The sequence below is a fragment of the uncultured Microscilla sp. genome (assembly GCF_947493425.1).
In the GTDB taxonomy this organism is placed as follows: domain Bacteria; phylum Bacteroidota; class Bacteroidia; order Cytophagales; family Microscillaceae; genus Microscilla.
Genome location: NZ_CANLRP010000010.1, coordinates 1 through 57,671 on the forward strand (window position 1 = coordinate 1; position 57,671 = coordinate 57,671).

Annotated in this window: 44 protein-coding genes and 1 pseudogene (1 of these 45 running past the window's edge); 24 read left to right on the forward strand and 21 right to left on the reverse strand. The window is 39.8% G+C overall.

Annotated elements, in window-relative coordinates; translation table 11 throughout:
• From Q0954_RS04770 to Q0954_RS04780, 3 genes and pseudogenes are all read left to right on the forward strand, one after another.
• Positions 1–450, forward strand: a pseudogene (locus Q0954_RS04770) (hypothetical protein); the annotation flags it as partial.
• A 238-nt stretch (positions 451–688) separates the two neighbouring features.
• Positions 689–1,876 carry a WG repeat-containing protein gene (locus Q0954_RS04775; RefSeq protein WP_299454350.1) on the forward strand — a complete coding sequence of 396 codons (1,188 nt, stop codon included), beginning with the start codon at positions 689–691 and terminating at the stop codon, positions 1,874–1,876.
• A 141-nt stretch (positions 1,877–2,017) separates the two neighbouring features.
• The gene (locus tag Q0954_RS04780; RefSeq protein ID WP_299454353.1) at positions 2,018–3,289 is read left to right on the forward strand and encodes a WG repeat-containing protein; all 1,272 of its coding nucleotides are present in this window, start codon (positions 2,018–2,020) and stop codon (positions 3,287–3,289) included.
• 107 nt (positions 3,290–3,396) lie between these two features.
• Here Q0954_RS04780 and Q0954_RS04785 read toward each other — a convergent pair whose 3' ends face one another.
• The 4 genes from Q0954_RS04785 to Q0954_RS04800 form a co-directional block, all read right to left on the reverse strand.
• Positions 3,397–5,037, reverse strand: coding sequence for a DUF1501 domain-containing protein (locus Q0954_RS04785; RefSeq protein ID WP_299454356.1), 1,641 nt, complete (start codon positions 5,035–5,037; stop codon positions 3,397–3,399).
• A gap of 44 nt (positions 5,038–5,081) precedes the next feature.
• Positions 5,082–6,713, reverse strand: a complete 1,632-nt coding sequence (locus tag Q0954_RS04790) for a DUF1800 family protein (protein WP_299454359.1) — start codon at positions 6,711–6,713, stop codon at positions 5,082–5,084.
• Positions 6,714–7,080: 367 nt separating this feature from the next.
• Entirely contained in the window at positions 7,081–7,893 is an 813-nt protein-coding gene (locus tag Q0954_RS04795; RefSeq protein ID WP_299454362.1) for an SDR family oxidoreductase, read from the reverse strand.
• 207 nt (positions 7,894–8,100) lie between these two features.
• The gene (locus Q0954_RS04800; RefSeq protein WP_299454365.1) at positions 8,101–8,694 is read right to left on the reverse strand and encodes a DinB family protein; all 594 of its coding nucleotides are present in this window, start codon (positions 8,692–8,694) and stop codon (positions 8,101–8,103) included.
• 66 nt (positions 8,695–8,760) lie between these two features.
• On the opposite strand from Q0954_RS04800, the gene Q0954_RS04805 reads away from it, so the two are divergent.
• Together Q0954_RS04805 and Q0954_RS04810 are read left to right on the forward strand one after the other, a co-directional pair.
• The gene (locus tag Q0954_RS04805; RefSeq protein ID WP_299454368.1) at positions 8,761–9,828 is read left to right on the forward strand and encodes an AraC family transcriptional regulator; all 1,068 of its coding nucleotides are present in this window, start codon (positions 8,761–8,763) and stop codon (positions 9,826–9,828) included.
• Between the two features lie 273 nt (positions 9,829–10,101).
• The gene (locus Q0954_RS04810; RefSeq protein ID WP_299454372.1) at positions 10,102–10,551 is read left to right on the forward strand and encodes a hypothetical protein; all 450 of its coding nucleotides are present in this window, start codon (positions 10,102–10,104) and stop codon (positions 10,549–10,551) included.
• A gap of 112 nt (positions 10,552–10,663) precedes the next feature.
• Here Q0954_RS04810 and Q0954_RS04815 read toward each other — a convergent pair whose 3' ends face one another.
• Complete coding sequence (locus Q0954_RS04815) at positions 10,664–12,799, reverse strand: adenylate/guanylate cyclase domain-containing protein (protein WP_299454374.1); 2,136 nt, start codon at positions 12,797–12,799, stop codon at positions 10,664–10,666.
• Between the two features lie 401 nt (positions 12,800–13,200).
• Here Q0954_RS04815 and Q0954_RS04820 point away from each other — a divergent pair, with 401 nt between their 5' ends.
• The gene (locus tag Q0954_RS04820; RefSeq protein WP_299454376.1) at positions 13,201–13,587 is read left to right on the forward strand and encodes a hypothetical protein; all 387 of its coding nucleotides are present in this window, start codon (positions 13,201–13,203) and stop codon (positions 13,585–13,587) included.
• Positions 13,588–13,615: 28 nt separating this feature from the next.
• The gene (locus tag Q0954_RS04825) at positions 13,616–14,512 is read left to right on the forward strand and encodes an alpha/beta hydrolase (protein ID WP_299454379.1); all 897 of its coding nucleotides are present in this window, start codon (positions 13,616–13,618) and stop codon (positions 14,510–14,512) included.
• Positions 14,513–14,596: 84 nt separating this feature from the next.
• Here Q0954_RS04825 and Q0954_RS04830 read toward each other — a convergent pair whose 3' ends face one another.
• Together Q0954_RS04830 and Q0954_RS04835 are read right to left on the reverse strand one after the other, a co-directional pair.
• A complete protein-coding gene (locus Q0954_RS04830) occupies positions 14,597–14,944 on the reverse strand; it encodes a GNAT family N-acetyltransferase (protein ID WP_299454382.1) in 348 nt (115 codons plus the stop codon).
• A 4-nt stretch (positions 14,945–14,948) separates the two neighbouring features.
• Positions 14,949–15,902: a CorA family divalent cation transporter gene (locus tag Q0954_RS04835; RefSeq protein WP_299454385.1), complete on the reverse strand. Its 954-nt coding sequence runs from the start codon at positions 15,900–15,902 to the stop codon at positions 14,949–14,951.
• Between the two features lie 660 nt (positions 15,903–16,562).
• Between Q0954_RS04835 and Q0954_RS04840 the strand changes: the two genes are divergently transcribed.
• The 3 genes from Q0954_RS04840 to Q0954_RS04850 all read left to right on the forward strand — a co-directional run bounded on the left by Q0954_RS04840 (position 16,563) and on the right by Q0954_RS04850 (position 22,153).
• Complete coding sequence (locus Q0954_RS04840) at positions 16,563–17,774, forward strand: RtcB family protein (protein WP_299454388.1); 1,212 nt, start codon at positions 16,563–16,565, stop codon at positions 17,772–17,774.
• Between the two features lie 310 nt (positions 17,775–18,084).
• Complete coding sequence (locus tag Q0954_RS04845; RefSeq protein ID WP_299454391.1) at positions 18,085–21,066, forward strand: CHAT domain-containing protein; 2,982 nt, start codon at positions 18,085–18,087, stop codon at positions 21,064–21,066.
• A gap of 607 nt (positions 21,067–21,673) precedes the next feature.
• Positions 21,674–22,153, forward strand: a complete 480-nt coding sequence (locus Q0954_RS04850) for a hypothetical protein (RefSeq protein ID WP_299454394.1) — start codon at positions 21,674–21,676, stop codon at positions 22,151–22,153.
• Between the two features lie 64 nt (positions 22,154–22,217).
• Here the strand turns inward: Q0954_RS04850 and Q0954_RS04855 are convergent, their stop codons facing one another.
• Both Q0954_RS04855 and Q0954_RS04860 read right to left on the reverse strand, forming a co-directional pair.
• Positions 22,218–29,120, reverse strand: coding sequence for a T9SS type A sorting domain-containing protein (locus Q0954_RS04855; RefSeq protein WP_299454396.1), 6,903 nt, complete (start codon positions 29,118–29,120; stop codon positions 22,218–22,220).
• A 210-nt stretch (positions 29,121–29,330) separates the two neighbouring features.
• The gene (locus Q0954_RS04860; protein ID WP_299454398.1) at positions 29,331–30,575 is read right to left on the reverse strand and encodes a DUF1501 domain-containing protein; all 1,245 of its coding nucleotides are present in this window, start codon (positions 30,573–30,575) and stop codon (positions 29,331–29,333) included.
• A 280-nt stretch (positions 30,576–30,855) separates the two neighbouring features.
• Here Q0954_RS04860 and Q0954_RS04865 point away from each other — a divergent pair, with 280 nt between their 5' ends.
• From Q0954_RS04865 to Q0954_RS04875, 3 genes are all read left to right on the forward strand, one after another.
• Positions 30,856–32,544: a DUF4157 domain-containing protein gene (locus tag Q0954_RS04865; RefSeq protein ID WP_299454401.1), complete on the forward strand. Its 1,689-nt coding sequence runs from the start codon at positions 30,856–30,858 to the stop codon at positions 32,542–32,544.
• 9 nt (positions 32,545–32,553) lie between these two features.
• The gene (locus tag Q0954_RS04870; RefSeq protein WP_299454403.1) at positions 32,554–33,552 is read left to right on the forward strand and encodes a hypothetical protein; all 999 of its coding nucleotides are present in this window, start codon (positions 32,554–32,556) and stop codon (positions 33,550–33,552) included.
• A gap of 146 nt (positions 33,553–33,698) precedes the next feature.
• Positions 33,699–35,006, forward strand: coding sequence for a cobyrinate a,c-diamide synthase (locus Q0954_RS04875; RefSeq protein WP_299454406.1), 1,308 nt, complete (start codon positions 33,699–33,701; stop codon positions 35,004–35,006).
• 85 nt (positions 35,007–35,091) lie between these two features.
• Here the strand turns inward: Q0954_RS04875 and Q0954_RS04880 are convergent, their stop codons facing one another.
• Positions 35,092–35,511, reverse strand: coding sequence for a nucleoside-diphosphate kinase (locus Q0954_RS04880; RefSeq protein WP_002699139.1), 420 nt, complete (start codon positions 35,509–35,511; stop codon positions 35,092–35,094).
• A gap of 178 nt (positions 35,512–35,689) precedes the next feature.
• On the opposite strand from Q0954_RS04880, the gene Q0954_RS04885 reads away from it, so the two are divergent.
• The 6 genes from Q0954_RS04885 to Q0954_RS04910 all read left to right on the forward strand — a co-directional run bounded on the left by Q0954_RS04885 (position 35,690) and on the right by Q0954_RS04910 (position 40,821).
• A complete protein-coding gene (locus Q0954_RS04885) occupies positions 35,690–36,712 on the forward strand; it encodes a bifunctional oligoribonuclease/PAP phosphatase NrnA (RefSeq protein WP_299454414.1) in 1,023 nt (340 codons plus the stop codon).
• Positions 36,706–37,620 carry an FKBP-type peptidyl-prolyl cis-trans isomerase gene (locus tag Q0954_RS04890; RefSeq protein WP_299454416.1) on the forward strand — a complete coding sequence of 305 codons (915 nt, stop codon included), beginning with the start codon at positions 36,706–36,708 and terminating at the stop codon, positions 37,618–37,620. Before Q0954_RS04885 ends, Q0954_RS04890 begins: the two co-directional genes overlap by 7 nt.
• 294 nt (positions 37,621–37,914) lie before the next feature.
• Positions 37,915–38,832: an FKBP-type peptidyl-prolyl cis-trans isomerase gene (locus Q0954_RS04895; RefSeq protein ID WP_299454419.1), complete on the forward strand. Its 918-nt coding sequence runs from the start codon at positions 37,915–37,917 to the stop codon at positions 38,830–38,832.
• Positions 38,833–38,837: 5 nt separating this feature from the next.
• Positions 38,838–39,416 carry an RdgB/HAM1 family non-canonical purine NTP pyrophosphatase gene (gene rdgB, locus Q0954_RS04900; RefSeq protein WP_299454421.1) on the forward strand — a complete coding sequence of 193 codons (579 nt, stop codon included), beginning with the start codon at positions 38,838–38,840 and terminating at the stop codon, positions 39,414–39,416.
• Positions 39,417–39,509: 93 nt separating this feature from the next.
• Positions 39,510–40,139: a uridine kinase gene (locus Q0954_RS04905; RefSeq protein WP_299454517.1), complete on the forward strand. Its 630-nt coding sequence runs from the start codon at positions 39,510–39,512 to the stop codon at positions 40,137–40,139.
• Positions 40,132–40,821 (forward strand): TrkA family potassium uptake protein, encoded by a 690-nt coding sequence (locus tag Q0954_RS04910; protein WP_002699133.1) that lies wholly within the window; start codon positions 40,132–40,134, stop codon positions 40,819–40,821. Before Q0954_RS04905 ends, Q0954_RS04910 begins: the two co-directional genes overlap by 8 nt.
• An 82-nt stretch (positions 40,822–40,903) precedes the next feature.
• Here the strand turns inward: Q0954_RS04910 and Q0954_RS04915 are convergent, their stop codons facing one another.
• From Q0954_RS04915 to Q0954_RS04930, 4 genes are all read right to left on the reverse strand, one after another.
• Positions 40,904–41,227 (reverse strand): DNA-directed RNA polymerase subunit omega, encoded by a 324-nt coding sequence (locus Q0954_RS04915; protein ID WP_299454424.1) that lies wholly within the window; start codon positions 41,225–41,227, stop codon positions 40,904–40,906.
• Positions 41,228–41,246: 19 nt separating this feature from the next.
• Entirely contained in the window at positions 41,247–42,062 is an 816-nt protein-coding gene (gene bamD / locus Q0954_RS04920) for an outer membrane protein assembly factor BamD (RefSeq protein WP_299454427.1), read from the reverse strand.
• Positions 42,063–42,099: 37 nt separating this feature from the next.
• Entirely contained in the window at positions 42,100–42,609 is a 510-nt protein-coding gene (locus Q0954_RS04925) for a hypothetical protein (protein WP_299454428.1), read from the reverse strand.
• A 115-nt stretch (positions 42,610–42,724) separates the two neighbouring features.
• Positions 42,725–44,329, reverse strand: a complete 1,605-nt coding sequence (locus Q0954_RS04930) for an OstA-like protein (RefSeq protein WP_299454429.1) — start codon at positions 44,327–44,329, stop codon at positions 42,725–42,727.
• A gap of 195 nt (positions 44,330–44,524) precedes the next feature.
• Here Q0954_RS04930 and tilS point away from each other — a divergent pair, with 195 nt between their 5' ends.
• The 4 genes from tilS to Q0954_RS04950 all read left to right on the forward strand — a co-directional run bounded on the left by tilS (position 44,525) and on the right by Q0954_RS04950 (position 47,645).
• Positions 44,525–45,880, forward strand: coding sequence for a tRNA lysidine(34) synthetase TilS (tilS, locus tag Q0954_RS04935; RefSeq protein WP_299454431.1), 1,356 nt, complete (start codon positions 44,525–44,527; stop codon positions 45,878–45,880).
• Positions 45,881–45,993: 113 nt separating this feature from the next.
• A complete protein-coding gene (locus Q0954_RS04940; protein WP_299454433.1) occupies positions 45,994–46,527 on the forward strand; it encodes a cyclic nucleotide-binding domain-containing protein in 534 nt (177 codons plus the stop codon).
• A 129-nt stretch (positions 46,528–46,656) separates the two neighbouring features.
• Complete coding sequence (locus tag Q0954_RS04945) at positions 46,657–47,148, forward strand: hypothetical protein (protein ID WP_299454435.1); 492 nt, start codon at positions 46,657–46,659, stop codon at positions 47,146–47,148.
• A gap of 11 nt (positions 47,149–47,159) precedes the next feature.
• Positions 47,160–47,645 (forward strand): hypothetical protein, encoded by a 486-nt coding sequence (locus Q0954_RS04950; RefSeq protein ID WP_299454437.1) that lies wholly within the window; start codon positions 47,160–47,162, stop codon positions 47,643–47,645.
• 5 nt (positions 47,646–47,650) lie between these two features.
• On the opposite strand, the gene Q0954_RS04955 is transcribed toward Q0954_RS04950, so the two are convergent.
• From Q0954_RS04955 to Q0954_RS04980, 6 genes are all read right to left on the reverse strand, one after another.
• Positions 47,651–48,292 carry an ATP-binding cassette domain-containing protein gene (locus Q0954_RS04955; protein WP_299454438.1) on the reverse strand — a complete coding sequence of 214 codons (642 nt, stop codon included), beginning with the start codon at positions 48,290–48,292 and terminating at the stop codon, positions 47,651–47,653.
• An 82-nt stretch (positions 48,293–48,374) separates the two neighbouring features.
• Positions 48,375–50,036 carry a DUF4836 family protein gene (locus tag Q0954_RS04960; RefSeq protein ID WP_299454440.1) on the reverse strand — a complete coding sequence of 554 codons (1,662 nt, stop codon included), beginning with the start codon at positions 50,034–50,036 and terminating at the stop codon, positions 48,375–48,377.
• Positions 50,037–50,137: 101 nt separating this feature from the next.
• A complete protein-coding gene (locus Q0954_RS04965) occupies positions 50,138–51,691 on the reverse strand; it encodes a hypothetical protein (protein WP_299454442.1) in 1,554 nt (517 codons plus the stop codon).
• A gap of 402 nt (positions 51,692–52,093) precedes the next feature.
• Entirely contained in the window at positions 52,094–53,299 is a 1,206-nt protein-coding gene (locus tag Q0954_RS04970; protein WP_299454444.1) for a proline dehydrogenase family protein, read from the reverse strand.
• Between the two features lie 232 nt (positions 53,300–53,531).
• Positions 53,532–54,029: a GNAT family N-acetyltransferase gene (locus Q0954_RS04975; protein WP_299454447.1), complete on the reverse strand. Its 498-nt coding sequence runs from the start codon at positions 54,027–54,029 to the stop codon at positions 53,532–53,534.
• A gap of 172 nt (positions 54,030–54,201) precedes the next feature.
• Positions 54,202–54,699: a GNAT family N-acetyltransferase gene (locus Q0954_RS04980; RefSeq protein ID WP_299454449.1), complete on the reverse strand. Its 498-nt coding sequence runs from the start codon at positions 54,697–54,699 to the stop codon at positions 54,202–54,204.
• Between the two features lie 320 nt (positions 54,700–55,019).
• On the opposite strand from Q0954_RS04980, the gene Q0954_RS04985 reads away from it, so the two are divergent.
• Entirely contained in the window at positions 55,020–55,814 is a 795-nt protein-coding gene (locus Q0954_RS04985; RefSeq protein WP_299454452.1) for a formate/nitrite transporter family protein, read from the forward strand.
• Between the two features lie 70 nt (positions 55,815–55,884).
• Here Q0954_RS04985 and Q0954_RS04990 read toward each other — a convergent pair whose 3' ends face one another.
• On the reverse strand, positions 55,885–57,671 hold the 3' portion of the coding sequence (locus Q0954_RS04990; protein ID WP_299454454.1) for a hypothetical protein. 3,181 nt of this gene lie beyond the right edge of the window; only the last 1,787 of its 4,968 coding nucleotides appear in the window; the start codon falls outside the window, past its right edge; its stop codon occupies positions 55,885–55,887.

Genomic DNA, 57,671 nt, shown 5'->3' on the forward strand with positions numbered 1-57,671 from the left:
AAAAGGTTATTTGGTAAAAATGTCCCCATTTTGCTGGATTGGTATCATCTCGAACATAAGGTTAGGCAATATAGCAGCAGGTTGGGTTTGACTAAAGATGTCAAAGAAGCTCATATTGACGAAATGCTTGCCTATTTGTGGAATGGGCAAGCTAAGGAAGCGCTTATTTATAGTGATGTAATGATAAACACCAAGAGATCCAATATTTTAGAAGAACTTCAAAATTACCTGTATAAACACAAAGGTGAAATATGTGATTATGGAAAAAGACAGGCGTTGGGTAAAACCATTGGCTCGGGAAGAGGAGAAAAAGCCAATGATATTTTAGTCGCACACCGACAAAAAAAGAAAGGCATGAGCTGGAGCCAAAAAGGAAGTCAAGCATTGGCTATCCTTAAATCACTTGAGATAAACCAGAAATGGGAGATATACTGGAGTACCATCACTTAATATTGTACAGAAGGATCTTTTATATTGAATACACACCAGATATTTACCCACCAGGTACTCCTCTGCTAAAATACTTACTTACAAACCATTACCTCTTGTAATAATTGCAACTAACTAGGTCGAATATGTGTCTTAAAGACAAAACATGTTGTATATTTTGCAAACAATATTTCAGCACAACAAAAACGGGCGATGTAACTCCGTATGATCGTAAAAAATTTATTAAACATTCAAATTAATGCAGTACAAAAAATACAGTGGCAGGCTTTTATACATGTTACTTTTTCAAGCAGCAATCATTTGTCAAGGCTTTAGCCAAACTTATTACCCTTACCGAAAACACGAATACAGACACACCAAAAAGTGGGGGTTTGCCGATAGTTTAAAAAGAATGGTGATTTCGCTTCAATACGATCAAGTAGACCCATTTAATGACGGAGTAGCCAGGGTAAAAGTTGATGGTAAATACCGGTTCATTGATAAGAGGCAACGATTTATCAATGACATAAAATATGATTACGCCACAAACTTTGACAATAAACGGGCTATAGTGAGGCGTGGTAATGGATGGGGGGTAATAGACAATACAGGTAAGCCCGTAACAGCATTGATGTATGACTATGTCGCAGGCTTTAGAAATGGCTTGGCAATTGTAAAGTACAATAGCAAATACGGGTTTATTAACTATGAAGGCAAACTTGTTATCAAACCTGAGTATGACTATGTACACCCTTTTGGCAAAAAGTATACAGGCGTACAAATCAGAGGTTTTTGGGGGTTTATCAATAGGCAAGGTAATATCGTGATTCCGACAAAGTACAAAGATGTAAGCAATTTTAGTGAAGGGTTGGCGTTGGTAAAATATGAAAATCTCTACGGGTTTATCAATACCGAGGGAGAGCTTGTAATTAACTACCAATTCGATGCTGCAGTAAGTTTTCGTGAAGGTCTGGCAAGAATAGAAAAACGAGGATATTCAGGCTTTGTAGATAAACAAGGTTGGCTAATCAAGCCTAAGTATATGGGAGTAGTCAGCTTTCGTGAAGGTCTGGCAAGAGTAAAAAATGCGGCATTTTGGGGTTTTATAGATAAACGTGGCGACACAATCATACCCTTTAAGTATGAAAAAGCCTCTAGCTTTTATGAAGGGTTGGCAGGTGTTAAAAACGGAGGAAAGTGGGGGTTTATCAACAAAAAAGGAAATATGGTGATTCCTCAAAAGTACGACAAAGCAGATGTACCCCGCAATGGTTTGATTAGGGTGAAGATGCAGGGAAAGTGGGGGTTTATCAACAAAAAAGGAGAAGAAGTAATTCCTATTAAATACGAGTTTGTCAATGGTTTTAAATATGGACTTGCCAAAGTAAAATATAAAAACGAATGGATTTATATAGATAAAAATGGTACGGAGTATGTAGATTATTGAAAAGCTCAATTTGTATTTGTATTATTGTATTTTTAATACACAGGTGTGTCAAAAAATAAAGCAATGGCACGATTTTTTACTACTGGAAATACATTAATTGTATTTTTCTAAGAGTAGGCATTTCGCAAGACTTAAGATGTCATGATGAGTAAAATTAGAAAAGCGTTCATTTGTATACTAGTAGCATCATTTGCATGCACACTAACCGCAGAAAATGGGTTTGCGCAAAAAAACACGAAAAACCCGGCTAAAAAAGATACCACCAAAAAGAAAAAACCTCTTTTTGTGGTTATCAAACCCTCATTAATTCCTTTCCGAAAAGACTCCTTATGGGGGTATGCTGATACCAATAAAAGACTAAGAGTAAAGCCTCAATATTCAGAGGCACTTCCTTTAGTAGGTGGAATGGGCAGAATCAGAAAAGGTAAAAAATGGGGTTTTGTCAATAAACAAGGCAGGGTCACTATTCCTCCAAGATACGACCGGGTCAATGATTTTAAAGGCAATGTGGCGATGGTAGAGTCTAACCTTAAATGGGGCTTTATTGATAAACGAGGTAAAGTAGTAGTGCCTATCAAGTATGATTTTGTCTATGACTTTAGCGAAGGGCTCGCTGCCATTGGGCTTAACGGAAAACTGGGTTTTGTAAACAAAAGAGGGCAACTGGTAGTACCCACTGTTTATGACGGAGCCAGCAGTTTTAACGAAGGGCTTGCTGCTGTAGGTAAGATTGTAAATGACCAGGCTAAGATGGGTTTTGTTGACAAACGAGGCAAATTAGTGATAGGTTTTAAATACGAAAATGTTTACGACTTTAACGAAGGACTGGCGCTGGTTTATCATAATGGTAAATGGGGCTATATCAACAAAAAAGGCGTTGTTGTAATTCCAATGCAATTTGAACTTGCTTATGACTTTAGCGAAGGCTTGGCAAAAGTAAATAAAAATGGTAAATGGGGTTTTATTAATAAGAAAAACCGCGAAGTAATTCCATACAAATATGACGAGTCATCGCATAGTTATGGTACTTTCAAAGATGGTATCATTAGAGTAAGGTTGAATGGTAGAGAAGGTTGGATTGATCGTAGAGGTCGTGAAATGGTAGCGTTGAAATACCGTGATGCCAATGACTTTAGCGAAGAACTCGCTGCCGTAAACTACAATGGTAAATGGGGGTATGTAAATAAAGTGGGACGGGTAAGAATTCCATTGAAGTATGACAAAGCCCAAAACTTTAGTGAAGGCTTGGCTGCAGTAAGGTATCGAGGCAAGTGGGGATTTGTAAACCATAGAGGGAAAGTAATCATTCCTTTTAAATATTCAAGAGTAAAGAGTTTTAAAGAAGGCGTAGCAGAAATTAACATTGGCGGTAAAAAAGGATTTATTGACCGCAAAGGCAAGCAGTACTTTTAGCCTTACCTCTTAAAATATACATCAAAAAACGGACGCTCTGTCAAGGGCGTCCGTTTTTTATTGCTTTTATTTTTTGTGCTAAAAATAAATCAGATCTATTTTATCCCTTACTTTACCACCAACATTTTTTTAGTCTCCACTGTTCCCCCTGCTTCTATGCGATAAAAATACACACCAGGTACTAGTCGCGAAGCATCAAACTGCACCCTAAAATTACCTTTCGGATGATTTTTATTGTCTACCAATACCTGAATCAACGACCCTTTACGGTCTATAACAGATAGCCTCATCGCAATATCATTGACCAGATAAAACCTGATGGTGGTAAAGTTGGTGACTGGATTAGGTATATTTTGGTACAGGTAAAATTTAGGCAGGTTTTCGGTGGCACTTCCTTTAAAAGCTTGATTGATAATGGGCTGTTCTTGTCCATTGGCACCAGTAATCGGGTCATACTTTTTCAGCAGGTGGTCTTCCAACTGCGCATCGTTCACCGAGAACCAATCTTTCAATACCGAAGTATACACCTGGCGATAGTCATATTGTACTTTTAAGTTACCACCACGGTTCAAACTGTTCAAATTGGCATTGTCCCCAATCACTCCCCCTTCGGCACCATTGCCAAAAATAAACATAGGAGCCGCCGTGCCATGATCAGAACCATAACTGCCATTGGAACGAACTCTGCGCCCAAACTCTGAAACCGTCATTCCTAATACTCGATCATCTTGTTTTAAGTTTCTTAAATCGGTGAAAAAGTCGCGCATCGCCGTAGAGAGGTGAGAGAGCAATACGGCGTGCCTTCCGGTATCGGTAGCCCCTATTTCTACTTGTTGGCTATGCGTGTCGAACCCACCCAATTGTACCATAAATACGCGGGTTTTAGAGCCTCCCGCAATCAATCGGGCGATAATTTGGAGTTGCCGTGCCAATCCATTGTTTTTGCTTACGCCGATGGGGGCATTGCCCGGAAACTCCAAACGATAGTCTATGGTATTATTACCTTTGTCATACACCTCTTTCACTCTGGCAGCATATTGATGTGCCTTTTCATTCATTTGCTTCAGGTAAGTCAAACTTTTACCATAATTGGTATTAACATCAAGATTGGAAGCCAAAGTAGAACGAGTACCTTTGTTTACCAAGTCAAAAAATGAGTCAGGCGTACGAAAAGCAATGCTGGTAGTAATTCCTTCGTTGCGACTAAAACCAATAGAAGACTGGGCACCTATTTCAATGGCCAGCGGATCGGGCATTTGATCGGTGGGATAAGCCAAAGGATAGTCTGGAAATGCATCATTCAGGTAACGTCCCATCCAACCCGACCCAGTAGGGTTGGAGGGATCTCCTGCGGTCAGCCACAAGTCACGCCCTTTGAAATGAGACAATGACATATCGGGATAGCCTACATTCTGAATAATCGTCACTCGCCCTTCGTCATACATTTCTTTGGTATCACGCATGACAGGGTGTAGCCCAGTGCGACTGGTAAGCCCCCATAGTTTTTTTTCGGGCAGGGCAAGGTTACTTCTATAGTTATAATATTGGGCATATTGGTCCATAGGCACAATGGTATTGAGTCCATCGTTGCCTCCCGATAAGAAGACCACTACAAGGATGCGATCTTCTTTGGTACCCTGGGCAGCTAATGTGGTAAGGTAATTTGACAGACCCAGACCGTGGGCAGGCATACTACCTATAAAGGCAGAAGCTCCCGCCATTGTTTTTATAAAGCGTCTTCGTCTCATATTGTGTATGTGTAGAATATTTTAAATCAAAATTTAGCAGGAGTTTAGTACAGGTGGTATTCTTCCAGGCGAAACAAGGTCACCAGCATAGTTTCTAAACGAGTGGCAGCTGTAGCCTTATCGTTTTGCCATACTGTACCCCAATCGCTCCCCAAGGCACTACTCAATGCAGTTAGTTGTTCGCTGCTTAACTTTACCGGAAACAAATAATCACAGAGTTCTTGTACAAGAGTAACAGCACTGGTTACATTCGTGATATTACCATTGGTCACACCATTTTGAATATAAGTGACTGCATCGAGCTTCAGGGTTTGTGTACCAGTTTCGGTATTGGTATTATCAAAAATTTGCACGCTCACTCCTTTAGACAGTTCGTCAGAGTAACAAAATCTCAATGGCAAAGTCAAGGTAGTGATCCAGTCCTCATGATAAATGGGTGACTGATGGTATGCTTTCCATCCGGCTACTTCGGGTGGGTCATAGAGCTTTTGCTGGAGCTCTTCGCAATAGCGGCGCAACTTGTTAATAAAACTGTAGTTTTCAAAAGTATTGGCAGCCCCCAGGTTTTGCCCAAAGTGACGCACAGTACCTATGATAAAGTCTACCGGGCTTTTAATGATGGCTCCTACTGAGCTGGCTACTTCATAAAAGTGAGCACTTTTAAACAAATTATCCAACACAGGCTTAAGAGCAAAGTTATTGGCAGTCATCACCGATGCCATTTGAGGAATGATGTTTTGCTCTACGCTGTCGCTGATTTTTGGGTATACAAAAAAACGATACAAAGAGCGACACAAATAAGTAGCAGTAGCACTTTGCGCAAAAATCATATCAATCATATCGTTCAGCTCGTTGATACCATCGGCACCACTCCTACCTGTAATGGTCTGGTTATTAAACTTATCGCTAAACGTTTTGTTGTTGGTGTCGTGCACCCCTTCCCTAAACTCTGTAAAAGGGGGCAAAGTACCACGTTCGGTAGGCTCAAGATAAGTATGCCTAAATCCAGTAAGTACTCTTGCCGCAGTAATGACGTCATCTTCAGTATAAGTAGTATAGTCACCTTCGGCTATTTGAGGTCCTTTGCCTATAGTATACAACTCAAGCAGCTCTCGCCCAAAATTTTCGTTTACCCTGGTTTTGGTATTCAACCCTCCATCTAAGAATAACAGCATGGCGGCATCTTTTGACATTCTCACCGAAAACTCTTTGAGGTTATATTGCCCAAAGGCACAACTGCGATAGAGTTTGTTTTGATGGTATAAAAATGGGAAGGCCATTCCATTGTTGGAGATAATGGTGGTAAAGTGTACATGCAACCACAGGGTGACTTTTTCTATCACTGTTTGTTGAATGTCGGGGTCTAGCATACGACGCACCCACCAGGAAATCACATATTCCCGACGTTTGTCGTTAGAGGTAGGTGGTGGTGAATCCTGATCGACCGTATAGACTTGATCTAACCCCATGGCGTTTCCTGAGGGGTCGAGCGGGGGGGCAGGGTGAGTAGGAGTGCTTTGTCCCATCTGACCAAGCAATTGATCAACAGCAGCATCTACTGACCCAAGATCAAGGTAGGTTTTCACCTCTTGCCGATTGGGAAAAACAGAGGCTCTGCGAAGTAGGTGAGCAGCCGTTTGGGTGCTCCACGTTCCGGTATACTTTTCTAAACTCATAGCAAACTTTGTCTAAGCAATGTTGTGTAGGTTTACCTTCAATATATCAATATAAAAACTAGCATTTAGGATATGTGCCAAGCTGAAGAAATTCAATCGAAATAACGTAATGTATAGCTACTAAGATACAAGATATTGGAAACGAACGCTAAGGATTTTAGAAAACATCAGACAAAGTACGTTACAGCAACCTGATAATAAACCACTTATGTTTAATCTCATGTAAGTTTTATATAAAAAAAGCGTGTTGAGTTTTCTTACTCAACACGCTCATATCACCATAAGACTGCACAAAAGCGCCTTTGATCATTTTTAGCAACTTGAACTACTTGTACTAAATATCAATGCTTGATTAACGTACTCAAGTTTATTTACTCATTTTGTCAATGATGCCATCGGTGATTCCAGAAGCAGAAAATCCACCATCATGAAACAAGTTTTGCATGGTAACCATACGGGTAAGGTCAGAAAACAATGAAATAACGTAGTTGGCACAATCTTCTGCCGAAGCATTGCCTAGTGGCGACATTTGGTTGGCGTACTCATAAAAGGCATCAAAGCCATCTATGCCAGTGCCCGCAGTAGTTTGGGTTGGCGACTGAGAAATGGTGTTTACCCTTACTTTTTTGCTGGCACCATAACGGGCTCCATAGCTACGGGCAATAGACTCCAGCACTGCTTTTGCCTGTGCCATATCTCCATAAGTGTCAAAAGTACGTTGGGCAGCAATGTATGACAGCCCCACTACTGAGCCATATTCATTGATAGCGTCCATTTTTTCGGCGGTTTGCAACATTTTATGAAACGATAAAGCCGAAATATCCAAACTCTTTAAAAACCAGTCATAATGCAGGTTTCCATAGTCACGCCCTTTGCGCACATTGGGGCTCATGCCTATAGAATGTAGCACAAAGTCTAGTTTCCCCCCTAAAGCCTCTATCGACTTCTTATACAATGCTTCTATGTCTTCTACTTTGGTGGCATCTGCCGGAATTACTTCTGTGTTACAAGTCTCTGCCAACTCGTTAATTTTCCCCATACGCAAAGCTACCGGAGCATTGGTAAGTATAAACGAAGCTCCTTCTTCTTTAGCTTTGAGGGCTACTTTCCAGGCAATTGAGTTTTCGTCTAAGGCTCCAGTAATAATGCCTCTTTTCCCTTTTAATAAGTTATATGCCATATTCCTGTCTTTTGGCTCAAGCTACGTTGTTTGTGTGTTTGCCCAAAATATACCAATCGGCGAAGCAAACAGGTAGTAACTTAAGTAAGTTATAAAGAATTGTTTATCTGATTTTGTATCCAACTGATGGACGTTTTTAACTCTCTAAATAACGATCATTTTACCAAAGTTCAAAATAAGGGATGGCCTAACAAAAGCAGGCAAAAGTTAATCTGCCGAAGCAGCAGTAGTAAAACCACAAGTAGTAGCTACCCTTTGGGCTTGTGCCATGTGGCGTTGGTTGTGTGCTACTACAAAGTGAATGCAATCTCCCAGACGAAGTTTAATCAATGGATGCAGAGAAGTGCGGGTTTTGAGTTTGTTTAAATGCACATGCTTAGCTTGCGCTATGAGCTGGATTAAAGTGTGTTGGTGCTGCAAAAACTCCTGATAAATATGCTGGGGAGAATGTAGACTGATGATGGGTTCAAATTTTTTCAACGTACGGGCTTTTTTTATGGGTATGCCTGCCTCATCGAGTTTTACCGTATTGATTGATAACCTACCCAACCAACTGGAGTGTACTTGCTCTATAGGCTTTTGGTAAGCAACAGGAGCTTGAGCCAATACCCGTTCGATTTCAGCATGGTAAAAACGAGCGTAAATATTCAAGTGCTCCAGGCACTCTGCCATGCTCCAGCTTTGCACAGCAGGAGGCTGTTGCCATTGCTCGTTGGTCAGGTTTTGCCAGTCTTGTTGCAACGTTTGTATGATTTGCCCGGTAGTAGTGTGTACATATTGATGCCAATTTTGTAGGGTCATTGTTATATAGCGTTAAGTTTGTTAAATTTATTCGTACAAAATTAGCGGAAAACAACATTGCAGCCTGTGACCCAACAAGACAAAAAAAAGACCATGCACGACAAAAGCCTGCCCCAATACCGTACCCTGATGACCATTATTCGTGATTTGGTGCTTGCCGTGACAGAACGAGGGCACAACCAACAAGCATTTTGTCAGCGCATAGGACTCACCCAAAAAGAATTGCAACAAGACAGTGCCTGGGTAGACCTGGAAACCGGGCATCGAGTATGGCAAGCGGCACTAGAAGTCACTCAAGACCCTTACCTGGGCTTACACATTGGGCAAAAAAGCAATGTATCGGTGGTGGGCATGGTAGCTTACCTTATTCAAAGCTGCCCTAATTTGCTCACTGCATTTAACAAAATGTGTAAGTACAACGCTGCCTATACTACAGTATTTCACTATGAAACCGAAGAAAAAGCACCACACGAGGTTTGGGTTCATTATACCCCTATACACGAGTGGACGAGTAGATACCCAACTACTGCCCAACAAGCTATAGAAACCAGCATGACGCGCACTTGTGCCATGCTGCGACTACTATCGGGTAAGCATTTGGCACCAGTTCGGGCTTTTTTTAACTATCCACTTCACAAAAGTGCAGTAATATATAAGCAATTGCTTTGCGAAAAAGTGTATTTTGAACAGGCTCAAAACAGTTTAGTATTTACCTGGCAAGACTTACAGCAACCAGTACTTACTGCCAATGCACTACTACACGAACATTTTGAGCAACTTGTCAAAGAGAATTTGTTCACCAAAAAACCGCAAGAATGGGTAAAAAAGGTAAGGCAGGTTATTTTAAACCAACCTATCAATCACCCCCCTTCGTTGCATCAGGTAGCTCAAGCGCTTCACCTTACACAACGGTCGCTACAACGTAAGCTCAAATACGAAGGCCATACTTTTTTGGCTACTGCCAATGACATACAACAACAAAGGGCTATGCATCTGCTGCGTCAAACTCAACTCAATGTATCTGAGGTAGCTTATATGCTAGGCTACGCCGAACCCAGCGTTTTTAGGCGGGCTTTTAAACGTTGGACAGGGAAAACACCCAAAGAATACCAGCAAGGCTTTCTCCCTTCTTAAGGTAAGTACCGTATATTATATTCAGTATTAAAAAATAGGAGTGTACGAAGTCTTGTAATCATCTGATAATAAGTATTTTGCAAAGGTTAAAGCGAACAAAAACAAGGTTGTTTTCACTTTTAAAAGGTGTTTTATACGCTCATTTTTGCTCTTTGCTAGGGCGACCACAAGGGTAGCCCCTACAATTAACACCTTGATTTATATGTAAATACCTGTATATCAGAGATTTTAAAAACTTCGTACAATCCTAATTAAAAAATTTAAAACCTAAATATGAGAGAATTAGCAAGAGTTTTTGCGTTGTTTTTTATGTGTTCGGTGGCAAGTGCCCAAACCACCTCTTTGAACACTTTTACGATGAATGGGCATGGTGGCTTGAAAGACTGTATTGAAGAAGTAGCATACAACATAAGTCCCAACGGACAGGCTTTTACCAAAACTGAATACAAGGAGGCCTTGGTATACATGCTCAAAACAGGTAGCTGCAGTTACAAAGGAATTAAACTCTATGGCAAGGTAAAGTTTGTAACTTCGTTTCCGGATATTAAAATTCAGTATGTAAGTTCATTTCCCGACATTAAGGTACAGTTTGTAGACTCGTTTCCGGATAAATGTGGCAAATGGAAAGAGGTAAGTTCATTTCCCGATTTTAAGGTAGAAGTGGTGAGTTCTTTCCCTGATCTGAAAGTGCAAAAAGTAACTTCTTTTCCTGGGATGAATTAAGTTTATTCGATTTATTATTTCAAAAGCCAGGCACATAGCACTTACCCAACAGGCTTGGCTTTGTTTATTTTACCACCTGATGTGCCATAGTCAGCCACGTTTCCAGACTTGACTATTTGGGCTTTTCCACAAAGTACATATCTACATTTCCTTTATTTTTAGCGTTAATTTTTCCCCGGTACTCACACTGAAAGTGATCTTTGATCAAGGCATAGGTGTCGCCCGATATATTTACTTTGCCTGCCTCTCCTCCCGACTCCATTCTTGACGCAAGGTTTACCGTATCGCCCCAAATATCATAAGCAAATTTTTTCTTGCCCACTACCCCCGCAATAATTTCCCCGGTATGAATCCCCAAACGAAGTTCCCACACGGGCAATCCTTGTGCCTCTTTGTCTTTTTTCCAATGTACCATAAACGCTTGCATTTCAAGCCCGGCTTTTACAGCATCTACCGGGTTGGTTTGATTGGCTAAGGGAATTCCCCCTGCTGCCATATAAGCATCGCCAATGGTTTTTATCTTCTCCAGGTTATGCTTCTCCAAAATTTTATCAAAGGCAGTAAAGCAATAGTTGAGTTCTTCGATGACTTCTTGTGGAGTAATCTTTTCGGCAAGCTTGGTAAATCCTTTAAAATCGGTAAATAATACCGATACCAGGTCGTAATGCTGAGGGGTAGCATAGCCTTTTTCTTTGAGCTCGGTGGCGGTTTGCTCAGGCAAAATGTTCAACAACAACTCGTCAGACTTGGCTTTTTCTTTTTCAATCAATGTATTTTGCTGCTGGATAAACTCGTTTTTTTCGCTCAACTCGTAGTTCGACAGTTCTACCATTTTATTTTGGCGGCTAATTTGGTCATTCAACTCCGCTAGATTATCCCTTTGCGCTTCTATTTCTTCTTTTTGTTGCTCTATTTCTGCGGTGCGTTCTTTTACTTTCTCTTCCAGTTTGCGGTTGGCATTTTTTTGCATTTCAATCACTTCTTCCTGCGCCCGGTGTTTTTCATCTTCTATCACACGAATGCGTTGCCCCAAACCCAATGAAAAGAACAGTATCTCCAAAAATACACCAAACAGGCTAAATACATACCAATTGACCATTACAGGAATTTTCAACGAAGTAAATATAAAAGGAATAAGGGTAGACAAACTTAACAATAAGGTACCAGCTAAAAAGAATAAAAGCACCTTGTTTTTGGGCAAGCGAAGGTATAGCATGACCAAAATAACAATTAACAATATATCTCCCAGGGCATTAGTATAATATACAATATTGGCAGCCAACGGGCGATTAAAGCTGCTCGCCAAAATGCCCACTACCCCTACCAACAATACCAAACGTAAGGCAATCCAAACCGAAAATATTTTATCAACTAAAGGAGCGGTTTTTCTTGTATTGAGAAAGTAGCGACTAAACAAAAAGTAAAAAATTTCTACAGTCATACCAAACACCACTTCTATATAAAAGGCGGCCAACGGTGAGTTATCAAGAAAGTAATCGGTCAGAAAACCACCTTCCGATAAATTGGCAATGGCAATGGCTAATAAATAAAAAGTGTAAAATAGATAGGTACGGTCACGGGTGGGTATAAAGATAAATAAATGATACAAAAGCATTATCCATAAAATACCCTGAAAAACACCCTGCAACAGGTTGCGTAGGGTGTTTTTTTGATAATACTGGGTTTGAGCAGTCATAGGCACCGCAAGTGCCATATTAAACACAGGGGATGTATGATCTATGCTTTTGAGCTTGACATAAAGCACTACCTGTCTGTTGCCAAAAAGAGACATTTGCACTCCCGCTCGTTTAAACGGAATGTTGTCTGTTTCATTCCCTGACCGAAGACTCCCACTTTTTTTGAGAAAGTACTGTTGTTGAATGTCAGGTACATAACACTCTATAAAATTTGCTCCTCCTATATTTAGAAACCAGTCAGTGTCCCAGTTGAGTTTATTTTGGATCACTACCCGCCCCCAATAAGTACTGCCAGGGCGAAGGTTTTGCCCAGGTTTAAACAATTGGTACTGAGGCTGTATTTGGGCAGAGGCTGCTTTTTTAAACCCTATTTGGTTGGTGGTATCTTCATAAATATAAAGATAAGGGGTAAGGCTTTGACTCTTGATGGTTTCTAGTTGAAAGGCTGATACTTGTGTTTGGGCGTGGGTGGTCTGAGATGTTCCCCATAGCACCCACAAAAAGAGCCAACCCTTCAAAAAAAGACGGTAATTGATGTAAAATAAATGCATGATATGTGCTAAAATACTCAAGTCAAATGGTACAACTATGGTAGTAATATATTTAGTACTTGGCCAAGTATTGAGATTTAGTGAAATAGTAAAGTTCGCCTTTTGAACTCCAGTGCACACCAGCACGTGAATTTTTCACAACAAAGAAAGGCAACACTATTCCATAAATATATCCTTAAATTTGGTCTTGACTGAGTACTAATAACCTTTAGAGTTTGGCTATTTATTTTAATTCTTTCTACTTGGATTTACCAATATAGTGATTCCCTCCGTTTTTTAAGTGACCTAAACGAATTATTAATTAGATGGGTCTAAAGTGTATGCATAAACCCTATCCAATTATGTATACACTCAGATATTCTTTGAGCGTAACGTATAATCTATAAAAAAATAATTAGGCAATGTTAAGATTAAAAAAACTATTTTTTGTACTTGTTGTATTAGCAGTTGCTAACACAGCAGGCTATAGCCAGGAGCTTTTGGCCACCAAAGATTGCGATTTCAAGGTAATGATTGTGAAAGGTCGTTATTTGTTTGGCAAGGCTTTTCTCAAAAACGAAAAAATAAGGCGAACTAAAGTGAAATTTACAGATAAGCTGGTGAAGGTAAGGGTACCCTATGGCAAAAAATCTATGCTATTGGCCATAGAAAACACCAATTGCCGGGCTTATTGTCCCAGGGCAAAACGCATTCGTCAACTTCATTCAGGCGATGAACGTTTATTAATCAGGTTATTAAAAAAACGAAAAAAAAGCCTTGTGACACAACTTAAGGCTTGTAATTTTTAAACAATATTCAAGAGTTTTTATCAGCACAATGCCCAGTATTAAAAGTCATTTATATAAAGTTGGCTTATTATGGATGAAAGCCAAACGCAAAGGTCGCCCTTTTACTCTGCAAGAAGGGAGATTATGGTTAGAAAAAGCAGGACGAAAGTTTCCTGCACCTCCCAATACATCTATTACTCCTGTATCGGCACATGGCGTTCCCTGCGAATGGATTGATACACCATTATCTGATACCCACAAGGTGACTTTGTTTTTTCATGGAGGAGCTTATGCGGCAGGCTCGTTGCACTCACACCGAGGGTTGGCTAGTCGTTTGGCACGGGCAACGGGTAGCCGGGTGCTTTCGGTAGATTATCGTTTAGCACCCGAACACCCTTTTCCTGCGGCTATCAACGACACAGTTACTGCTTACCAATGGTTGCTCAAGCAATGTAATGCTTCACAAATAGCTCTGGCTGGCGATTCGGCCGGAGGTGGGCTGGTACTGGCTACTTTGCTTAAGCTCAAAGAAGATCAACTTGAGCTCCCGACAGCAGGGGTTCTTATTTGTCCCTGGCTTGATTTGACTTCTCAAAACCCCGACCTGAACAAGTTGGCCAGCCGTGACCCCATTTTGTATAAGTCGGGGCTTCACAGAGCAGCACAAATGTACGCCAAGGAGCAAGACCTGAAAAACCCTTACATTTCTCCTCTATTTGGTAACCTATCGGACTTGCCACCTTTGCTGGTACAAGTAGGAGCACTGGATATGATTTCGGTAGATGGCATAGCCCTTGCCAACAAGCTCAAAGACATAAACGAACAGGTACAGTTTGAGCAGTGGAAAAATATGGTACATGTATGGCACTTTCTGGGCGACAAGCTTCCTGAAGCTACTCAAGCAATGGAGCAAATCGGTCAGTTTGTAAATACTCACTGGCACTAAAATAATGAGGTGGTCTCCCAATTTTATTTTGAAACTTTCATGCCCTGTTGGGAAACCATCAATTGTGCCCGCTAAATTGTAACCTTACTTGAGGTAAAAATCTTTTGCCTGAAAGTCGAACGTATCGAGCATTGCCATGGTAGCTCCTTTAGCTTGAGCCACTTGTTCGATATGAGCAATTAGTTGACCACCAATGCCTTGGCTACGGTAATATTCTGACACCCAGAGCACTTTTATTTCTAGCCCGTTCCAATAACCAATGCCACCCAACACACCTCCCAATGTATTGCCATTACTATCTGTAGCCACAAATTCCAGTGGAGTCCACATAGCCGCTAGTGGAGGCACTTGCCGTAAATTGTAAGCATTCAATCCCTCTAAAACTTGTTGGATTTGTTCAGGGGTACATGGGGTAATATGGATTGGGCTCATTTGGTCAAAACCATTTTTTACTTTTAAAATACAGTAAGGGGATCACAAAGCTAAGCACAATGCCCAGCAATGCCAGCGGGTAACCATAACTCACCTTGAGTTCAGGCATGTTGGTAAAGTTCATTCCATAAATGCCGGCAATAAGGGTGGGCAACGAAATACAAACCGTGATGATAGTTAGTATTTTAAATATGTTGTTTTGCTCCAGTTCTATCTTAGAGTTTACATTGATTTTGAGGTCATTGATTCGTTCAAAGTTATTGGCAACGTGCTCGGCTATTACGTTCAGGTCTTTGATTTCGATGGAGAGTTTAGATACAATTTTGTCATTTTCAGAAAACCGTTTCCTCAGCAAAAGAATAATGCGTTGAAAGTTAGAGACTGCTTCACGAATAAGGAAGTTGTTGAAGTTATTTTTGGTGAGTGCATCTAAGTCTTGTTCAGTAAATTGCTTGGGTTGCAAGGTATCATAAAAGGTGTTTTTGATTTTATCTGAAATAGACTCTACTACATCGGCAAAGTAGTCGGTAATCACGCCTACCTGAAACACAAACAACTCTTCGTGCGAGTTGAATTCAAGTCGGTCAAAATCGTAGCGGTATTTAGTAAGTAAATTGATGGCTTCTTCCATGCTTGCCGACATAAAAGTAAAAAAAATATCGTCTTTGATAATAATGTGCATATTTTGCTCTTCCATGAGGCTTTCGGCCGCATAAGAAGGCACTGTAAAAGTAATAGAAAGTTGGTTGTGTAAATCCATATAATGCGAGCTGATCTCTATGTCTTCTTTTTTATTAAAGACCCCCAAATGCAAACCATATTTTTGGGCCACACTTTGTAATTCTTCTTGGGTGAAGTCAATCAATCTGATATTAAAAATTTCGGCAGAAGATGCCTCAATATCGTCTACTGATGTTACTTTTTTTGCCCTAATGTCTTTGTAAAATACTTCTATCATTTGAATCTTATTTTTGTTGTAATAGTGTTCACCTCGTTTACGCTCCACAAGGCGACACGAGCTGAGAGTTAATATACAAGGTACCTGTTTTTTTTACAAAGATAGTATAATCTCAGGCAAGTCATTAAAGGGTTTGCGGGTCACAAAATGCTATAGCACAATTTTTTTCAGTGTTTTATAAAAAATATTTACAACTACGCACAAACATTGCGCAACACCAAAATACCTTTGTAAGGTTATCAAAATTAAGTGTTGCCCAATGTGAGCCGGCAACACCAGATGCATTGCCCCACGAGGCAAAAGTCTGTAATCAGGCTATGGTACTTCTTCCTTCTATCTTGTCTTTTAAACAAACTCCAGAGGTACCGCTTTCCTGATTTTTATTTGATTACTAAACAAAGAGGTGTGTATATAAGAGCTACTTCGTTAAAAACAGCTGTTTATTGAACATGACTCTTTTCATATAGCAAATAACTCATTTAAATAAGTAATGCAGTCAAAATAACTTCCCCATTTTAACTTTATATTTTAGTCGCTATACATCGTTGAAAAATAGCCTAATAGCGCTGCTATTAGCCGATTTTTCGCCTTGTCTAGCGGAAAAATATTTACTTAAATTTGCTGACATTATTTCGGCAACATTACTAATAATTGAACACTATGAAAAACTTAAAAATATTCGGTCAAGAAATTATCGACGAAAACTCTATCAATCAGATTAAGAATTGTCTGGGCGAAGAAGATTTAGGCGTATTAACTGCCGATGCTCATTATGGGTATGGGCACCCTATTGGGGGGGCAGTGGCTTATAAAGATAAAATATCTTTGTCAGGGGTAGGTTTTGATATTGCCTGTGGAAACAAAGCCGTACGTACCAATGTAAAAGCAGCTGATATGGATACGGCTAAGGTAATGGACGAAATTTTTAAACAAATAAGTTTTGGGGTAGGGCGAACCAATCGTGAAAGAGCCGACCACCCTATTTTGGATAAAATTGCCCATGCCGATTTTGAACCGTTGCGTGATATGGCAAAAATGGCAGGAGAACAATTGGGTACAGTAGGCAGTGGCAACCATTTTGTAGACTTGTTTGAAGATGAACAAGGCTATGTATGGGTAGGTGTACACTTTGGCTCACGCGGCTTTGGGCACAAAATTACTACTGGGTTTATTGCTATGTCGCAAGGAAAGGCATTTACCGAAAGGGGAAAAGAGGGGGGCATGGACTCCAAGCCGATTTTGTTTGACACTACTACTGATTTAGGGCAAGCTTATACTTATTGTTTAGGACTGGCAGGCGAGTATGCATACGCAGGGCGCGACTGGGCAGTAAATAAGGTGCTGGAAATTTTGCAGGCCGAAAGCACTTTTGAGGTGCACAATCATCATAATTTTGCCTGGGAAGAAGAACATTTTGGAGAAAAATACTGGGTAGTGCGCAAAGGCTGTACCCCTGCGTTTCCGGGGCAACGTGGTTTTATTGGTGCCAACATGTATGATACATCAGTAATTGTGGAAGGAGTAGACACTGCTGAATCTAAGCAAGGCTTGTACTCTACAGTACACGGGGCAGGGCGGGTAATGTCGCGGACACAAGCTGCCGGAAAGAAAAAATGGATTAGAGATGATAGAGGTAAAAAACGCCCAACTATTGTAAAACCAGGTGTAGTAAATTTTGGGGCAGTACAACAACGCATGAAAGACAAGGGTATTGAGCTACGTGGGGCAGGTGCCGATGAAGCCCCAGAATGTTATAAAAGACTAGAGGATGTCATTGCTTACCAAGGCGATACCATCAAAGTACTGCACAAACTGCACCCAATTGGAGTAGCTATGGCAGGTGCTGAGGTGTTTGATCCTTATAAAGATTAAAGTTACAAGCGTCAGTAGCTTATCTGAACTCACAAACTATTCAAATAGTATTGATAATCAATACCTCACTGAATAGTTTTTGTGCTTTAGAATAGGATGACCTTTATCCACAACACAGCACTTCTATATTTTGAAATTATACGCTACGTGCGTTTTTCCATCCATTTTTCACTATTTTTGATCAATCATAATGAAGGAGCTTATTTTGCCTACTGCCTGACAAGTAGTAGCAAAATAGTCAACTCATTACCAAACCTCTACCTACTATTACGTTTATATAAACCGATCAAAAACTTAATTTGTAAACATCATGCACAACCTTTTACATTTTTGTAGATTTACCTTCATCCTGAGTATCCTAAGTTGGGGATTGCTCAACTCGCATCAAGCACAAAGCCAGATAAAGATTGGTAAACTTGTCAACAAGGACAAGTTAAAAAACAACCTTGCCAGAAAGCTACGCACCAATTGGGAAAAGCGCCTCAAAAAACTAAAAGAAGATTTTAATAAAGAAAGTTTTAGTTATGCCATTGCTTTTACCGACAATGCAGGTTTTTATGAAGACAAACAACGGTTTGCCCGCTATCAGCGATTGAGCAACAATATGGTAAAGCTCAGAGATAACCTTAAGCAAATGAGCTTAAAAGACCTCAAGCGACTGGCAAAAGATGAAAATAAAACGGGCTTGGAAAAAGCCCGGGAAATGAGGACTAATAGCAAAGAGATGATCCGGGCGAATGGTCAAAAACCCGAAGCACTGACTGAAATAGGGCAAATGGCGTTTTCAAGCAACAAGTTTAAAATTGCGGAGGATGCTTTTACTAAGGCAAAAAAGATATATGATAAACGTGGCAAAACCAATGATGAACGCTATAATAAATTATTGAGTAATATTTCGTTGTTATACCACACTACCGGGCGTTTTAACGAAGCAGATGAATATACCACCCGTATGGTAGAGTTAAATGCCAAACAGTATGGCAAAACTCACTCGGCGTATGCCTCAGCATTAAACAATCGAGCAATGCTGTTGAAAGACTTGGGAAAGTATACAGAAGCCGAGCGCCTGATAGACCAGGCAATGGGTATTGTAAGCAAAAACGAAGGGAAGAATAGTACACCTTATGCCATCATGACGAACAATAAGGCTATATTATATCAAACCATCGGACGCTATACCCAAGCCGAAAAACTACTAAAAGAAGCCATTACAACCTCTGGTAAGTCTATGCGGGAAGGTGCTACCTTGTATCAACGGTTTTTGATCAATCAAGCCTTGTTGTTTCAAGACATGAAACGCTACGAAGAGGCTGAAGCTATTTACAAAAAAGCCATTAAACGCAAGCAACGTCAATGGAAAAAAAACCACCCCGACTATGCTTATATGCTCAACAATCTGGCAGCTTTGTATGTAGAAATGGGCAAAGATAGCGAGATAGAGCAGTTGCTTAAACAAGCGCAAAAAATATATGAAAAAAAGTTTGGCAAAAAACACCCTGGCTACGCCGCTACTATCAGTAACCTGGGGAATTTTTATCGAGCACAAGAAAAGTATGATCAGGCTAAACCCTTATTGCGGGAAGCATTGGTAGTGCGCGAAACTTTGCTGAGCAATCAACATCCGGCTTACGCCGAATCACAGGAAGACCTGGCAATACTCCATTGGCGTATGGGCAATGTTTCGCAGGCAGCAATACTTTACCGTGAAGTACTTAAAAGATCAGCCACATTTATAAATAAATATTTTCCGGCCATGAGTGAAGCCGAAAAGGAAAAATATTGGAACAAGTTGCGCCCTACCTACCTAAGGTTTTATGCATTTGCCGCCGAAAACCACCCCAAAGACAATCGCTTGCTCACCGATATGTTCAACTATCATTTATCTACCAAGGCTATTTTGCTGAGCAATGCCAACAAAATACGGAAACGTATACTAGGAAGCAGCAACCAAAAACTCATTGATGATTATAAGTATTGGCTCGATGTAAAAGAGATACTCGCTAAGTTGTACACTTACTCGCAAGCAGACCTGGAAGCACAGGATATCAACCTTGATTCATTGGAAAAAGCCGTCAATAAGATGGAACGTGACCTATCTAATCGTTCGAAAGACTTTTCGGGAGGAGTAGGTGACAAAACCATTGGTTTTAGTGAAGTTGCCAAGGCATTGGCTAACAATGAGGCAGTGGTAGAAATGGTTCAGTTTTATCAGTTTAAAAATAACTTTACCAACATTGTGTATTACGCTGCATTGGTAGTAACTCCTCAATCAACCTCTCCCAAAATAGTAGTACTCAAAAACGGTGATCATCTGGAAACCCGTTACTTGAAATATTACCGCAATACTATCAAAAACAAACTTCAAGATCGCTACAGCTACAAAAAATACTGGAGCGAGATAGAGCCATTGCTCACAAAAGCAAAAACGGTATATATTTCACCCGATGGCGTATACAATCAAATCAACCTTAACACTTTGCAAAAGCCCAATGGTAAATACCTGATAGAAGAGCAAAGTTTTATTGTATTGACTAACTCTAAAGATTTGATTGGTCTCAAAAAACGAAAGCCTTTAAGTACCAACCGACAAGCAGTATTGGTGGGGTTCCCTGATTATGGAAGCGCCGGAAAAATACCCGCATTACCTGGCACCAAAAAAGAAGTAATTACCATTGAGGGTTTACTCAAAAGTTCAGGCTATAGTACACAAAAGCTGATGGCAAAAAAAGCTTCTGAAGAGAGTGTAAAGACAATCAGCGATAAACAACCCAAAATATTGCACATTGCCACCCACGGGTTTTTCTTGAAAGACAAAGACTTAAGTGGTAACAAGTTGTTTGGAGTAGAAATAGAAAAGGCCAAAGAAAATCCGCTGTTACGCTCAGGGCTCATGCTTGCCGATTCGGAGAAAGCTATGGACAATAGCCTGAAAAACAAAGAAAACCAAACCAATAACAACGGAATACTCACCGCTTATGAGGCAATGAATATGTCGCTGGATAAAACAGAGTTGGTAGTATTGAGCGCCTGCGAAACTGGGCTGGGTGATGTAAAAGCCGGAGAGGGTGTCTATGGATTGCAACGCGCTTTTCAGGTGGCTGGTGCCCAAGCTTTGATTATGAGCTTATGGAAAGTAAGTGATGCCGCCACTCAACAATTGATGACCTTGTTTTACAAAAACTGGCTTCAGTTAGGCGATAAAGCAAAAGCATTTAAAAAAGCCCAACTTCAACTCAAAGCCACATTTAAAGAACCTTTTTATTGGGGAGCCTTCGTACTGATTGGTAGCTAAGTAAATAGCAGTAAGCAATTAGCTATAAGCTACAAGTAAAGATAACTCTCTCATAATATGATAGTTATACTTTCATATTAGGTATATTTAATTTTGTCTTGGTACATAATGCAGTCAAAATAACTTCCCCATTTTAACTGTATATTTTAGTCGCTAGACAAGGCGAAAAAATATTTACTTAAATTTGCTGACATTATTTCGGCAACATTACTAAGGAATTGTTCAAAAATAAATTTACACTCTGAGGGGTGATTTTTCGCCTTGATACTTCGTTATTTTTATTGCCCGTAGCGCTGCTATGGGCGCAAAAAATAGCCTCGTCTCAAAACAAAACCTCTACCTCAAGAATGGTAATTTAATTTCTCACCATTCCTAAGCAGGGCAAAACCAGAAACTAATGCCTTGCGTTTGATGACTTTTTAACTAAAACTGATGGTTTAACAGCAAATATTAAAGGCATTAGTTGGGCTCAACACCAGACAAATCATTACATCTACTTGAGATTTACTCGTTTTAACAATAACTTCACTCCCACACACTGATTGGTGTGGGAGCTTTTTTACCTCGCTTTTACAATGTTTTTCAAAACTTACTTATCAAGTTCTTAATGGCTTTTGACTTTTCTTTATGGATTCACGCAGGTGATAACACTGAGCAGGTAGGCACCTTTTTGCATACACATACATCCATTGAAACCAAGCTTAACCAATACAACTTGCACCTACAAACCCACAAAAATCACCATTTGCTCAAAACAGACCAAGTAAGCCAAGTGGGGATTAGATCGTTACAAGATGCACACGAGATGTCTTTGATTGGATTTGAATTTCTCAAAATTTTGCTCAAAGCACCGCCGTTTCATTATGCGATGGTAGGGTTGGGGCTGACAAAATGGAGGGATTTGCACGAGTTTTTGCCTTATCCCAAAGATTTGTTATTGACCAAAGGTTTTGTAGTACGCGAAGATATTTATAATAAAATGGAAATCTCTGCCGACACCGACCAAAGCTTCAGATCTGATATAGGTTTTTTTCGAAACGGATACCTCTGGATTCCTTATATAGGTGAATGGGAGTTTCCTTTTTAACAAAAAAACGCCTGACCAAAACGGTGGTCAGACGCTATTTTGATTTTATTTATTTTGGTTGATATTATTTTACCACAATTTTAGATTGATAAGTTTTCCCGTCTATACTTACCCTCAACACATACATTCCGGCCACTGCCGAAGTGGGCACAACAAAACTTTGACTACCTTGACTATTCAAACTCACTGTTTTTACAATGGTTCCCTGCATATCAAGTAGTTGCGCTTTTAACGCGCTTTGGCTAGATGCATAGGGCAACTCTAAATTTACAACCCCTCCCCTGCTTATAGGGTTGGGCGTTGCTTTTATATACATTGGCTTCTCAATATCAGCTTTAATTACTTTAGTAAAACGTTTGAGGTCGTTTTCATCTACCTGGCGTAAGCGGTAATAGTTGGCACCTGATACGGGGGTTTGGTCTACAAACTCATAGTTTTGTACTCCTCTACCGTTGCCTTTACCCGTTACTTGCCCCAAAGTAACAAAAGTTTTGCCTCCGTCACGGCTCGCCTGCACCTCAAACCTTGCCACTAGTTCTTCATTATTGGTTACCCATTGTACCACCACCTTTTGGTTGTCAATTGGAGAGGCTTTGAGCTCTAAAAATTGAATCGGTAAAGCGATGAAATTCCAGGCAAGGGTAAAATCTCCATTACCCAAAGAAGAAAAGTCAAAATCAGCATCAGGTCCGGTAGACTTTACCGTAAATTGGTTATTATTGATGTTGGTAGTGCTTCCTTTGGCATCAGTCCATTCGGTAGACCCTACAGTATAGCCCGAACCGCCATTGGTAATATTAAATCCAGTAACGCGCCCGTTGGCATCGGTAATGGCGGTGGCGGTAGCATTGACCGTAGGCGAACCACCTGTAATATTTACTGTAGGGTTTTTATACCCTGTGCCCTGGGCAGTTACTTCCAAAGCCGTGATGACACCACCCGCTACGGTAGCACGCCCTACCGCTCCTGCACCGCCTACCGTCACCACGGGCGGATAAGTAGTATTATAACCAGAACCGCCATTGCTGATGGTGAACCCAGTAATGGCTCCACTTCCATTTACACTTGCTACCGCTACCGAAGCACCTGTACCTGGGTTGATACCATTGTTTTGGCTGCCTCCCCCTCCAATCGTGATAATGGGTGGATCTGCCATACTATAGCCCGAACCTCCATTTGCGATGTTCATTGCGGTAATCACACCGCCAGTGATCACAGGTGTAATGACAGCTCCTGTGCCTGGTGTGCCATCGGTAAGCGTAACCGAAGGGTAGCCATCACCCTCCCCTTTTTTGTCTGCACCGCTGTCTTTGAGTATGGTAAGCTCTCCCAAAGATGCAAAAGTGATTTCTTCCAGTGAAGTACCAAACAACCACGGGTTAGAAGCCCCTCCGGTATAATCGCCACGTTCTGAACCAGCATCAAACGCCAATTGTATTTTGGCTTTATCAATGGTAATATCTGTTCCACCATTTTGCAAAACAGGCGAATTAGTATTCGGATAAAGCCCTTGAGTTACCTTCCAGTGGCGACTACGCGACACATAGTTTGCGTTGGAGCCTGCCGGGATCGTTCGGTTGGCAGCGGGTGATTCAAACTGTTCCATGACCATCATTAAGAACGACCCGTCTGGAATGGACACATTGGTAGACCTTACACTTAACTGAATACGTCGGTTGGCATTAGACCCTCCAATATAGATATCGTTTTTACCAATAGGATAAAACTTAAAGTTACTTGAGGTAGTCGCATTAGAAAACAAATGAGCACAAGGGCCATCAATATAACTTTGGTTAGTAACTAAAGGAATGTTACTATTGTCACCAAAAATCAACTCTTTATCTTTGGCAGTCAGTATTTTTCCATTTTTAATGTCTAACTGAGAATTGATTTGCATACGCGAGCCCGTTTGCAATATGCCAAACGGCTTTTGAACAATTACACTATAAAACTCTTGTAGTTCATTCAAGGGTTCTCTGGTAACACTTTGGGTAGTCGAACCTCCGTTACCAAACTGAACCGTCCCTTGTTGAGGATCAAAAGCACCACGATTCACCCAGTCACCTTCCAGGGTAATCTTTCGGTTATTGTTTGAAGGACTTAAAGATGCCCCATTTTCAATCGTCAGATTACCTTCTACGTATAAGTCAGATCCTAAATCGGTGATTCCCTGACTAAACAAGACCGTTGAAAACCTTGAACCTCCGCCATTGGTAATAGTACGGGTAAAGTTTTGATCAAAATCTACTGTCATAGCACTTGATCCAGGGTTAAACGATCCATCATTATTCCAGCTCCCGCCTACTTTCATGGTAAGCCCCACATTGGGGTTAATTGTCACATCAGACGAGATAATCACATTTTCTAAAATGGTGACGTCTTTAGTCATATTTACTACAATCGGCTTTCGGGCGTTGGTAGAGTTGGGGTCGGGCAATAGAGACTCTATGGTCAAGCTTCGGCAAGTAATGGCTTGCACCCCTGGGTCAAGGTCTAAATCAATGACAAAGTTAGCGGGAGCTACTACATCTGGTGGTCCATTTACTACGTTCCACTGCAATTGTAACAAGTCATAATTAATAATCACCTTATCGCCAGGACCTGGTACCCCATCGGGTCGCCAGTTTTGCGGGTCGCTCCACGAAGTACCCGTAGATGAAGGTCCCCCATCCCAACGCTTTACTCCTTCGGTTCTCCACACCACCATACTGTCAGTAGTGGCAATGCCATCGGGATTAAAAGTATTATTGGGTGTTCCAGCAGCTACCGCTGTTACAGTAGCTTCATTGTCGTAGTCTTCTCCCGAAAAGGTGCCCAAAGCATCCTTCAGTATCATGCGTGTATACACACTGTTCCCGGTAGCAGTTCTTTTAATATTATAAGGCACCACGCCTCCATTGTCGTCAGTAGGCTGTTTCGGAAACACTATATTATAAATAGTATCTATTCGGGGGGTAGCCACATAGTCGTGGGTTACTCCAGCAGGCAATGCACTAGTGTAAGCGTCAGGCGACGATGTACTAGTGCTGATACTGTATTTGTCATTAGTAGCCCTATAGGTAGTATAGTCTCCAACAATGGTAATAAAAGCTCCTCCATCAATCCCATCGGTAAATATTCCATCACTAAAGGTTGCCACAGGATACACCAAAGCAGTAGGCACGACTACCTGATTTATTGAGGTAGCGGTCAGGTAAGCATCTATTGACGCCGCAGTAGAAGGGGTACCCAATCCAGCTACTGCAGTCAAGTCTACTTTAGGAGTGGCAGTATAGCCTCCTCCAGCGCTGGTTACATTAATATTTGTAATAGTTCCGCCAGCTACTACAATATCTATAGTAGCATTGGGTGCGCCGCCAGGTACACTATAGGCGTGGGTTCCGTTATTGTAACCTGCTCCTCCCGAAAAAATCACGACTTTATCGAGCGATGTAGCAGTCAAAACAGCACTACCAGTAGCCCCTGAGCCTCCTCCGTTAGATACAATCACTACTGGAGTTTGGGTAAAGTTGCTGCCACCGTTGGTTTTAGAGTAACTAGTCACTACATCGGCAGTTCTGTTAGAAGTAAAAACAGCTCCTGAACCACCACCACCAGTAATGGTTACATCAGGATCGGTAGTATAGCCGCTTCCACCACCACCATAAGTGATGGTACCGGGGCTTTCAGATTTGGCTGTACTTTCTAGGTTTACTCCATTGGCATCCATAGACTCTATCAAATAATAACGTGCTGATATGGTACCTTCGACATCAAACCTAAACCGCCCGGTGGCTCCTTGACGAGTAAGCTTGGCGTATTTTTCTGCCTCGCCAATCAGCGTAAATTTGCCTCCATCTCTTACTCTCAGCCTTTCATTAGCCTCCATTGCCAAGGTTCCTCCTCCTTTCACGCTTAAGATACCTCCACTTCGGATAATAGTTTTACTAAAATTACCTGTCAAACCATCTGGAATATTGAGTTGACAATCATTGTAAATATCTAAACGGGTAATAATAGTGAAGTTGTCTACAAGGTCATACTGAGTAACCGCCCCTAAACCATACTTATCATTGAAATTGACAGTTGTAAAGCTTTGCCCATTGGTTCTTATCTGACGGGTAGTGGTGTTGCTTGGTTCGAAGTTGAAAGAGCCATTTCCAGCGTTTGCCATTGTTCCTCCAGTATTCAACCAATTCCCTTCGACAAAGAAATCGCTATTCCAGGGATAAATATCTCCTCCAGTTTGTAAAAAATCACCTTTCACTCTTATATCTGATCCTCCAGCGTTCCCTCTAAATATTCCTCCTTTTACTTCCAAGTTACCATTGCAGGTAATGGCTCCACCGGAATATACATCCCCGGTTTTCGAAGCAGCCACCTCAAGTGTATACAACTCCTCTCCCCTCATAGTTACCCTTTGACGCTGCCCCCCCACACAAGCTAAAATAGAGGTACCTGCGTCGAAGGTGGCTGTATTGTTATTAAAATTGATGGTTCCACCTATTTCTACCCTACACTGGTTAGGCGCAGCATCACTGTGTATATCTATTCTTCCGTTATCGTCTACCATAAAGTCGAGCCCCACTTGCAAAAGTGTTACCCCAGAATTAATGGTGAGTCTGCGATTGGTTCCTGTTACCCCATTCCAGTGAAAATTGACCCTAAGCGTGCCTTCAATATGGATATTGTTAACATCTAACTCACAATTTCGGGTGGCGTTCTCTGGGATAATGACATCTACCGTTGTGTTGCCGGCAGTACCTGGTACAAAACCCAATGCTCCCCCTACATCGTCCAACCAGTTGGCCGCGTTATTCCAAGAAGTCGATACACCTCCCTGCCAAATACAACGGGTATTGGTAATCCAAATAATTCTATCCGGGTCACCGGCATCATTATATGTGCCTTGGTCAAAATCTTCACCCACTCCGCCCGCAGCCGAACTACCTATAGCATTAGTCATTTGAACCGTCCCATTACGATTGTTTCTTACTACCGAGTTGCCAGTCCCTCCTCCAAAAAAGAAGTTATCTATAGTAATGGCTCCATAGCCGTCTCCTGTACCATCATCGGGCGAATTGGCAGTAATGGGGATATCCATATTAAGGGTAAGATCACCAGGCAAACGCGAATAACTAAAGTTATTGACTGGATCGAGTGTAGCTCCAAAATAGACCTTAAGCCCCCCACCACTGTTGGTTCCTCCTGTAGTATTATCAGTGGCAGTTCCGGTGTTCGCCAAGGCATAGTCATTGTTATTGGTACTCATCTGAAAGAAATCGCCATAAATTACCGAAATGTAACAACCACTGTATACCGCAAATCTATAGGTGCCAGTGTCGCCTCTACTAAAAAATACTGGCCCAGCAGCAGAGCCTGAAATAATAATGGAGCCTCCTTTACGCCCCCGTACAATCACATCGTCGTGCATACGAAACTCCGCATTGGACTCTGCTTTCAGGGTTCCAAATGCATTGAGTTCATCATCAGGGTTATCACCCACCAATAGTTTGTTAGAGAGTAGGTTAAAAATTGTATTTTTGTGAATGGTAAGGTCTCCTACTACTCTCACTCCAGACGCAAGCTCTACCACATTGTCAGTTTCTACCCCGCCTGTTACATCCCCGGTAACATTGTCGTTGTCTAACACTACCAGGCGAGGCAATAAAATACCTGGTCCTTCAGTTCCTTCATCGGCAGCATCGTTGAGCAAAGTAGCCCGCCCACGAATGGTTTGGGTGGTTACTACCCCGCTAGTAACACCATTCATAATCAGCCAGGGGCGTTGCCCATCGTTTCCATTGGTGTTGGTAGTAATAGTAGATACACCTACATAAAATCCACGTCGGTCAGCAGGCGTATTGCTGGGCGTTTCGGTATTTTCGTCAAATAAATCACCACCAAGGTGCAAAGCAAGACTACTGGCAGTAGCTCCTGTATCAAATAAATCTATGCTCGCTCCATTGCCACTTCCTAAAGGTCCCGCATCCGATACTGTCAAGTTGCCTCGCACACTAATATCAGCATCAGGTAAGTTCCAGGAATAGCCTCTAGGGTGGGTAGTAGAGCCATCAGCTACTGTAATAGCCGAGGTGGTAGTCACCACATTTTTTACAATGAGCGAACCACTAATAATGGTAAGGTTGCCCGTACCTGTTACTACTAAATCTCCATTACTTGTAACCACCCCTACGTATATAGGAGTAGCGGGTGAGGTATTGTTGGTTACAGTCGCATTGCTCTCTTTAGTAACCAGCATTTCGTCTACGGCATTACTTACATATAATTCTTGATCTGTAAAAGCATTGGTACCAGGAGAGGTGTTAAAAGTGGTGTACACCGTATAAGTATTGTCGTAGCCATTATTATTGGTATATACCGAATTGGTTGCTTTACGAAAGTCAATGATTACTTTTCGGTTGGTAAAACTTGTTTCTTTAGATATCCGACTATTATTGGTATAGTTACCTCCTACTTCTATTACATTCTCACCTTGTTTGATAATAAAGTCACCATCATTGAGAAAATTACGATTTACTCTTATTTCTTCAGTGTTTCCAAGGTAAGTTCCTCCACTGTTAATGATAAAATCATCTGCTACCTCTAAAAAACGTGCTTCAAGGCTTAAGCCTTTGCCTGCAATATTGAACAGTCCTGCATTACTTTCAATAGTAATAGATTTGGCTCTGGGCAGGTAATTGTTAGCGCTAGGATCTTGAATCTCAATATAACAGGGGGCTGTTCCACTTTTTATAATTACGGTAGTGTTCTGGTCAGGAATACCTCCGGGGGCGGTTCCTGATGTAAAGTTCCAGTTAGCCGCGTTAAACCAGCTATTGTCGGTCAGAGTAGTAAAAACTCCTCCAACTTTAGTGGTATTTACTGTAGGTGCCCACTCGGCCACCTGGGCATAACTCCCGTAGGCAAAAAAAAGCGTCAGGTATAATAAAACCCCTGACTTTATCAATAAAAACTTGCATCTCATAGTTCTAAATTATCTAATAGGCTATACTCACACCAAAGAGTAAAACTGTAATCCAAATGTTCGTAAGAAAAAATAGCTGGCTTAAGCTGTATGTTTAACTATACGTTTATATATGTTGTTTTAAACCCAAAAGTAAACCGCCAATCTCTTGTTTTTTTTACGAACTATGAGCCAAGTTGTTCTTGAATATATAAAATTGAATTGATTTAATTAGACAAAACCAAGCGGTTGGTAAGCATCAAAACCAGGAAATATTTGAGCAAGTTGTTGGCTTGCCATACGTTTTTGTAATACCTCGCTCAATACGGAACGATAATCAGTCGTCACATCCAAGTCTACCCGCTTGTCTAATTGTTCGGTAGCCAATCCTGGCCATTTACCATATATTTTCCCCCCATTTACATTACCTCCCAAAACTAAAGCAACGCCCCCATGACCATGGTCAGTTCCATTGCTCTTATTGGCTTTAAGCCTACGCCCAAACTCACTCATAATCAACATAGTAAGCCGCTTTTGATAGTTGGTTACATCTTTATAAAACGCAGACAATGCCTGGGACAAACCTGCGACCTTTCGGGGAAAGTGAAAGGCTTGATTTTCGTGGGTATCCCAACCACCCAGGCTTACGGTGGCTACCTGTAGCCCTACACCCATTTTTATAATTTGTGCTACCGTTTGTAACGATTGCCCCAAGCCTCCATCTTTCCACCTATCAGGGTATTTTACTCCATTGGACGGCTGGTACTTTTTACGCCTTCCTTTACTATCTTTTGCTATTTTTTTATTAATATAGTTCAAAGTTTCAATGGTCTGCTGAGCGGTTTGAGCAAGCAACGAGTCGCCCTGATACATCGTTTTAAGAATACCCAGGAAACGCGGGTCACCATTTACTTTAAAGTCTTTCACACTTTTGATAGACGCTGCCTGATTGCTGCCAATAAAAGAGGCTGGCAGGTTGGTTTCGGCCGCCATTGCGGGCAACATTCCCTCTAGCTGAGCAGTTTGCAGATAACGGGTAAGCCAGCCATCTTTGCTGTTTTGTTTTTGGTTAACTCCCCGCTCTATCATATCCATCGCATCAAAGTGGCTACGGGTGCCATTGCTTAACCCACAGGCATGTATAATTGCCAGTTGATTGCTTTGGTAAAGTTCGTGCAAGGCATTGGCTTTGCCATGTAGTCTAAAATCTTGATTTGCCCAACTATTTTTCAACCTCAATCCCTGGTTTTTCCCTTGTTCGGTTACTCGTAAAAAAGCGGGGCGAGCTGCCACATAATGACGATCATCTACAGGCGCCACCAGATTGAGCGCATCGCAACCTCCGCGTAAAAACACAAATACAAAGATATCTTTTTGGGCATTGGGTTCAGGAGCAAAGGCAAAGCTTTCTAACTGGCTACCTGCCATAGCAGTAATGGCGGCGCTACAGCCTACAACAAATTCACGACGATTCATTTTTTATAACTTTGGTTAATGAACTTGTTTAAGGTTTAGCTTCGCTGAGCTTGCCCTAAAGGGCTGCGGTTCTCCAAATGATTCAAAAATTTAATTTTTGCGCTCAAAGCATAAACATTAAACAAATTCTATAAATGCTTATTTAACAATTAATATACGTATATTTATAACCTCATTGCAATAAAGCACTGTGGTTTCATAAAAATACCTTCACTTATTTGTCAAGGTTTTGGATCGAGCCACGTTTTATACAAACATATTGTTTTTTAAACACCTACACATGCACTATATCTCAAGAACTGATCACGAAAAACCTACTACAACAAATACAGCTACCCAATCGACTACAACTCCTAACAGTGCTCATTTGCCTATTCAGCGTAAAGCTGGAATGCCCCCGCTGAAACAAACTAAAGAAGGCGCCCAACTTCCTATACAAACTAAAATGAAACCTCATGAGGCAAAACAACTGCCAATACAACGCAAAGCCAAATACAACGAGCACCAGGTAAAAGCCAATGTAAGCGCTCTTACAGGTACTGATGTATCGGATGCTCAAGTACATTATAACTCCGATAAACCGGCACAGCTTCAGGCAGAAGCTACTGCCCAAGGTACACAAGTTCATTTGGCACAAGGCAAAGAGCAACATTTGGGACACGAGCTGACTCATATAGCACAACAAAAACAAGGAAGGGTGCAACCTACCATACAAGCCAACAATGGGCAAGGCATCAACAACGACCCAAAACTTGAACAAGAAGCCGATAAAATAGGTGATTTAGCAATGAAAGGTAATACTGTACAAGCCAAAAAAACAATAAGTAATAAGCCTGGCCGCTCAAATAATCAGCCCATTCAACGCTATATAAAATACAGATCTAAAGATCAACATAAACACCCTTCAGAAGATCAATACAATGCGATGCATGCCCACGAAAAAGATCCAAAACCTTATAGTGAGAAAGACAAGAAACGTTATACCAAACAAATGGATAGTTTTAAGACAAAGTATGACAAGCAAGTTGAAAAAGGAAAGGTAAAAAAGCATTATAAGCGTAGAAAAGAAGGGTGGCGACATCCACAAAGAAAAGGGCTTTTTGTGTCTAACGACGGACGTATGGCAGTAGAAGACAAAGGCGCTTCGTCTGTTCAAGCTTGGGCTGACAAAACGCTTGTGCAACAGTCTAACACGATACTCAAGAGCAAAAAATCGCACATCGAGCTTCAAACCCAAACATCTGACCTGGCAATAGGTAGTGTTCCTGGAACAGATACCCCCAACCCTCATAAAAGTGATTTTATGAAAATAAAGCCAGTGCACACCGCAAAAAATGGCACTAAACGAGACATGACCGACCCTAAAAATACTGAAAAAAGAGAGTTTGGCGCTTACAATTCCAGTCAGCCAGAAGATTTTTCAAAAAAATTGAAATTCAGAGATTGTGGACAGGCCAATGCGCTTATTTTGGGTTGTTATCAAGAAAACGGTGACCTGTTCAACCGAGTGTATAAAAGCAAAGATGGGGCGATTACTGTAGTGACCAATAACCCAACCGCCACCATTCAAGCATATATTCAAAAGGTAATGCAGGCGGAATTCCCTAAAAAACCTGAATACGCTGATAAAGCAAAAGCTTATGAGGCTTATGAAAAACTTTCGGACAGTGAAGCCCAAACTATTGACCAAAAATATGGCTTAAATGCCGCAGCTCGCCCTGACTTGGGAGAAGGCATTACTGCTGTTTCGGCTGAGTACAGTACAGATAAAACAGGGTATAACTATCACTTTGCCGCCAATGTAGTACAAAGCAGTGATGCAGGAGACTATATTGCTTGTGAAGGACTGGCTGATAATCCTGAGTGGTACTTTGCGATGTATGGCACAAATAAAGGGGAGTCATTTCACGAAAAACAAAAAAGTGTAGTTCAAAATCCTCATATTTCTACCATTGTAGACAAAGAATAACTTCAGGATATGACAATTCTTAGAACAAAAATAATCATTGTCTGGTGGCTACTTAGTCTATCTGGTATTTGCCTGGCACAAAAAACAAAACACCCATTTATGGTTTGTCAGTCTCTCTCAGAAATACAAGCCCATTCGGGCAAAACAATACACGTAGTAGGACAGTTAGCCCGATCGTACCGTTTGCCTCAAGCTCCTTATATATTGCTACTACCTAACAAAGAGTGGATATTTTTAGGCAATGATACCGTTCTAAAAGATGTTGATACAAAACACGATTTTATATTAATAGAAGGAACAGTAAGTTTTCAGAATACTGCATTTAACCTGGCAAAGTTTAGAAATACTCCGCTTAGTCCATTACTTACTCGTTATATAGACCCTGAGCTACAGGAAGAAAAACCTGCCCAAGTAATTCAAAATCAGCCTTATTTTAGTGCTATAAACAAAATACAAAGTATTGCTACTTGCACTACTCCCCAAGATCTCAAGCAACACTTGGGGGATTGGGTAGCTTTGTTTGGGAAACTCTCGACAGATAAAGCCAATAACCTACACTATCAATCTGCATCGTGGGCGTTTCATCTCCCCTTAGCTGCGCCTCCCGTTCATTGCCAAGATAAGTTAGGCATAGTCTTCGTTAAGTTTGACCAACCAAATACTCCCCCATCAAAAATACTCAGCCATCGGGTACTCCCGACATGTCAATCGGCAGAAGACATTAAAGCCCACCTGGGCGAAATAGTGGCACTATCAGGTAAAATAAAAAATAAAAAAATAAAAGGCGTCTCCCATGCATTGTTGAAGACCAGTGCTCGTACTTGCGTGTATTTTTATAACCCACCTCCTACGCTGAAACTCAACAACATGACAGGCAAAAAAACGCAAATGATTGTTTGTCTGCAAAACTACGATGCCCCTACTTTTTTTCAGTTATCGTTCCACTTTAACCGCCCTTCGTTGGGGCAAAAAGCCTATGTGTCAAAAGTGTTCTGGTGGGATTTTTAGTTTTGTGTCAACACAATCACTATGACACACTCTTTTTACCAATACTTACTTCATCATCCTTCTTTATTTTTGCAAAACAACTTCAATTCCTTGTATGTTTGTACCTGTATTTTACTACTTACATTCATTTGCTGTTGCTGATCGTTATGAAAAAGCCTCAATTTATCGTTGCCGCTCCTACCAGCAATGCAGGCAAAACCAGTCTTACCCTAGGGCTATTACGTGCCTGTAAAAACCGAGGCATTGACATTCAACCTTTCAAATCGGGGCCAGATTATATAGACCCCATGTTTCATCAACTTGCCTGTCACAAAACAGGCATCAATCTCGACTTATTTATGATGGAGCAAGCCCACTTAAAAGCAAACTATACCCATTGTATGCAAGTTCCAGAGGTGGCCTGCATAGAGGGCGTCATGGGGCTATTTGATGGGTCAATCAAAGCCGAAGGAAGTACTGCTTCGCTTGCCAAATTGCTTGATATACCAGTAATATTGGTAGTTGACGCCCACGCAGTAGCTTATTCGGTAGCCCCATTACTCTATGGATTCAAAAATTTTGACCCTGGCTTGAATCTGGCAGGAGTAGTGTTTAACCGGGTAAACAGTGAAAGTCATTATAGATTTTTGACTGATGCCTGTCACGATGTAGGTATTGCCCCTCTAGGGCGTTTACCTTTTTTAAGCCATTGTGAAATTCCTTCGCGACACTTAGGGTTATCTATAGACCAGCTCCCCCAATACGATGGGGCAATTGACGAGTTTGCCAAAGCAGTAGAGCAACATGTACCTATTGACCCACTTTTAGACTTGTGTATGCGACCCATTGAACCACTCCAGACTACCCCACCTCCTCCCTTGGTATCAACAATGAAAATAGCTGTCGCCAGAGACGACGCGTTTAACTTTTGTTATCAGCAAAATATAGATGCCTTTCGGCAATTAGGCAAAATAGTGTTTTTTAGCCCACTGCATGACAGTGCCCTCCCTACTGCCGATTTGGTGTATTTGCCAGGGGGGTATCCAGAATGTCATCTGCAAGAATTGGCGGCTAATGACGCCATGCAACAAAACATTAAAGAATATGTAGAAGCTTCGGGGCGTATTTTTGCCGAATGTGGGGGTATGATGTATTTGGGCAAGTCTATTATCGATGAAACCGGTAAAACTTTCAAAATGACGGGAGTTTTTGACTTTAGTACCAGTATGCTACCCAAAAAACTCAAGATGGGCTATCGACGCATATATATGAACGGAACAGAACTGAAGGGGCACGAGTTTCATTACTCTACAATAATCAATGATGAAAATATCACGACAATTGGTAGGATAGGCAATGCGCGTAATCAAAAAGTTGATAGCCAACTATACAAATACAAAAATGTATTGGCCTCTTATATTCATTTTTACCTAGGCGAGACAAGTCAGTTACAACATTTATTAAGTACCATTTAATGCTTTTTTAGGGCATTAAAAGCAAAAAACACTCATTGCCATTACAGCTATGAGTGTTTTTTGTAAATATTTTGGTAGCAGCTTGTTAGTATTGATCTACTGCTGAAAAGAAGAAAGCACCTTCGATAGCGGCGTTTTCGTCAGAATCAGATCCGTGAATAGCATTTGCCTCGATAGACTTAGCAAATAATTTACGGATAGTACCTTCTGCAGCTTCTGCAGGGTTAGTAGCACCAATAAGCTTACGGAAGTCTTCTACTGCATTGTCTTTTTCCAAAATCATAGGAATGATAGGACCAGAAGACATGTAGTCGCACAACTCACCATAAAAAGGTCTTTCTTTGTGAACTTCGTAAAACTTCCCAGCGATTTCCTTAGTCATCTGGGTCATTTTCATAGACACAATGCGGAAACCCGCCTCTTCAATCATCTTAATGATTGCACCACTATTACCAGCCGATACAGCATCGGGCTTAATCATTGTATAAGTTCTGTTGTTTGCCATAACAGTAAAAAAATTGACATTTTTTAATCTTGGGCAAAATTAGAAACTTTTTTTTTACCACTACCCAAAAAGGTGAAAAGGTGGAAAAATTTATTGTTTTAAAATCTTTTGGACTATTTTTGCATCCTATAATTTAGATTAAAGCAACTGAACATTTATCTCATTGGAGCAATAATCAATGCAACACATTGAAGGATTCAAAGAAATGATGAGCACCCCTCAGACCATAACAATTATTGCTCATCATAATCCAGATGCTGATTCTCTTGGTTCATCATTAGCACTGGCCAGCTACCTCAAAAAGAAAAACCACCAGGTACAGGTGATAAGCCCCAGCAATTACCCGGTTTTTTTAGATTGGATGACTAATAGCGATGACGTAATCATTTACTGGTCGAAAACCCACAACTTGTGCCAAAGGTTGATTCAACAAGCTGATGTGGTATTTTGTATAGACTTTTCTTCTTACAACCGTTCACACGACCTAGAACCTTTTATTAAAGAGGCTTCGGGTAAAGTCGCTATCATAGACCATCACCTTGAGCCAAACATCAAAGCCGACTACCAGCTATGGAATGTAAAGGCAGCTGCTACAGCTGAGCTCGTTTATGATTTTATCGTAATGATGGGCGACAAACACCTGATAGACGTAAGAATGGGTGAATACTTATACGCAGGGCTCGTTACAGACACCTCCTCTTTTAAACATCCCTCTACCACCAAAAAAAGCCACTTGATTACGGCCGAACTGATGGACTTAGGCGTAGAAACCAACCGTATACAACGCTTAATCTATGACAATAACTCGGAGAGCAAGCTTAAATTCTTAGGATATGCACTTCGTGAAAAGCTCACTGTACTACGTGACTTCAGAACTGCCTACTTTACTATCAGTGTAGAGGAACAAGAAAGGTTTAACCATCAACCTGGCGACACTGAGGGGTTGGTAAACTATGCTTTGTCTATCACTGGGATATTGTTTGCTGTCATTATTATAGAAAAACCCGATGTAGTGAAACTATCTTTTCGTTCAGTAGGCGAATTTGCCGCCAATGAATTTGCCCGCAAGCATTTCTCAGGTGGAGGACACCAAAATGCAGCAGGAGGAGTGTCTTCATTAAGTATGGAAAAGGTTCAAGAAAAATTTTTAGGCTTATTGCCTGCTTACAAGGATCAATTAATGCGACAAAAAATATGGTAAATAATCATTGGTACAATTGGATCATAATTTTTGCCTGTGTGGTCGCAATAACGGCTTGTGCGGACACACCACAAGAAGAAGGCAAAACCCAAAATGGCTGGGTAAAACCCCGTGCGCCTAAACAAACCAAGTCAGGAATTAAATACCAAATATTTGTAAGGGAGAAAAATAGCGTAAAAATACAAAATAACCTGTTGGTAACTTATCATCAGGTAATTAAAAACCACAAAGACTCTACCCTTAACAGTAGCTATTTGAATGGTGTAAAAAAACAAATTCCTTTCAAAAGCCCCTACTTCTCGAATTACTACAAAGAGATGTTTCAACTGCTTGCTGAAGGCGACAGCGCTACTTTTTGGGTACCTTGCAAGTTATTGACTACCACCAAAAACACTCCTCTTCCTTATTTTCTACAACAGGATAAAGAAATCCAATATACTGTTAAAATACTAAAAGTAGAAAGCAAAGAAACTATCAAAAAAAACCTGGAAAAAAACAAACAGGCGCAACTGGAGATTGAAGATAAATTGATTGCTAACTTTTTAGAAAAAAAAAAAACATTTACCCCTAAAAAAACCCCTTCTGGGTTGTATTATTTTATAGAGAAAGAAGGCAAGGGCAAAAAACCCAACACCGGAGACACTGTCAGTGTTCACTACGTAGGGAAATTATTAGATGGCACCGTATTTAGCTCTATACAAGAAGGTGAAACCTTTGAATTTCCCTTGGGCCAAGACCCTCCAGCAGTCATTCCTGGTTGGGAAGAAGCAATCACTCTTATGCACAAAGGTTCACGCGGAACTTTTATCTTCCCTTCACACCTGGCTTATGGTACTAAAGGCTCAAGAGATGGTGTACCACCCAATGCAATAGTGGTATTCAATGTAGAGTTAGTCGATGTTAAGTAACATGTTCGCAATAATTGTCCGATTTAGAATAAATCCGCTTTACTGCCTTTCGTTACCCCGGCAGTTCCGCCGGGACTGTAAGTTTTTATTGCCCGTAGCGCTGCCCCGAATCAAGTTCAGGGTTCAAGCTCTACGAGCGCAAAAACCGATAGCTGTTTATAAATCCTGATTCATCGGGGCAGCTTTGCCAAAGGCTAAATGCCTCAGTCAGTTGTGCGTATTTGTCCCAAAAACCAGAAACTTATTTTGAACACGTTACTAAGTAGAATCATTTTTTTGTGAGAAAGTTAAATTATGAGACAAAGTATTTTATTAGTTGTAATTGCCTGTGCAAGTATTTTTATCACCAGTTGTAAAACTTTTGAAGATGAAACAGAAGACACTAGGCAACTCAGAGAAAACGAACAGGCTATTCTTAATTATTTAAGTACCAATAACCTAACAGCAGAACAAACTGATCAGGGTTTATATTATGTAATCACTAAAGCCAACCCTGAGGGTCAGGCAGCCACCTTAGGGAGTAAAGCTGTCCTGCATTATGTGGGCTCTTTGCTAAGCGGCACTGTAATAGACAGTACTTCTTCTTTCTTTAATGAACCTAGAGAATTTATATTTGATGGTAACCCAGATGGCACAAAGGTATTAACAGGCATAGAACTTGGCGCAGTAAGACTGAAAGAAGGCGAGCAAGCTACCCTTTTCATTCCTTATAACCTTGCTTATGGCAGAGCAAGTCAAGGAAACATCCCGCCTTATTCTGTAGTGAAGTATGAGATATCTTCGTTTGAAATAAAAACCGAAAGAGAGCAAATGTTAGAGTTTGCAGCTGCCGATTCACTTACTTATATAGAAAGAGACTCCCTATTTACTGCTCACATCATTCAAGCTCCTGACGATAATACAACACTCCCCAAAGCGGGTATTGACAGTAATGTAACTGTAGCATATACAGGGCGTTTTCTAGACGGAACTATATTTGATACTAACGATAACTTCACCTTTAACCTTAGGGCTAAAGATGCTGATAACAGTGAGGTAATCAATGGTTGGAACATTGCCGTAAACGGGATGCGGGTAGGAGATAAGAAAGTGGTACTTATATACTCTAACCTTGCTTATGGAGCCTCTGGCAGTACCGATAATAACAATAACATTGTCATTCCTCCTTACAGTATAATATGGTTTGAGATAGAACTTAAATCAGTTAATTAATTATTATGAAACTTTGCTTTGCTACCCGTAATACCAATAAAATAAAAGAAGTAAAAGCCAAACTGGGAGCCTCTTTTGAGGTTATCAGTCTTGATGACATTCAATGCAATGACGAATTGCCCGAAACTACTGGAACCATTGAAGGTAATTCTGCTCAAAAAGCCCAATACATATGGGATCATTTTCAGGTCAATTGTTTTGCCGATGATACAGGACTTGAAGTAGAAGTACTGGAGGGAGCACCAGGAGTAGACTCGGCCATGTATGCGGGTAAGCACGGCGATAGCAAGGCCAATATTGCGTTATTGCTCAAAAACCTACAAGGTAATGCCCATCGGAAAGCACAGTTTAAGACTGTTATTACGCTAGTAGTCAATGGTGTACAGCATCAGTTTGAGGGAATTGCAGCTGGCACTATATTACCTGACACCAGAGGTAGTGAAGGCTTTGGGTATGACCCGGTTTTTTTACCTGAAGGCTGTACACAAACATTTGCCGAAATGTCGCTTGAACAAAAAAACGATATTAGTCACAGGAGTAAAGCTTTTGTGAAGTTGGTAGATTTCTTACAAGATAAAATCTAATTCATTATCAATATTACATTTTATTATGGTTTAAACTGTTTCATGAAAATGAACTGTAATAATCTTTATTAAATACTTTACTTTTGTTGAATGATGGCTAACAAACCTTTTATTGTAGGAGTTACTGGAGGGAGTGGTGCTGGTAAAACCTTTATTCTCAATAAATTATTAGAAAATTTCAGTACCGAAGATGTTTGTTTGGTATCGCAAGATCACTACTATCATAATCGCGATTTACAACCAAAAGATGCCAATGGTATCAGTAATTTTGACACGCCAGAGTCTATAGACCTGGAACAATACCTTTTAGATATTCAACGTTTGGCAGCAGGCAAAACTGTATACAAGCAAGAATATACTTATAATAATCCTGATGTTACTCCAAAAATGCTGGAATTTAAGCCAGCTCCTATTATATTAGTCGAAGGTATTTTCATTTTTTATCATAAACCTTTAAATCGCGTCATTGATTTAAAAGTATTTATTGATGTAGAAGATCATATCAGGCTTAAACGCCGAATTATTCGTGATAATGAAGAACGTGGCTACGGGTTAGACGATGTGTTGTACAGGTATGAAAACCACGTAATTCCCACTTATAAAAAATACATATTGCCATATAAATACGACGCTGACATCATTATACCCAATGGTAAACGCGTTGAAAATGGTTTGGATGTTTTGATTACCTTTCTAAAAAGTAAGATATATCATTATGAATAAATTTGCTGTAGTAGGTATGGGGCAATTTGGTATAGCCATTGCCCAATCACTGGCAAGCCGGGGCGCTGAGGTTTTGGCGATTGACAATAAAACCGAGCGAGTTGAGTATATTAAAGACGAGGTAGCACATGCTGTAGCACTGGATGCTACTGATCTTAAAGCACTTCAGGCACAGAATATTCAAGATGTTGATGCCGTAATTGTAGCAATTGGCGAAGATTTCGAGTCATTACTTATGAGTACTGTACAATTAATGGAGCTTGAAATAACCCGCATTATAGCCCGTGCTGCCAATGCTCAGCAACGTATGATTTTACAAAAACTTGGAATCAAAGAGATCCTCTCGCCAGAAGAAGAAGTAGGGAAAAATCTGGCTGAAACTTTGCTTAATCCCAGCATTCGCTCATTTTTGCCTTTGCCTGATGGATACAAGATTGTAGAAGTAAACACACCCAAGAGAGTCACTGGACGCTCTATTGCTGACATAGGGCTACGTAAAAAGTACAACCTGAACCTAATTACCATCAAAAGAATGTTTGATGAGGTACAAGATGGCAAAAAAGTAAAGCAAGAACATATTATTGGGGTGCCTCGTGCCGATACTCTTTTGTATGAAGAAGATATTATTCTCTTATTAGGCAAAGCAAAAGATGTGGAAAGGTTTATTCAATTAAACCAATAAAAGAATTTCTCTTGGTGGCTATAAAGCCAAAAAAGCCATATCGCAATGATATGGCTTTTTTGGTATAGTACTATTTTGACAATTAATCTTCTACATTTTTATAGCGAAAAGCTACTTTGTTTTCCAAAAACTCCTCAGTAGCTATAGTCGCTGGTTTTGGCAAACGTTCGTAATAACGCGAAATTTCAATTTGTTCACGATTTTCAAAAATCTCTTCCAGATTATCTACTGTTGAAGCAAAATCAGCTAATTTGCTGTTTAGCTCTTCTTTCATATCAATTGAAATCTGACGTGCACGGCGGGAAACAACGGCAACCGATTCATAAATATTACCAGTAGGTTCTGCCAGTTCTATCAAGTTCCGCGTGATCAACGTAGGTGTTGACGCAGAATATTTACTTTTCATGTTGAGTATCACGATCTTCTTAGCTTTTTGTTGTTTGCTTAAATTTACTTAATGCTTTGATGCTTGAAGAATACAACCTTTCTGCAGACTTTGAATATCCACTGCCAGGGTAAGCATCTATAAATTCGGTATAGTACTTTATTACGCCTTGAAACCTTTCTTGTTGCCTTCTAAGCGTGCTAACTTGGGCAAATTCATATTGAGACAAAATTTTCAGGTAGGCTACTTCTTCATTGTAGTTCGAATCAGGAAAGTCTTTCTGAAAATTTGTAAACGTAATCACTGCCGCTCTGTAGTTTCTAATTCGATAATAGAGTTTAGCGTTTTCATAGGCTTTTTTCTCAAGTTTCTTACGTAGCTCGCTAATAATTCGTGAACATTCTTCTCTATATTTAGATTGAGGAAAACGGTTCAGAAAGTTTTGAGACGCTACAATCGCCTGATCAGTGTTAGATTGATCAAGATAAGCTTCAGGAGAGTCTTTATACAACGAAAAAGCATACATATACATGGCTTCTTCTACATATTTACTCGCCCCAAAGTTGGTATAAAAACGCTTGAAGTAGTAGGCTGCCAGTTGACGCTGACGCTGATAATAATGGCAGTAGGCATAATATAGATTAGCTATTTCTGAACGTTTTTGCCCTTTTAACAAGGGAATGAGTTCTTCTAATAGTAAACCAGCCCGATAGAAGTCTTTCTTCTCATAGTAAGAAATAGCACCATTGTACTTCTCTTCTACGCTTCCTTTCTTCAACAGTCTTTGGAATCTACTACATGAGGAGAATAGCATGACTATACCTAGGCATGCTATCAATAATTTTTTGTTCCACATTTTACAAAATTATGTAATAAGCAAGAAAATAACAATTTTAATGTTTGATAGTGAGTCTTTTGCCTTTCATTGCTTTCTTACCGATGTAGAGGATATAAAAATATACCCCGTTACGGAGATAATTGGTAGGTATTTTAAATTGAGTGTAATCACTTGTTGCCGGCAAGTGAAATTCTTTGATGTTTTTTCCTAATACGTTCTTCAATAATATTTTAGCGTTATTTACGCTTGCCTTGTATTTTACCATAGTAAAAGAGTCGGCAGGGCTTGGGTAAGCCTCGTGTATTGAAATATTTTTGTCTTCAAATAACAGTTTGCCTTCCTGCGCTATTTGAATCTGTTTATTTAATTTGACCTCAACAAATCGGTTATTATGCGCCATTGTCTGCACTTTTTCCTTAAGTTTTACAGGGTATGGTTTTATGATTGTATCAATTTTGTTTTGATTTTGTGTAGAGTTTATAAAATGTAAACTACTTAATGCATATAATTGGCTACTACCTATTGTTAATAATACACATAAAAATAATCGTAAAGTTTTTTCCATATCGCTGCTCTGTTAATTTGGTTGTCGAAACTTTGTTAGGTACTCATTCTTATGTACCAAATTTTCTGTTGAATGTTTCAACAAATTAACTAAATTTAATAAATTTTACAACTTGCTACAGTTTTTTGTCTCTTTGCCTGAGCATGTCTATTTTTTTTGGTCGTTCGTTTATCCTCCACAAAAACCCTTTGAGTCTTTTATCTGGCTCAGCCAATTCGTGGGGTGGGATGAACTTCCCGTCTGGTTTACTTTTAAAAGTAATGGTTTTCACCTTGTTCTTTTCTTTAAATCTGATGTCTATGTCACTGCATATCACCCGATTCATTCCAGTAAGCAACGTGTCGCCTTCCAAGGCAAAGAAGATACTTTCCCCATTACCCCTTACGTCTACCCGTCTTATTTCACTTTTTTCAAAGAAAGCCTTCATATTGCGTCCTTTGAGTTGGTTAAAGTTGTTGAGTGTATCTTGTTGAATCACAAATGCATTGGTTCTCAACAGCATTCTATGGATTTTGTTATTTGCCATCAACACTCTAATAGAGTCGCCAGATAGTTGGCTTTTTCTATCCCATAGTACAGGATCATTGTACATATAAATAGACGAATCACCAAAGTTATACACCAACGAGTCGCACTTACCCTGAAGCTCTTTTCGAAAAATTTTAGTGTTATGATATGCTTTTAATATCTTCACACTATCTTCTCTATTTTCTTTTTTGGTTCGAATAGAGATCAATGTATCTGCAACTAAATACAAGGTGTCTTTGTTTGATATACTTCTCATCAAAGCTGCACCATATACCTTACTAATTCCTTTTTTGCCCCAAAAACGCCCAATGTCTCCATCTATAATCAAACTGTCTTTTTTAGACGTAAGTCGCGCATTGCCTTTAGCAAACCCTATACGATTGGTATTGTCATAAAACAATGAGTCGCCCTGTAATATATACTCTTCGGTTTCGGCTTTGGGTCTTGCATTGCCTTTGGTTCTAAAGTGAGAGACTTTTGTTTTGGTATTGTACTCTCCCTCATTGGCATAAACAGTTCCATCTTTACTTAAAATCTTGGTTTTACCTCTAAAATAAGCCATTTTAGAAACCATATTGTATTGAATATTGTCTGAAAATATCTCCTGCTTATCTTTTTTACTGACCAAATGTACGTCATTTTTAAAAAACGCCACCTTACTATTGGTATCATAAGTACCTTCTTTGCTGGTGAGTATATTTTCACTATCTACAATTTTGCCTCCTGTGTAATAATGTGCCACCTGACTCACTACATCATAGTCGAGCACTTCTGTAGTCAAAGTGCCTTTTTTATCTACCAACACTACATTACCACTGGCGTTTGCCACTTTTTTGTTCCCATCATAAAACATTGTTCTACTGTTAACTGTGGTACCGTCTGAACCCAACATGCGGGCGTTACCTATGGCTTGTACTGTGTTTTTGGTAATGTTCTGTATAGCAGAGTCACAATAGAGGGTGTTACCCTTATGTCTGATCACTACTTTATCTTTTAAAATTCGAAACTCTTGCCCTCCTTCGGTTTTTCCCTTCAGCCATTTGGCATTGATAATCTCCAAGGGCTCTTCTTTTTCTGTGGTGCTACTTGTATTTCCTTTTTTTTTAGTTGTATCATTTTTAGCAGGGATTGGTTGCGCTTTTTTTGGCGTCACCTTTGGGTCTTGCGCCCACCCTAATTGAATGCTCAACATACACAGGAAAAATGAATAAAAAATTAATGCAAAAAACCTTTGAGTCTTCAATACTTGTTTGTTTTTTTAATCAATAAAAATTTAACTACTATACTTGTGACTGCATCACATAGACACTTCCTTTTTGTTGAGTGTTGCTTTAGCTCCAAAATTTTAAAATTCCTGCAAAAATAAGGAAAAATATAAGGATATGGAATGTTTAATAAATTGATAACTTACATTACACACAAAAAAATATTCAACCCTCAGGACAATATCTTGCTTGCTGTAAGTGGTGGCATAGACTCTGTTGTTTTAACTGACCTTTTTGCCCAAATAAAATCTCATAGCCAGAAGGTAGCAATTGCCCATTGTAACTTTCAATTACGAGGTATTGCCTCTGAAGAAGATGAAGAATTTGTAAAACACCTTGCCCAACACTATGGCATTCCTTACTTTGTCACACGATTTGACACCTATACGTTGGCTCAAGCCCAAAAAGGCTCAATTCAAATGATTGCCCGTAACTTACGCTATGCCTGGTTTGAGCAATTAAGAACAAAAGAGGGGTATCATTACTTGGCCACTGCTCACCACCAAAATGATATGGTAGAGACAGTATTGCTTAATTTGGTTCGAGGTACAGGTATTGCCGGGCTACACGGAATCAAAGCAAAACAAGGACATATCATCCGCCCTATGCTATTTGCTTCGCGCGAAGAGATAGAAGTGTATGCTCAGGAAAAAGGGCTCAAATGGCGCGAAGATGCGTCAAATCAAGACAATAAGTATTACCGTAATCGTTTACGCAATGAGGTGATTCCAGTACTAAAAACAATGAATCCCAACTTGGAAAAAACCCTTAAGCAATCGATAGAAAAGATAAGTGCTGTTGAACGTTTTTTCGAAGCAGAGACGCAACGTATCGAAAAAATACTCACGACAAGCACTACAGAAGCTGTTTTTTTAGACTTGAAAAAACTGGAACCTATAGACGAAAAGTTAATTATACTCTATCACATTCTTAAAAAGTTTGGTTTTTCATACATCCAAACCCAAGACATTTTGGCAGGCATTGCGGGAGAATCAGGTAAACAATTTTTATCTCCAACCTATGTATTAGTCAAAGATCGAAATAAATTAGTGATTACGCCGGCGAAGGTTGAAAAAATTGCTGAAAAACTGCTCTTGACTTCACTTCAACAAAATTCAAAACAATTGTATGCACCACTGCAACTACAGCTAGAGCGTAAAACTGTCACCACTCACTTTAGAATACCCAAAAACCCTTGCATCGCCTGTTTGGATTGGGACAAGCTTAAACTTCCGCTTAAAATAAGACCTTGGCAACAAGGAGACTGGTTTAAACCCCTGGGAATGAATCAACGCAAAAAGCTGAGTGATTTTTTAATTGATCAGAAAGTTCCTGTTAACTTAAAACAAAAGGTGATGGTGGTAATATCAGACCAGGATATTGTGTGGGTAGTAGGTTACAGACTAGACAACCGTTACAAATTAACCAAAGATACAAAAGAAATATTATTAATATCATTGCCTACCTCAACCCAGTAAAACTAAAGGATAATGGTGTCAATACTTGTTCCTTGTCTGAACTTTGTGCATTCAGTTTTGTTCATGCTTTTAAATTCGAAAAACAGAGCCGCTGGTTCTTTTAAATATACATTATGATTAAGCCATTTAGTAAAAGTTATACAAAGGAGCAATTAGAGTTATTCGAGTTTTTGTTGAAAAATAAATTATTTTCTGAGCTTACCTTGAAAGAGTTGTCAGAGTTTTTACCACATTTATATCTGCGTACTTATCAGCAAAATGAGGTAATTTTTTTTAGAAATGACCCAAGCCAGGCACTCTATCTGATAAAAACAGGCATGGTAGCCCTTAAAATAGATGTCAATGACTCATTTGAAACTTTTGCCCACATTCACCCTACAGCATCGGTAGGTAACAACGCTTTGCTTAATAAAACCAAAAGGGTATACAATGCCATTGTTGAATCTGAATCAGCTCAATTATATGTAATTCCTCAGGTAAATATTTTAAGTATTTTTGACAGTAATGTCAAAATCAGGGCAAAACTATATGCTTCACTTGCCGAAATTTATAATAGCAACACTACAAATCTCATGAAGGCATATCAAGCTACTTCGGGCTTTTTTGATTTAGAACAAATGTATAAAAACCTGGAACATGGAGGGTAACGCTGAGTAATAGCTGTTGTAAAGACAATGTATGAGACACATTTTCTCAAAATAGTGTAAGTAAATGCTTTTTTCAACTACTCATTGTTTACAAGTGTTCAAGCATTTACACCAAATTTATCATAAACTATGTATAAACTTACCCCTATTTCGGCAACAGGTAGTTATGTATGCACTCAAAGTGGTGAGCAAACTTTTGTGCTTAAACAAAACCGTTGGACAATGGGTAAAGCCCAGATTACTTGTGCTACCCAAGATGAGTTAGTGATTAAAAAAAAGAGTGCCTTGTCAAGTGTACATCTTATTCTCAAAAATGGCTTTGAAATAGGAAAGATTACCTTTGACTGGAAAATGACTGCCACTATTCGTGTATACCACCCCAATACCTTGTTTATTCTCAGAAAAAAGGGTATAATCAAGCCATATTTCGAATTAATTTGCACCAACCCCAAAATGTCGGTGCTGGCGTTTAAAGGTTGTATGCACTGGCGTAAACTCTCTTATGGGTATAATGTTGAGCTATTGACTTCAGATGATGACTGGTTTGATATGCAAGAGCTGGTCATGTTTGCCGTGTATGCTATCAATAGACGTACAGCTATGTCGGGCAATGGTGGTTAAATCAATATCAAATGATAGGTATAGACATAGGCAGGGTAATTATTAGTGGTGACACTGATGTTCCTGACCAGTTTTTCAGCCCTGATTATCTCAAAGTTCCACAAATTACAGGGGCATTTGAGGCCATCAAACAGATTGTGATGAATTATAAAGCCGAAAATGTGCACCTCATATCAAAATGTGGACAAGTAACCCAGGTACGTACTTTACAGTGGTTGCAGCACTACGGTTTTTTTCAGAACACAGGCTTCACGCAAAGCAATATTTGGTTTTGTGAGGAGCGACACCAAAAACATGCCCTTGCCTTACAAAACAACATTCGGATTTTTATTGATGACCGCTACAGTGTACTAAAACACCTGACTAGTTTAGATCGGCTTTATTTATTTCAGCCGTCAGCACCAGAGCGTGCCGCTTTTGAAGCAGAAACCCAAAAAGATAAGTTTTTTATTGTAAGTGGGTGGAACGAAATCTTAGATAGCATTCTATCGCTTTAAGTACATTACAACAAGCGTTTTTCGTCAAACGCTAAAAAATAAGGATACCCAAGCGAAGTCATGACTAATGATGCATTATTTTGTGAGCATTTTTCGTCCATTAGTTGACAAGCTTTTTTAATATTTTCTTCGTCGAGGTGGCTAAAGGGTTCGTCTAACAATAAGAACTGAAACGGTTGGATCAAAGCCCGGATAATAGCCACACGTTGCCGTTCACCGTAAGATAATAATGCTGCTTGTTTATCGAGCACATGAGTCACCCCTAACAACGCTGCCATGCGTTCTATTTCTTGGGTGGCATCTTCTTTATACAACACTGATTTTACCTGGATATTTTCGCGCCCGGTAAGGTTCATAAACAATCGCAGGTCTTGAAAAACCAGCGACATCTTCTGTTGTCGCATTGTCGCCCACTCTTTGGCCTTAATTTTTGGAATAGGCACCCCATCAATAGACACATTCCCTGTATAGTCGTGGCGAATGCCATACAGTATATGAATAAAAGTTGACTTGCCTTTGCCCGAAGGTGCATACACTTGATAGCATTTGCCTTGCTCGAAGCTCATCGTTGTATCCCAAATTTCAGACTTACCATCCAGCAACCCCGACAAGGGAGCAGGCACTACTTGATTAAGAGTGATTTTCATTGTAATGATATGATAAAGGATTGCACAAAAAAATCAATGATTGTAAGGAGTAGCAACCCTTTACAATCATTGATTTCAAAAACTATCGTGCAGATAAAAACCCAGGTACTTCAGAGAGGTTCATTTTACGAATCATTTCTACTAATGAACGTAGAGAATTTTGGTCTTTGTTAGTAAACTCTATGATTACCTTGGTGTGTGAGATATTCTTCTTGGCAGGAGATGTTTTAATAGAAAAAGACTCTATTGGAGTATCTAGTTTTTTCAATGAAGGGCCTAAACCAAAAGGTACCAAATCCAGGTTTTCTTCGGGTAGTTTTTTAAGAATTTTTGGGGTCAAGTCGGCATACATCGAGAAGGCACTGCTCCTCCCCAGGTCTACAAAGCTTTTATCTAACCTTGCTCCTTTGTTTTCCATGACTGCATCTTTGATAGTTTTGGTCAATGAACCAAACAACATTTTATCTTTTACAAACAAGTAATGGGTATTATCAGCAATTTTAAAAGTATATATATCACCTTTTTTATCTAAATACTTATCAGCCACCAGCTTACCCAACAGTTTGTCCATCGACTCTACATTATTAATGTCTGCTCCTAACAAAAACTTATAATTGGTTTTGGCAATCGTGCGCGATTCCAGGTTACCGTCTTTGTCTACAGTTTGCTCAGTTATATCTTGCTTTTTTATATCTATCAATGCAGCCATTAAGTCACCGCTTAGCATGTCAAACAACTGATCAGCGTCTAATCCCGTTTCCTTCCTCAAAAATGCGCTTACTCTTTTAGTTAAACCAAAGTTGTCTAATATACTTTTAAACCCTTGTATGTGTAACCCTAACCCAAGCAAAACCATGGGTTTTTTAGCGGGCACATGCGACAATAATTTATTGTCTATTTCATTTTTGAATAAACCTTTGTATTGGCTGAGCGCTTCGGTCATATGCCACTTTATATCAGCCACTGCTCTTCCTTTTTCAAACTTGGTAATGCCTATAATGTAGTTTTCTTTGAAGTTGACTCCGGCAAAAGTAAGGTAGTTGTAATAAAATTTGAGGGTGGGATTTCTCTTAAGTTGTTCTACAGTATTGCCCCAGTTGAGCCAGGCAGCTGCATCATAGTCTTGCTTTTCTATCTCTTCAAAATACTTGTTGTTTGCCAGTAATGATTCGCTTTCGGGCTGATCACGTAGTTTGAGCAATTGATCTACCCATACTTTTTCGGTTTTTGGGGCATTGGCGGCCAAGGTTATCACAGCACGGTTTGCCCAACCTACTATTACTTTTCCATCGATGATCGTGTATTTTACACCTTCTGATGACTTTATTTTGAGGGGTTTTTCTTTGCGGTATTTTCTCAAAAAAGAATCGAATTTGCTTTCGTCTTGTAACATGAAAGTAAATCCCACATAATTTTCTTTCTCTTTGCCTTTTTTAGGGTTCCATTTTGCAAAAATATACGCTTTACTATTAAAATCTAATCCTGAGTTTTGAATACGCTTGGAGTCTTTATCCAACAAATCGGTAAAGCTTACCATTTTGGCTGTCATCTTCTTAAGATTCATACAAACCACTGCGGAGGCATCTTTGGGAATAAATTTGTTGTTTTTAGGGGGTTTACCACAACTGCTTAGCACCAAAGTCATCATGACAGCTGCAAGGAGTGAATGTAGGTTTTTTGATTGATAAGTGTTTGTTGAGTTTTGCAAATAACGAAGACTATTTGAGCCATTCAGGATTCTCATAGTGTTGTAAATTTTAAAGTGCAAACTTGATGTCTACAAGTATATGTATTATTTTAATTTTTAAGAAATTTTCAACTCGATTTAGTCTTCGTATGCTTCATTTATTTTCCTTTGCGTGCACTCTTTAGCAAGTCTTTTTTAAATGCATTAAACAAAACTACCAATGCGTTCTCACTTTTGTTCTTAAAATTGATGACGCATTTGCCCTGAATAGTTTTTTTGTCTTCGTTGGTAAAGTACATCCTGATATTATTGATGGCAGGAAACTTAAGATCCCTGAGTATTTTCATAAAAGTAGCCGACTGCCCAAGCTTGCTGGCAAAGTGTGCATTTGTTTGAATAGCACCACTCTTACCCTGCATAAATTGAAGAATTCCACTATTTTGCATGTGTTGATCGTTCAATATACCTGTTCTTAGGCGAGCATTATTGGTAAAATACAGCACTTTGTTTTTTTCAATCATAAACAATTCTTTGTAAAAGGTATAATGTCCTCCATCTTTTTGTACCATACCACTCTGCAAAAAGGTTTTCATCAAACGTTTATACACAGCTTCATTCTCTACTCCTGCTGCTATTACAAAATCAGCTACCGGGCGGGTTTCTTTTTCTATAAAAACCTCCTTGGTATATTCATCTATAATCTTTTTTTCGCGTTCTACCAGGCGTATATCGCTCAAGCCAAACACCAACTCTCCGTTCAGCATATTGGTCAATTCCTGGAAGTTGGTTCCCAGCGATCGTACACTCTTATCTACTCTTGCATATAGTTTTTTATCTTTTAGCAATTGCTTGATCCCTTCCATACTAAAGCTGGTAGCTGCCAACAGCAAAGGGTTGTCTAATGGGATACTATTGACAAGTTTACTTGTAATGGCAGATTTAAATAAATTATTATAGCTCTGTTGGGTACTGTCTCCAGCAAAATAATTTACTTCCATTTCAATTTTACCTTTTTTATAATTGGTAAACACATGGCTATAATTGTCTGTCAGGTCTGCTTTGCTGGTAATTAACTGGATTGTTTTGGTTTTATTCAGTTCAGCCATATTAAGCCACAACCCCATGTCTGATTTGGTTTTCTGAAAAACCTTGAAGTTTTTATTGGCACTGAGCAGCATTTTACGCCCACTCAAGTTGTGTAACCTAAATAGTTCCTCTTTAAGGTTTCGGTTATCTTTCAATTTTACCGAAGTGAGAAATAATAGGTTTTTAGTATTCCAACCCAGTATATTGCCGTTACCCAGCTCCATATATTTCACAGTTTTTTCGACCTGAATACGCGCTGTTTTATCCATTTTCAGAATAAACTCTTCTAATTTTTTGGCGTTATTTAGCGGCAATGCTATGGCAAAATAGCCTTTATTCAAGGCTGTTTTGCCTCCAAATATATAAGGAGTCAAAAAATTGATTCCTGTATTTTTCATTTCTCCAAAGTTGTCTTTGCTTTCATTACCCATCACTTCGCCTAACACTTCATTAATAAAAGCTTTACGACGAGGAATTTTCAAGCCAATTTTTACCATATTGGCTTTGCCTACAAAGGTAGCATTATGAGGAATTACAGTAAGATGGGTAGATTTTGTACAGGCGCTCAGACATACCATTGCCAATAGCAAATAAAACAATGGTGTTTTTATATGTTTTCTATTCATTGTTACTTATATATACAAAATTATTTTTAGGGGATGTCCCTCACGGTTAAGTTATTTGGTCAATGACATCATTGTTTGTAGGGGCTTGATCGGTGCTTCAATCCATTACTCCTTATTTTATATAATAACACATATCGTACGAAACTATTATAAATATGGGTAGTGAACTATTTTTTAACTCTTTTTTATGCAATTTCAAGAGATACCTTGCTATGGATAAAAAGGGAAAAGGCTTTCAGACAACGTTGGACCTGATAGATAGGCAAAGTTACTATTTTGGCAAGTAAAGGTAAGCTTAACTGGGCAAGATTCTACTTTTTTATTTTCAATTCAATCACTATCATGCAAAAAGCCTGGTTGACAACAAGTAATTTGTTGTTAACCAGGCTCAAACATTATTGCTTATTTTGCTTTACGCCTTTTTCGTTCTGCTTGAATTAGCATAAACTCTCGACTACTTTGCCCGGCTACTGAAGTATTTTCGTCTGCACGACGAATCAAGTAAGGCATTACAGATGCTATGGGGCCGTAAGGCACATATTTAGCCACATTGTAACCAGCCTTGGCAAGGTTAAAAGAGATATGATCGCTCATACCAAACAATTGAGAGAAATAAGTATTAGGATCGTCTTTCGCCACACCATATTGATCCATTAGTTGAGTAAGCAGTAAACTACTTTGCTCATTGTGTGTGCCTGCACACAAGGCAATCCGATGACGTTGTTCTACACAAAAAGTAATCCCAGCGTCAAAATCCTTGTCTGACGCAGCTTTATTGGGTTGAATAGGATCAGGGTACCCTTTTTCTTCGGCACGCGCACGCTCTTTCTCCATATAAGCTCCCCGCACAAGCTTGGCTCCCAACCAATAGTTGTTTTGCTCTGCGTCTTTGTAGGCTTGCTTTAAGTTAGCCAACGATGCCACTCTATACATTTGGTAAGTATTGTATATAATGGGCATATCACGATTATACTTTTGCATCATAGTATAAGCGAGCTGGTCTATAGTGTCTTGAATCCAGGTTTCTTCGCCATCTATAAAAATACGCACCTTTTTTTCGTAAGCCTGTTGGCAAACATTATCTATTCTTTGCAGGGCACGTTTCCAGGCTTGCTGTTCGGTTTCAGAAAGTTGATCATTTGCCTGTACTTTTGCCAATAAATCAAAAGAAGCTAATCCGGTGACCTTAAATACACAAAAGGGAATTTTTTCAGGTTGCTGGGCAGCTTTTTCTACAGTGAGGATGGTTTCACGGGCAGTTTGTTCAAAACTTTCCTCGGTTTTTTCTCCTTCTACCGAATAGTCCAGTATTGTCCCTATATTAAATCTGGCAAGGGTGTCAATGGTTTTTTGAGAGTCTTCGATGCTTTGCCCTCCACAAAAGTGGGCAAATACGGTATTTTTGACTGCCCATTTTACTACAGGCAAGCGGAACTTGAATGCCCATTTTACAAATCCAGTACCGGTTTTAACCATCCAGCGACGGTTCATCATAGCAAATAGCCAGTACATCTTACGTAGTTCTTTGTTTGACTTATGAGCAAACGCAACAGAAGTATCTTCAAATGATAATACTTGGCCTTGTTCCTTCGATCGTGTGATTTCCATTGTTAAATGTCTCAAAAGGTTTAAGTATGTAAAGATCAGTCAAATTGCTGACTAAAAGAACGCTTTGTAATATTTTCACGTAAAAAAACCTCTCTTTAATGTCCAAACAATTACTCTACAATATATTATTAACTTATCATAGTATTTTTTTAACTACACTGAACTATCGTTCATAAAATGACAGCTTGAACAAGTTGTTTGCTTTATTTATTTAAACCATTGAAAAAAAGTGTTAACCGTACACCTTCTCCATTTTATGATCCGTCTCTGAGTGGCCATTATCATATTGATGAGTAACAGTATCGCTAATGGTATACCCTGCTTTTTTATAAAAATTAATTGTCTCTTTATTGCCTATATTCACAAATAAGTCTACCTGGTTTGCCCCTTTTTCCTGAGCCACTTTATCTACAAACTCTAAAGCTGCCTTGCCTAGTTTTTTACCTCTAAACTTCTTCAAAACATACAATTTACTTAGGTGAATACGATCACTCAACAATTGTATACCCAAATACCCGGCGACTTGACCATTGAGCCACAACAAATAGTACTGGTAATGTGCTTCATTAATTTGCCTGGCAATGACGTGGGTTGTTTGAAAAGTAGTCAGAAAAAAATCTACATGAGCTGGCGGCACAATACCCTGATATACTTCGGGCATAATCTCTCTGGCCAGCTGTTCTATGGTTTGGTAGTCTGCAGTAGTTTTTGCTTGTTTTAACTCAATCATGATTGCATTTATTTTGAACCTCAACGTCTTTTTGGTGCAAAACAGACCAACAGTAAGTAGCAGAAAGTCCTTAGATACCGATGTATATCGGTGCCACAAGCAAGAACAACTTGCTCATCATAAGTTAGTTACACCTACTTATTGGGTATATTTAATTCTGCCTTAGTACTTATTATACAAGTGTTTTCACCATTTTGTACTCTTTTTCTATGTATCCATCACCATAGTTGTTATCGAGTGTTTCTACAATAGTATAGCCTAATTTTTTGTATACTTCAATGCTACCTGTGTTTTGTATGTGTACAAACAAATCTATGGAATTTAGCCCCTTTTCTCTGGCAATTTGGTCTATAAATCCCAATGCTGTTTTAGCTAGTTTTTTACCTCTAAATTCTTTGAGCACATATATTTTGCTTAAGTGAATATGCTCAGCGTGAAACTCAATGCCCAGATAACCACCTACTTTTCCCTGAAAAGACAATAAATAATAGGCATAGTTTTCTTCATTTACTTGCCTCGTAATGGCTTCAACTGTTTGGTAATTATACAGAAATGACCTGAGGTGGTCAGGCTTCACTATTTCCTTGTATGCTTCAGGCATTACTATATGGGCTATTTGCTCTATTACCTCAAAGTCTTCCTTGGTTTTTGCTTGTTTTAATTCAATCATTGGAACCTGTTTATCAAATGCTTTTTACAAAATCTTTAATTATACCTGGCTTTTCCCAATCATTCTTTACTTTCAGCCAGTTGGTACGTAATTAACGGTGGAATATTTAAGCTCAAAAAACAATATATGCCTATTGTTGCTTATATTCACCAAGTATTTATTACAATAATATTTATACACTTGGTTTTTACTTTACACAGATTATGCGTGAATTTGTAAAATGCCTTATTTTTGTTTTTTAATACAAAGTAGAGCATTCATAATATCATATAATCTATACTGTTTTTTATTAAAGTTTAATCAATAAAACTTCAAAGCTCTTGAAAAAAGGTTATAATCACCCCAAACAAGTAGATGAAATACTCGATCAGCAGATCAATACTGCCATTCATGAGTATCACAGGTCGAACTTCAGGTTGCTCATGTCTGCTTTTTCTGCGGGTTTAGAAGTGGGCTTTAGTGTATTTTTAATAGGCGCTTTATATTCATTGTTTCATGGGGAGGTAAGCGGAGCCACCCTGCATATAATACTGGCTTTTGCCTACCCCATAGGATTCATTTTTGTAGTCATAGGCAGGTCAGAGTTATTTACTGAACATACCACCATGGCTATTTTACCTGTGCTCAATGGTAGTTCTAACCTCAAGAGTTTATTGGTACTTTGGGGCATTATTCTTACTGGCAACCTTACAGGTGGCTTTTTATTTTCAGTGTTATTGGTAGATTTTACTACAGCAATGGACATTATCAAGCCTGAAGCCTTTACTTACCTTGCCGAGCACCTTATCCACTTTCCATGGAATATTATCCTGGTGAGCGCCATATTTGCCGGATGGCTCATGGGTTTGTTGTCTTGGTTGGTGGCTTCGGTAAGTGATTCTATGAGCCGTATTATAGTCGTAATACTAGTAACTGCTACTATTGGCATTGGAGGTTTGCACCACTCTATAGTGGGTTCTATAGAGGTTTTTTCGGGTATGTTGGCCAGTCCAAAAATCACTTTTGCCGATTACCTCTCTTTTGAGATATGCTCGATTGTGGGCAATGCCATTGGCGGGGTTTTCTTTGTCGGGATTGTAAAATATGGGCAAAGAAGTGACAAAATCGAAGAGTAGACAACCTTCCATATATAAAGAAAGGCGCATGCTTTTGGTACACGCCTTTCATTTTATTCACCAAAATATTCTACCAGAACTTAAGGCTTTTCCAAAGTTTCTTTACCACTTTGTCTACTTCCTTGCTCGCATAACCAGCTCCTTTCAAGGCATCTTTGAGCCCACTTTTGCCCAATTTAAATGACTTTTTAAGGTATTTACTGGTATCTTTAGTGCTTAGTTTATAGGCATTTTTCAATACTTTACCCACATCTTTGGCACTCTTACCTATGTCTTTCAACGTTCCGGCGGCTTGCTCAGCAGATTGTCCATATACACTTTTCAACGCGCCCCCTACTTCTTCTACACCCACTCCGGCTTTATCCAATACTTTTGCCATGTCTTTGGCTGATTGTTTATAGCTCGACTTCATGACATTGGCTATTTCGTTGGCACCTTTGCCAATTTTCTTAAAAGTTTTGGCGGTATTTTCAGCGCTGAGCTTGTATACTCCTTTCAACATATTACTCATGTCGTGGTTGCTAATACCTGCTCCGTTCAATAAACGTAGGGCTTGCTCAGCGCTTTGCTTATAGGTGTTTTTCAATGCATTACCTATGTCACTGGCACCCTTACCTATACTTTTAAAGGTATTGGTAAAGTCTTTTGCTGACATTTTAAAGGTGTTTTTCAACGCTTTGCCTATTTCGCTGCTGCTTACGCCTATGCTTTTCATCATATTGGCGGCTGTTTTACCACTGTAGCGGAACCCAACTTGCAACGCTTTGCCTATAGCCTCGCCTCCTTTGCCAATGTCTTTCATTGTTTTGGCTACGTCTTTAGCCGATTGTTTATAAGCATAACGCAAAGCTTTGCCCACTGCACCAGCATCAACACCTACCGAATCAAGCGTTTGCGCTACTTGCTTGGCTGACTGCTTGTAGGCAGACTTCAGCCCTTTGGCAATAGTAGTCGCATCTTTGCCAATAGACTTCAGAGTTTGTGCCACTTGTTTAGCCGATTGCTTGTAGGCAGACTTCAACGCGCCAGCTACTGCTTCAGGCGACTCTCCTACTTCGTCCAGTATCTTGGCCACGTCTTTGGTACCAGTATTGAAAGCATTTTTCAGGTCTTTAGCTATTTCATTTGCTCCGGCTCCCAAGTCTTTCATAATAGGCGCAAAAGCCTTGGCGGTAGTGCCATACACCTTCTTAAAAGCTTTTCCCATTTCTTCAAAGCTCTCACCAGCTTCGTGCATCAATTCGGCAGCTTCTTCTACACTTTTCTTATAGCCTTTACCCAATACTTTGGCCACCTGTTCGGCACCTTTGCCCATTTCAACAAAACCATCGCCTATGGCATTCATCCATTCTTCAGCAGTGTCAAACAACTCAGTTACAATTTGCTTGATCTCGTCAAACACCCATTCGCCTGCCTTTTTCATATCGGCATTGGTAGCCTTCAGCTCTAGCTTAAAGTTGTGTTTGATGTCTTGCAGTTTAAACCCTCCACTAAAGTTTACAAAAGCTTTTTTGCCGTCGTAGCCCAATTCCAGGTCAGCGTCTACGTTCAGGTCTATTTTAATCTTCCCCATATCGTCTACCACATCTCCCAAAAACCCTAACTTGGCAAGGTCTATTTTACCCTCAAATTTAAGGGTAAAGTCCCCACCTGCGCCAAAGTTTTTAACCGACTCAAAGTGTCCATTGATGAGCGACTCCATAAACACTTTACCAGAAAACGCCTTGCCTGGTATTTTGATGTCAACAGTACGACTTAAGGCAAAAGCAAAACCATTTTTGGTAGCTTTCACAAAGCTTTCAGACTCTAGTCCCAGTAAAAATAAGCGTCCACTAAAGTACAAATGAGGAGGGCGCA

Bases quoted from the DNA above. Each gene is read 5' to 3' on its own strand.
- Q0954_RS04775 (WP_299454350.1), top strand. From the start codon at position 689: ATGCAGTACAAAAAATACAGTGGCAGGCTTTTATACATGTTACTTTTT.
- Q0954_RS04780 (WP_299454353.1), top strand. From the start codon at position 2,018: ATGATGAGTAAAATTAGAAAAGCGTTCATTTGTATACTAGTAGCATCA.
- Q0954_RS04785 (WP_299454356.1), bottom strand. From the start codon at position 5,037: ATGAGACGAAGACGCTTTATAAAAACAATGGCGGGAGCTTCTGCCTTT.
- Q0954_RS04790 (WP_299454359.1), bottom strand. From the start codon at position 6,713: ATGAGTTTAGAAAAGTATACCGGAACGTGGAGCACCCAAACGGCTGCT.
- Q0954_RS04795 (WP_299454362.1), bottom strand. From the start codon at position 7,893: ATGGCATATAACTTATTAAAAGGGAAAAGAGGCATTATTACTGGAGCC.
- Q0954_RS04800 (WP_299454365.1), bottom strand. From the start codon at position 8,694: ATGACCCTACAAAATTGGCATCAATATGTACACACTACTACCGGGCAA.
- Q0954_RS04810 (WP_299454372.1), top strand. From the start codon at position 10,102: ATGAGAGAATTAGCAAGAGTTTTTGCGTTGTTTTTTATGTGTTCGGTG.
- Q0954_RS04815 (WP_299454374.1), bottom strand. From the start codon at position 12,799: ATGCATTTATTTTACATCAATTACCGTCTTTTTTTGAAGGGTTGGCTC.
- Q0954_RS04820 (WP_299454376.1), top strand. From the start codon at position 13,201: ATGTTAAGATTAAAAAAACTATTTTTTGTACTTGTTGTATTAGCAGTT.
- Q0954_RS04825 (WP_299454379.1), top strand. From the start codon at position 13,616: ATGCCCAGTATTAAAAGTCATTTATATAAAGTTGGCTTATTATGGATG.
- Q0954_RS04830 (WP_299454382.1), bottom strand. From the start codon at position 14,944: ATGAGCCCAATCCATATTACCCCATGTACCCCTGAACAAATCCAACAA.
- Q0954_RS04835 (WP_299454385.1), bottom strand. From the start codon at position 15,902: ATGATAGAAGTATTTTACAAAGACATTAGGGCAAAAAAAGTAACATCA.
- Q0954_RS04840 (WP_299454388.1), top strand. From the start codon at position 16,563: ATGAAAAACTTAAAAATATTCGGTCAAGAAATTATCGACGAAAACTCT.
- Q0954_RS04845 (WP_299454391.1), top strand. From the start codon at position 18,085: ATGCACAACCTTTTACATTTTTGTAGATTTACCTTCATCCTGAGTATC.
- Q0954_RS04850 (WP_299454394.1), top strand. From the start codon at position 21,674: ATGGCTTTTGACTTTTCTTTATGGATTCACGCAGGTGATAACACTGAG.
- Q0954_RS04855 (WP_299454396.1), bottom strand. From the start codon at position 29,120: ATGAGATGCAAGTTTTTATTGATAAAGTCAGGGGTTTTATTATACCTG.
- Q0954_RS04860 (WP_299454398.1), bottom strand. From the start codon at position 30,575: ATGAATCGTCGTGAATTTGTTGTAGGCTGTAGCGCCGCCATTACTGCT.
- Q0954_RS04865 (WP_299454401.1), top strand. From the start codon at position 30,856: ATGCACTATATCTCAAGAACTGATCACGAAAAACCTACTACAACAAAT.
- Q0954_RS04870 (WP_299454403.1), top strand. From the start codon at position 32,554: ATGACAATTCTTAGAACAAAAATAATCATTGTCTGGTGGCTACTTAGT.
- Q0954_RS04875 (WP_299454406.1), top strand. From the start codon at position 33,699: ATGAAAAAGCCTCAATTTATCGTTGCCGCTCCTACCAGCAATGCAGGC.
- Q0954_RS04880 (WP_002699139.1), bottom strand. From the start codon at position 35,511: ATGGCAAACAACAGAACTTATACAATGATTAAGCCCGATGCTGTATCG.
- Q0954_RS04885 (WP_299454414.1), top strand. From the start codon at position 35,690: ATGCAACACATTGAAGGATTCAAAGAAATGATGAGCACCCCTCAGACC.
- Q0954_RS04890 (WP_299454416.1), top strand. From the start codon at position 36,706: ATGGTAAATAATCATTGGTACAATTGGATCATAATTTTTGCCTGTGTG.
- Q0954_RS04895 (WP_299454419.1), top strand. From the start codon at position 37,915: ATGAGACAAAGTATTTTATTAGTTGTAATTGCCTGTGCAAGTATTTTT.
- rdgB (WP_299454421.1), top strand. From the start codon at position 38,838: ATGAAACTTTGCTTTGCTACCCGTAATACCAATAAAATAAAAGAAGTA.
- Q0954_RS04905 (WP_299454517.1), top strand. From the start codon at position 39,510: ATGGCTAACAAACCTTTTATTGTAGGAGTTACTGGAGGGAGTGGTGCT.
- Q0954_RS04910 (WP_002699133.1), top strand. From the start codon at position 40,132: ATGAATAAATTTGCTGTAGTAGGTATGGGGCAATTTGGTATAGCCATT.
- Q0954_RS04915 (WP_299454424.1), bottom strand. From the start codon at position 41,227: ATGAAAAGTAAATATTCTGCGTCAACACCTACGTTGATCACGCGGAAC.
- bamD (WP_299454427.1), bottom strand. From the start codon at position 42,062: ATGTGGAACAAAAAATTATTGATAGCATGCCTAGGTATAGTCATGCTA.
- Q0954_RS04925 (WP_299454428.1), bottom strand. From the start codon at position 42,609: ATGGAAAAAACTTTACGATTATTTTTATGTGTATTATTAACAATAGGT.
- Q0954_RS04930 (WP_299454429.1), bottom strand. From the start codon at position 44,329: ATGTTGAGCATTCAATTAGGGTGGGCGCAAGACCCAAAGGTGACGCCA.
- tilS (WP_299454431.1), top strand. From the start codon at position 44,525: ATGTTTAATAAATTGATAACTTACATTACACACAAAAAAATATTCAAC.
- Q0954_RS04940 (WP_299454433.1), top strand. From the start codon at position 45,994: ATGATTAAGCCATTTAGTAAAAGTTATACAAAGGAGCAATTAGAGTTA.
- Q0954_RS04945 (WP_299454435.1), top strand. From the start codon at position 46,657: ATGTATAAACTTACCCCTATTTCGGCAACAGGTAGTTATGTATGCACT.
- Q0954_RS04950 (WP_299454437.1), top strand. From the start codon at position 47,160: ATGATAGGTATAGACATAGGCAGGGTAATTATTAGTGGTGACACTGAT.
- Q0954_RS04955 (WP_299454438.1), bottom strand. From the start codon at position 48,292: ATGAAAATCACTCTTAATCAAGTAGTGCCTGCTCCCTTGTCGGGGTTG.
- Q0954_RS04960 (WP_299454440.1), bottom strand. From the start codon at position 50,036: ATGAGAATCCTGAATGGCTCAAATAGTCTTCGTTATTTGCAAAACTCA.
- Q0954_RS04965 (WP_299454442.1), bottom strand. From the start codon at position 51,691: ATGAATAGAAAACATATAAAAACACCATTGTTTTATTTGCTATTGGCA.
- Q0954_RS04970 (WP_299454444.1), bottom strand. From the start codon at position 53,299: ATGGAAATCACACGATCGAAGGAACAAGGCCAAGTATTATCATTTGAA.
- Q0954_RS04975 (WP_299454447.1), bottom strand. From the start codon at position 54,029: ATGATTGAGTTAAAACAAGCAAAAACTACTGCAGACTACCAAACCATA.
- Q0954_RS04980 (WP_299454449.1), bottom strand. From the start codon at position 54,699: ATGATTGAATTAAAACAAGCAAAAACCAAGGAAGACTTTGAGGTAATA.